Annotated in this window: 51 protein-coding genes and 1 tRNA gene (1 of these 52 cut by a window edge); 38 read left to right on the top strand and 14 right to left on the bottom strand. The window is 70.3% G+C overall.

The window, feature by feature from the left end:
• The 3 genes in view from ACFY1H_RS21950 to ACFY1H_RS21940 are tightly spaced (at most 38 nt apart) and all read left to right on the top strand, a layout consistent with a single transcriptional unit that may run on beyond the window.
• Nucleotides 1–281: the 3' portion of a cupin domain-containing protein gene (locus ACFY1H_RS21950; protein ID WP_386948901.1), read on the top strand. It extends 130 nt beyond the left edge of the window; only the last 281 of its 411 coding nucleotides appear in the window; its start codon lies beyond the left edge, outside the window; it ends in the stop codon at nucleotides 279–281.
• A gap of 38 nt (nucleotides 282–319) precedes the next feature.
• On the top strand, nucleotides 320–1,234 hold the full coding sequence (locus ACFY1H_RS21945) for an alpha/beta hydrolase (protein ID WP_366578983.1): 915 nt from the start codon (nucleotides 320–322) through the stop codon (nucleotides 1,232–1,234).
• Complete coding sequence (locus tag ACFY1H_RS21940) at nucleotides 1,231–1,860, top strand: DUF5134 domain-containing protein (RefSeq protein WP_386948897.1); 630 nt, start codon at nucleotides 1,231–1,233, stop codon at nucleotides 1,858–1,860. The genes ACFY1H_RS21945 and ACFY1H_RS21940 overlap by 4 nt, the downstream gene beginning before the upstream one ends.
• Nucleotides 1,861–1,875: 15 nt before the next feature.
• Here the strand turns inward: ACFY1H_RS21940 and ACFY1H_RS21935 are convergent, their stop codons facing one another.
• The gene (locus ACFY1H_RS21935) at nucleotides 1,876–3,162 is read right to left on the bottom strand and encodes an MFS transporter (RefSeq protein WP_386949398.1); all 1,287 of its coding nucleotides are present in this window, start codon (nucleotides 3,160–3,162) and stop codon (nucleotides 1,876–1,878) included.
• Nucleotides 3,163–4,006: 844 nt separating this feature from the next.
• On the opposite strand from ACFY1H_RS21935, the gene ACFY1H_RS21930 reads away from it, so the two are divergent.
• From ACFY1H_RS21930 to ACFY1H_RS21905, 6 genes are all read left to right on the top strand, one after another.
• Nucleotides 4,007–4,079 (top strand) — tRNA-Ala (locus ACFY1H_RS21930).
• A 361-nt stretch (nucleotides 4,080–4,440) separates the two neighbouring features.
• Nucleotides 4,441–6,693 carry an RICIN domain-containing protein gene (locus tag ACFY1H_RS21925; protein ID WP_386948894.1) on the top strand — a complete coding sequence of 751 codons (2,253 nt, stop codon included), beginning with the start codon at nucleotides 4,441–4,443 and terminating at the stop codon, nucleotides 6,691–6,693.
• 314 nt (nucleotides 6,694–7,007) lie between these two features.
• The gene (locus ACFY1H_RS21920) at nucleotides 7,008–8,138 is read left to right on the top strand and encodes an ABC transporter substrate-binding protein (RefSeq protein ID WP_386948891.1); all 1,131 of its coding nucleotides are present in this window, start codon (nucleotides 7,008–7,010) and stop codon (nucleotides 8,136–8,138) included.
• A 1-nt stretch (nucleotide 8,139) separates the two neighbouring features.
• Entirely contained in the window at nucleotides 8,140–9,075 is a 936-nt protein-coding gene (locus tag ACFY1H_RS21915) for an ABC transporter permease subunit (RefSeq protein WP_366578991.1), read from the top strand.
• A complete protein-coding gene (locus ACFY1H_RS21910; RefSeq protein WP_366578993.1) occupies nucleotides 9,072–9,842 on the top strand; it encodes an ABC transporter permease subunit in 771 nt (256 codons plus the stop codon). The genes ACFY1H_RS21915 and ACFY1H_RS21910 overlap by 4 nt, the downstream gene beginning before the upstream one ends.
• Nucleotides 9,839–10,915: an ABC transporter ATP-binding protein gene (locus ACFY1H_RS21905; protein WP_386948887.1), complete on the top strand. Its 1,077-nt coding sequence runs from the start codon at nucleotides 9,839–9,841 to the stop codon at nucleotides 10,913–10,915. The genes ACFY1H_RS21910 and ACFY1H_RS21905 overlap by 4 nt, the downstream gene beginning before the upstream one ends.
• Before the next feature lie 51 nt (nucleotides 10,916–10,966).
• Here ACFY1H_RS21905 and ACFY1H_RS21900 read toward each other — a convergent pair whose 3' ends face one another.
• Nucleotides 10,967–11,362 (bottom strand): ester cyclase, encoded by a 396-nt coding sequence (locus ACFY1H_RS21900; RefSeq protein ID WP_386948884.1) that lies wholly within the window; start codon nucleotides 11,360–11,362, stop codon nucleotides 10,967–10,969.
• A gap of 95 nt (nucleotides 11,363–11,457) precedes the next feature.
• Between ACFY1H_RS21900 and ACFY1H_RS21895 the strand changes: the two genes are divergently transcribed.
• From ACFY1H_RS21895 to ACFY1H_RS21855, 9 genes are all read left to right on the top strand, one after another.
• Nucleotides 11,458–12,672 (top strand): sigma factor-like helix-turn-helix DNA-binding protein, encoded by a 1,215-nt coding sequence (locus tag ACFY1H_RS21895; RefSeq protein ID WP_366578999.1) that lies wholly within the window; start codon nucleotides 11,458–11,460, stop codon nucleotides 12,670–12,672.
• A gap of 131 nt (nucleotides 12,673–12,803) precedes the next feature.
• Nucleotides 12,804–14,456: an FAD-dependent oxidoreductase gene (locus tag ACFY1H_RS21890; protein WP_366579001.1), complete on the top strand. Its 1,653-nt coding sequence runs from the start codon at nucleotides 12,804–12,806 to the stop codon at nucleotides 14,454–14,456.
• Nucleotides 14,453–15,877 (top strand): ATP-binding protein, encoded by a 1,425-nt coding sequence (locus tag ACFY1H_RS21885; RefSeq protein WP_366579002.1) that lies wholly within the window; start codon nucleotides 14,453–14,455, stop codon nucleotides 15,875–15,877. The genes ACFY1H_RS21890 and ACFY1H_RS21885 overlap by 4 nt, the downstream gene beginning before the upstream one ends.
• A gap of 234 nt (nucleotides 15,878–16,111) precedes the next feature.
• Entirely contained in the window at nucleotides 16,112–17,203 is a 1,092-nt protein-coding gene (locus ACFY1H_RS21880) for a hypothetical protein (RefSeq protein ID WP_386948880.1), read from the top strand.
• The gene (locus ACFY1H_RS21875; protein ID WP_366579005.1) at nucleotides 17,203–18,354 is read left to right on the top strand and encodes a toxic anion resistance protein; all 1,152 of its coding nucleotides are present in this window, start codon (nucleotides 17,203–17,205) and stop codon (nucleotides 18,352–18,354) included. The genes ACFY1H_RS21880 and ACFY1H_RS21875 overlap by 1 nt, the downstream gene beginning before the upstream one ends.
• Nucleotides 18,351–19,973, top strand: a complete 1,623-nt coding sequence (locus ACFY1H_RS21870) for a substrate-binding domain-containing protein (protein WP_386948877.1) — start codon at nucleotides 18,351–18,353, stop codon at nucleotides 19,971–19,973. Before ACFY1H_RS21875 ends, ACFY1H_RS21870 begins: the two co-directional genes overlap by 4 nt.
• Nucleotides 19,970–20,557: a hypothetical protein gene (locus ACFY1H_RS21865; protein WP_366579008.1), complete on the top strand. Its 588-nt coding sequence runs from the start codon at nucleotides 19,970–19,972 to the stop codon at nucleotides 20,555–20,557. Before ACFY1H_RS21870 ends, ACFY1H_RS21865 begins: the two co-directional genes overlap by 4 nt.
• A 91-nt stretch (nucleotides 20,558–20,648) precedes the next feature.
• Nucleotides 20,649–21,302, top strand: coding sequence for a TetR/AcrR family transcriptional regulator (locus tag ACFY1H_RS21860; RefSeq protein WP_366579010.1), 654 nt, complete (start codon nucleotides 20,649–20,651; stop codon nucleotides 21,300–21,302).
• Nucleotides 21,302–22,543 (top strand): cytochrome P450, encoded by a 1,242-nt coding sequence (locus ACFY1H_RS21855; protein WP_386948874.1) that lies wholly within the window; start codon nucleotides 21,302–21,304, stop codon nucleotides 22,541–22,543. Before ACFY1H_RS21860 ends, ACFY1H_RS21855 begins: the two co-directional genes overlap by 1 nt.
• A 4-nt stretch (nucleotides 22,544–22,547) precedes the next feature.
• Here the strand turns inward: ACFY1H_RS21855 and ACFY1H_RS21850 are convergent, their stop codons facing one another.
• Both ACFY1H_RS21850 and ACFY1H_RS21845 read right to left on the bottom strand, forming a co-directional pair.
• On the bottom strand, nucleotides 22,548–23,342 hold the full coding sequence (locus ACFY1H_RS21850) for an LmeA family phospholipid-binding protein (protein ID WP_386948871.1): 795 nt from the start codon (nucleotides 23,340–23,342) through the stop codon (nucleotides 22,548–22,550).
• A 104-nt stretch (nucleotides 23,343–23,446) separates the two neighbouring features.
• Nucleotides 23,447–23,740 carry a hypothetical protein gene (locus tag ACFY1H_RS21845; protein ID WP_285969862.1) on the bottom strand — a complete coding sequence of 98 codons (294 nt, stop codon included), beginning with the start codon at nucleotides 23,738–23,740 and terminating at the stop codon, nucleotides 23,447–23,449.
• Nucleotides 23,741–23,837: 97 nt separating this feature from the next.
• On the opposite strand from ACFY1H_RS21845, the gene ACFY1H_RS21840 reads away from it, so the two are divergent.
• The 3 genes from ACFY1H_RS21840 to ACFY1H_RS21830 are packed head-to-tail and all read left to right on the top strand — an operon-like array spanning nucleotide 23,838 to nucleotide 25,799.
• The gene (locus ACFY1H_RS21840) at nucleotides 23,838–24,446 is read left to right on the top strand and encodes a pentapeptide repeat-containing protein (RefSeq protein WP_386948868.1); all 609 of its coding nucleotides are present in this window, start codon (nucleotides 23,838–23,840) and stop codon (nucleotides 24,444–24,446) included.
• Between the two features lie 40 nt (nucleotides 24,447–24,486).
• The gene (locus ACFY1H_RS21835) at nucleotides 24,487–25,086 is read left to right on the top strand and encodes a sulfite oxidase-like oxidoreductase (RefSeq protein ID WP_366579018.1); all 600 of its coding nucleotides are present in this window, start codon (nucleotides 24,487–24,489) and stop codon (nucleotides 25,084–25,086) included.
• A complete protein-coding gene (locus tag ACFY1H_RS21830) occupies nucleotides 25,056–25,799 on the top strand; it encodes a ferredoxin reductase (RefSeq protein ID WP_386948865.1) in 744 nt (247 codons plus the stop codon). The genes ACFY1H_RS21835 and ACFY1H_RS21830 overlap by 31 nt, the downstream gene beginning before the upstream one ends.
• A gap of 18 nt (nucleotides 25,800–25,817) precedes the next feature.
• Here ACFY1H_RS21830 and ACFY1H_RS21825 read toward each other — a convergent pair whose 3' ends face one another.
• Both ACFY1H_RS21825 and ACFY1H_RS21820 read right to left on the bottom strand, forming a co-directional pair.
• Nucleotides 25,818–28,373, bottom strand: a complete 2,556-nt coding sequence (locus tag ACFY1H_RS21825) for a LuxR C-terminal-related transcriptional regulator (protein ID WP_386948862.1) — start codon at nucleotides 28,371–28,373, stop codon at nucleotides 25,818–25,820.
• Nucleotides 28,370–29,503 (bottom strand): molecular chaperone DnaK, encoded by a 1,134-nt coding sequence (locus tag ACFY1H_RS21820; RefSeq protein ID WP_386949395.1) that lies wholly within the window; start codon nucleotides 29,501–29,503, stop codon nucleotides 28,370–28,372. The genes ACFY1H_RS21825 and ACFY1H_RS21820 overlap by 4 nt, the downstream gene beginning before the upstream one ends.
• Nucleotides 29,504–30,034: 531 nt before the next feature.
• Between ACFY1H_RS21820 and ACFY1H_RS21815 the strand changes: the two genes are divergently transcribed.
• The 5 genes from ACFY1H_RS21815 (at nucleotide 30,035) to ACFY1H_RS21795 (ending at nucleotide 36,311) form a co-directional block, all read left to right on the top strand.
• On the top strand, nucleotides 30,035–31,057 hold the full coding sequence (locus tag ACFY1H_RS21815) for an IniB N-terminal domain-containing protein (RefSeq protein WP_386948859.1): 1,023 nt from the start codon (nucleotides 30,035–30,037) through the stop codon (nucleotides 31,055–31,057).
• Between the two features lie 98 nt (nucleotides 31,058–31,155).
• Nucleotides 31,156–32,928, top strand: a complete 1,773-nt coding sequence (locus tag ACFY1H_RS21810; protein WP_366579025.1) for an isoniazid inducible protein IniA — start codon at nucleotides 31,156–31,158, stop codon at nucleotides 32,926–32,928.
• Nucleotides 32,925–34,118 (top strand): GTPase, encoded by a 1,194-nt coding sequence (locus tag ACFY1H_RS21805; RefSeq protein ID WP_386948856.1) that lies wholly within the window; start codon nucleotides 32,925–32,927, stop codon nucleotides 34,116–34,118. Before ACFY1H_RS21810 ends, ACFY1H_RS21805 begins: the two co-directional genes overlap by 4 nt.
• Nucleotides 34,119–34,212: 94 nt before the next feature.
• Nucleotides 34,213–35,772 (top strand): long-chain-fatty-acid--CoA ligase, encoded by a 1,560-nt coding sequence (locus tag ACFY1H_RS21800; protein WP_386948853.1) that lies wholly within the window; start codon nucleotides 34,213–34,215, stop codon nucleotides 35,770–35,772.
• Nucleotides 35,772–36,311, top strand: coding sequence for a TetR/AcrR family transcriptional regulator (locus ACFY1H_RS21795; RefSeq protein WP_366579029.1), 540 nt, complete (start codon nucleotides 35,772–35,774; stop codon nucleotides 36,309–36,311). Before ACFY1H_RS21800 ends, ACFY1H_RS21795 begins: the two co-directional genes overlap by 1 nt.
• On the opposite strand, the gene ACFY1H_RS21790 is transcribed toward ACFY1H_RS21795, so the two are convergent.
• A complete protein-coding gene (locus ACFY1H_RS21790; protein ID WP_366579031.1) occupies nucleotides 36,308–36,709 on the bottom strand; it encodes a TIGR03618 family F420-dependent PPOX class oxidoreductase in 402 nt (133 codons plus the stop codon). The two genes, ACFY1H_RS21795 and ACFY1H_RS21790, sit on opposite strands and share 4 nt — an antisense overlap.
• 50 nt (nucleotides 36,710–36,759) lie before the next feature.
• Here ACFY1H_RS21790 and ACFY1H_RS21785 point away from each other — a divergent pair, with 50 nt between their 5' ends.
• Nucleotides 36,760–37,164 carry a hypothetical protein gene (locus tag ACFY1H_RS21785; protein ID WP_386948849.1) on the top strand — a complete coding sequence of 135 codons (405 nt, stop codon included), beginning with the start codon at nucleotides 36,760–36,762 and terminating at the stop codon, nucleotides 37,162–37,164.
• A gap of 1,270 nt (nucleotides 37,165–38,434) precedes the next feature.
• Nucleotides 38,435–39,016, top strand: coding sequence for an NADAR family protein (locus ACFY1H_RS21780; RefSeq protein WP_366579034.1), 582 nt, complete (start codon nucleotides 38,435–38,437; stop codon nucleotides 39,014–39,016).
• Here the strand turns inward: ACFY1H_RS21780 and ACFY1H_RS21775 are convergent.
• A complete protein-coding gene (locus tag ACFY1H_RS21775) occupies nucleotides 38,974–39,954 on the bottom strand; it encodes a Gfo/Idh/MocA family protein (RefSeq protein WP_386948846.1) in 981 nt (326 codons plus the stop codon). The genes ACFY1H_RS21780 and ACFY1H_RS21775 overlap by 43 nt on opposite strands.
• 98 nt (nucleotides 39,955–40,052) lie before the next feature.
• Between ACFY1H_RS21775 and ACFY1H_RS21770 the strand changes: the two genes are divergently transcribed.
• The 4 genes from ACFY1H_RS21770 to ACFY1H_RS21755 are packed head-to-tail and all read left to right on the top strand — an operon-like array spanning nucleotide 40,053 to nucleotide 44,385.
• The gene (locus ACFY1H_RS21770; protein WP_386948843.1) at nucleotides 40,053–41,015 is read left to right on the top strand and encodes an ABC transporter substrate-binding protein; all 963 of its coding nucleotides are present in this window, start codon (nucleotides 40,053–40,055) and stop codon (nucleotides 41,013–41,015) included.
• Nucleotides 41,002–41,895 carry an amino acid ABC transporter permease gene (locus ACFY1H_RS21765; RefSeq protein WP_366579038.1) on the top strand — a complete coding sequence of 298 codons (894 nt, stop codon included), beginning with the start codon at nucleotides 41,002–41,004 and terminating at the stop codon, nucleotides 41,893–41,895. Before ACFY1H_RS21770 ends, ACFY1H_RS21765 begins: the two co-directional genes overlap by 14 nt.
• Entirely contained in the window at nucleotides 41,888–42,664 is a 777-nt protein-coding gene (locus ACFY1H_RS21760) for an amino acid ABC transporter ATP-binding protein (RefSeq protein WP_366579040.1), read from the top strand. The genes ACFY1H_RS21765 and ACFY1H_RS21760 overlap by 8 nt, the downstream gene beginning before the upstream one ends.
• The gene (locus ACFY1H_RS21755; RefSeq protein WP_386948839.1) at nucleotides 42,661–44,385 is read left to right on the top strand and encodes an aminotransferase class V-fold PLP-dependent enzyme; all 1,725 of its coding nucleotides are present in this window, start codon (nucleotides 42,661–42,663) and stop codon (nucleotides 44,383–44,385) included. Before ACFY1H_RS21760 ends, ACFY1H_RS21755 begins: the two co-directional genes overlap by 4 nt.
• Nucleotides 44,386–44,423: 38 nt before the next feature.
• Here the strand turns inward: ACFY1H_RS21755 and ACFY1H_RS21750 are convergent, their stop codons facing one another.
• Nucleotides 44,424–45,593, bottom strand: a complete 1,170-nt coding sequence (locus ACFY1H_RS21750; protein ID WP_386948836.1) for a macrolide family glycosyltransferase — start codon at nucleotides 45,591–45,593, stop codon at nucleotides 44,424–44,426.
• 293 nt (nucleotides 45,594–45,886) lie between these two features.
• On the opposite strand from ACFY1H_RS21750, the gene ACFY1H_RS21745 reads away from it, so the two are divergent.
• The 6 genes from ACFY1H_RS21745 (at nucleotide 45,887) to ACFY1H_RS21720 (ending at nucleotide 51,628) form a co-directional block, all read left to right on the top strand.
• Complete coding sequence (locus ACFY1H_RS21745; protein WP_366579045.1) at nucleotides 45,887–47,455, top strand: alpha/beta hydrolase; 1,569 nt, start codon at nucleotides 45,887–45,889, stop codon at nucleotides 47,453–47,455.
• A 172-nt stretch (nucleotides 47,456–47,627) separates the two neighbouring features.
• Complete coding sequence (locus tag ACFY1H_RS21740; protein ID WP_366579047.1) at nucleotides 47,628–48,542, top strand: ABC transporter ATP-binding protein; 915 nt, start codon at nucleotides 47,628–47,630, stop codon at nucleotides 48,540–48,542.
• The gene (locus ACFY1H_RS21735) at nucleotides 48,539–49,273 is read left to right on the top strand and encodes an ABC transporter permease (protein WP_366579049.1); all 735 of its coding nucleotides are present in this window, start codon (nucleotides 48,539–48,541) and stop codon (nucleotides 49,271–49,273) included. Before ACFY1H_RS21740 ends, ACFY1H_RS21735 begins: the two co-directional genes overlap by 4 nt.
• Nucleotides 49,274–49,351: 78 nt before the next feature.
• On the top strand, nucleotides 49,352–49,993 hold the full coding sequence (locus tag ACFY1H_RS21730) for a hypothetical protein (protein ID WP_386949392.1): 642 nt from the start codon (nucleotides 49,352–49,354) through the stop codon (nucleotides 49,991–49,993).
• A complete protein-coding gene (locus ACFY1H_RS21725) occupies nucleotides 49,990–50,307 on the top strand; it encodes a transcriptional regulator (protein WP_220246822.1) in 318 nt (105 codons plus the stop codon). Before ACFY1H_RS21730 ends, ACFY1H_RS21725 begins: the two co-directional genes overlap by 4 nt.
• A gap of 1 nt (nucleotide 50,308) precedes the next feature.
• Entirely contained in the window at nucleotides 50,309–51,628 is a 1,320-nt protein-coding gene (locus ACFY1H_RS21720) for a DNA polymerase IV (RefSeq protein WP_366579051.1), read from the top strand.
• A gap of 49 nt (nucleotides 51,629–51,677) precedes the next feature.
• Here the strand turns inward: ACFY1H_RS21720 and ACFY1H_RS21715 are convergent, their stop codons facing one another.
• From ACFY1H_RS21715 to ACFY1H_RS21695, 5 genes are all read right to left on the bottom strand, one after another.
• Nucleotides 51,678–52,769 (bottom strand): glycoside hydrolase family 88 protein, encoded by a 1,092-nt coding sequence (locus tag ACFY1H_RS21715; protein WP_366579053.1) that lies wholly within the window; start codon nucleotides 52,767–52,769, stop codon nucleotides 51,678–51,680.
• Nucleotides 52,770–52,861: 92 nt separating this feature from the next.
• Nucleotides 52,862–53,539, bottom strand: coding sequence for an FCD domain-containing protein (locus tag ACFY1H_RS21710; RefSeq protein ID WP_366579055.1), 678 nt, complete (start codon nucleotides 53,537–53,539; stop codon nucleotides 52,862–52,864).
• 1 nt (nucleotide 53,540) lies between these two features.
• Complete coding sequence (locus ACFY1H_RS21705) at nucleotides 53,541–54,584, bottom strand: ABC transporter permease (RefSeq protein WP_366579057.1); 1,044 nt, start codon at nucleotides 54,582–54,584, stop codon at nucleotides 53,541–53,543.
• Complete coding sequence (locus ACFY1H_RS21700; protein ID WP_366579059.1) at nucleotides 54,581–56,116, bottom strand: sugar ABC transporter ATP-binding protein; 1,536 nt, start codon at nucleotides 56,114–56,116, stop codon at nucleotides 54,581–54,583. Before ACFY1H_RS21700 ends, ACFY1H_RS21705 begins: the two co-directional genes overlap by 4 nt.
• 66 nt (nucleotides 56,117–56,182) lie before the next feature.
• Nucleotides 56,183–57,142, bottom strand: a complete 960-nt coding sequence (locus tag ACFY1H_RS21695; RefSeq protein WP_386948830.1) for a substrate-binding domain-containing protein — start codon at nucleotides 57,140–57,142, stop codon at nucleotides 56,183–56,185.
• Nucleotides 57,143–57,233: the final 91 nt, after the last annotated feature.

The raw sequence follows: 57,233 nt of genomic DNA, 5'->3' as shown, positions 1-57,233 counted from the left end.
GCCACTCCGGACCGGTGTTCGGTTACGTGACCGAAGGCAAGATTTTCTTCGAGCTGGAAGGCGAGGAGCCGCGGGAAATCGTTGCGGGGGAGGCGTTCTGGGAGCCCGGTGGTGACGTCGTGCACTACCAGGTCGCGAACCCGGACCCGGAGTCCTGGGCGCGGTTCGTCGCCGTGTGCATCTGCGCTCCCGGCGTGGAGATGATCACGATGCTGGAGCCGGAGGAGATCGTGGCTCGCGATCACCTGCGCCACCCGAGCGCCCGGCAGCACCAGGGCTGACCGTCGCCGCGACCGGATCTTAAACGAGACGAGGATTCATGTCAGTACTGTCGCGACGGCCGGTGGCCGACATCGTCGCCCGCAGGTTCGCCGCCAAGATCAACTCGGCGATCCACCCCGCCGGCGAACCTCGGTTCCCCGAAATCACTGTCCGCACCACCGACATCAGCGTCGACACTCGCCACGGTCCGGTCGCCGCGACGCTGTACTTCCCGCCGTCGTCGGACGCCGGCGTCCCCGGCGTCTACGTCAACGCCCATGGCGGCGGATTTGTCGTGGGGCACCGGCAACAGGACGACGCCTGGTGCCGCTTTCTGGCCGCGCACGCCGGTGTTGTCGTGCTGAACACCGACTACGCGCTGGCCCCTCAAACGCGGTTCCCCACCCCTGTCGAACAGTTCTACGACGTGGTCCGCTGGGCGTCGGCACCCGAGCGCGACTGGGACGGCACCCGCCTGTGCGTCGGCGGCCAAAGCGCGGGCGGAAACCTGTCCGCGGCCGTGTCGCGGATGGCCCTGGAGAACGGCGGGCCCGCGATCTCCTTGCAGATCCTGCACTACCCGCCGCTCGACATCGTCACCCCGCCGTCGCGGAAGCCGACGCCGTTGGGCTCGAAAGCCGTGCTGCAGCCGTGGCTCTGCGAGGTCTTCGACACCGCCTACGTGCCCGACCGCGCTGTCCGCCGCCACCGCTTCGTCTCCCCGGCCTGGGGCGACAACGCCGACGGCATCGCGGGCATCGCACCGGCTCTGGTCATCGCCGCGGAGTACGACCGCTTGCGCAACGAGGCCAAGCAGTACGCGGACAAGCTCTCCGCGGCCGGCGCGCTCGCGGAGTACATCGAGGTGTCCGATGTGGACCACGGCTACGACATCATGACCAACGAGACGGACACGATCCGCCGCATGTACTCCCGCATCACCGACCACGTCACCCGCGCCCTCGCCCGATGATCCACGACCCCGTTCTCCGGTGGGTCCTCACCGCGCTCTTCGCCCTCTGCGTGGCCGAGCGCGTGCACGGAATCGCCGTCGGGCGCCTGCCTTGGCAGGGCGTCGTCGGCCATTCCTTGCACGCGCTCATGGGTCTCGCGATGGCGTTGACGGCCTGGCCGCCCGGCGCCGCCCTTCCGACGACGGGGTTTGTGCTGTTCTCTTTACTGGCGGCGTTGTGGTTCATCACGTCCGCCGCGCGGGTCGCCGGCCATCGCCGCTCGAACGCTTACCACGCCTTGACGATGCTCGCGATGGCGTGGATGTACACCGCGATGACCGTCGGCCCGCCACCGGCCCCGGCTGCGCTGGCGGGGCACGGTGCTCCGATGCCGGTCATGCGCATGCCGGGAATGCACATGACCGACGTGCCCATTGTGGCGACCACCACCGGCACGTCCCCGTTCATCACCCTGCTCAACTGGCTGCTCACCATCGGCTCCGCCGTCGCCGGTGCGTGGTGGCTTTCGGAGCTCCTCGCCCGCCGTCGCATCAAGCCACTCGCCTCGAGCCGCGCCCAGCTCGCCATCGCCACCCAGGCCCTGATGGCCGCGGGCATGGCGACGATGTTCGCCGTGATGATGTAGCGCTTGAGCGGTGGCCTACGACCCCTGCGCGGACCTGTCGCTCTGCTCCGCCACCGCTGACTGGCGTGGCCGGGCCCCCACCGCGATGGTGACGATCGCCCCGGCACCCATGCAAGCGCCGACAACCCACAAGCCCGTGCGCTGCGTTCCGGTCAGATCGCGCAGCCAGCCAGTGATGTACGGCGCCGCGAAGCCGGAGATATTGCCCAGTGAGTTGATCAGCGCGATCCCTCCCGCAGCGGCAGCTCCGGCGAGGAAGTTCGAGGGCAGCGCCCAGAACGTCGGCAGCGCACAGCACACACCGACGGCGCACACCGTCACGGCGGCCATCGCGGCGTAAGGATTGCCCAGGTACAGCGCGATCGGGATGGCGACCCCGCCGACCAGCATCGGCAGCGCCACGTGCCACTTGCGCTCTGCGGTTCGGTCGCCGTGGCGGGCCCAGAGCACCATCACCACCGCGCCGATCACGTACGGGATCGCGTTGACCAGCCCGGACTGGACCACGGTGAGCTTCGTGCCGAACTCCGCGCCGAACCCGGCGATGATCGTCGGCAGGAAGAAGCCGAGCGCGTACAGCCCGTAGGCGATGGCGAAATACACGAACGCCAGCGCGAGGATCCGCGGGTGCGTTAGAGCCTTCTTCAACGGCCAGTGGTGCTCGGCGACGGTCGCCTTCCGTTCGTTTTCCAGCTCGGTGATGAGCCACTGCCGCTCGTCCGCGCTGAGCCACTTCGCGTCTTCCGGCTTGTCGGTGAGCCAGAACCACGTCGCGAACGCCAGCAGGATCGCCGGCACACCCTCGACCAGGAACATGAACCGCCAGCCGTCCAGACCGAACACCCCGTGACCACCGGCGATCAACAGGCTCGAGACCGTGGACCCGATAGCGGATGACACCGGCACCGCAACCATGAACAGCGCTACGGCCTTCGCCCGCTGCGCGGCCGGGAACCAATACGTCAGGTACAGGATGATGCCGGGAAAGAACCCGGCTTCGGCCACGCCCAGCAGGAACCGCAGGACGACCAGCGTGGTCGCATTGGGCACGAAGGCCAGCACCGTCGCGAGAACACCCCAGGTGATCATGATCCGCGCCAGCCACCGCCGCGCACCGAACCGGTGCAGCGCGAGGTTGCTCGGCACTTCGAGGATGAGATACCCAAGAAAGAAGATGCCCGACACGAACCCGAACGCCGTCGCCGTCAACCCGAGGTCCTCGTTCATCCCATTGGGCCCGGCGAACCCGATGTTCACGCGGTCCAGGTAGTTCACGAAGTACAGCAACGCGAGGAACGGCATGATCCGCACCGCCACCTTGCCGAGCACACGATCACCGGGCCCGCTGGTCTCCCTTGACACGGACAGCCCCCATTCTCTCGGCTCCCGATGGAACCAGGCCGGTTGACCACCGAGTCCGCCGTTTCAGGATCGGAACCTGTGTGAATTCCGGACCATTTGCCGGCACCATAGCACAACGAGCGCTGTCAGTGGCCATCGACAGCTGCGGCTGCACATTTCGGGGAAGGGTGTGATGACTGGAATCCGGCTGTATATGCCGAGCTCGGGGCCTTCTGGTCGAGTTGTCACATTTGAAATTCAGGTAATGGATGTGCCGCCGGAAAACAGACGGCGCGCCTTGTTTGGTAGGAGGTATATTTGAGAGTATCAATTCATCGCCAGCGTGCGATAGACGTATTTCAAGCGGTATGTTGTGGGTGAATGGCGTGAATACGAAGTGCTCGATGGCCCGTGCATCTAGTGAAGGTGTGGCGGGTTGCGGTCCCGGCGGGCGGATGGTCCGATGGACTCGGCGGTGGGTCTCGCTCGCGGAGGATGCGCGGACTTGGCGTCGTGGCGCCGGTGCCTGAGTTGGCCTCATCGGGAGTTGGGCGCCGGGTGGCTGTGGTGTCACGTTCCGCGATGGTTCGGTGAGGTGTCGCGACGCAGTTGGTTGTGGCGGACTGGAGCCGGGGCCGCTTCCTTGCCGGCCCGAGCCGGCTGGGTGGGATGCTCCGCGGGTTACGGAAGTATGGTCCGACCTGGGGTTTTGGGGGCTTCGGGCCTTGGTGGACCCCCCGGTGAAGGCGGCCTGTGGCGGGGTGTAGTCTTTGTTCACACGAGATGCGGAGTTCACCTTCGCTTCGGGGCTATGGCGCAGCTGGTAGCGCACCTCACTGGCAGTGAGGGGGTCAGGGGTTCGAGTCCCCTTAGCTCCACTCTCGAAGAAACCCCTTCGATTTCAGCTTTCCGGCTGGTCGGAGGGGTTTTCTGCGTCGCCGGGCCTGTGTTCCCCGGATGGAACCACTCGGGCCGGGGCCCGTGGTCTGGCCAAGCAGCTGCTCGGTGCCACAACGGTGTAGGTCATCGCCGGGCGCGAGACACCGCGAGAAACCCCAGCTCAAGAGCCTCTTCATGACTTATTTTTAGCTCTGTATTGACTCCCTGTGTGGTCGCCGTTACATTTTCACCCGGTTGTGACGCCGAGGTCCCCGCCCGCTACGCCGCGTCTTCATGTTTGGGCATGAGCCTTGCCGTTTCCTGCTCGTCGAACGCCGCGGTGCGGTGGAGGAGGTTCCGATGGGATTGCGGAGAGTGGGCACGGTGGTGCTGTCCGCGTTCGCGCTGGTGAGTGGGTATGCGGGGGTGTCGCAGGCGGAGCCGGCAGCCCAAGCCCCAGTACAAGCTCAAGCGCAGCCCCAACCTCAGGCGCAAGCCCAAGCCATCTCGCCCGACCAGTGGTACACCGTGCAGGCCGTCAACAGCGGCAAGTGCGTAGACGCCAAATCCGCCGCCAGCGCCAACGGCACCGTCGTCCAGCAGTACAGCTGCAACCAGACGTCCTCACAGGCCTGGCAGTTCCAGCCCACCACCGACGGCTACGTCCGCGTGAACACGCAGCTCAACCCGGCCCAGTCCTGGGACATCACGAACGTCTCCAAGGACGACGGCGGGCTCGTGCAGCTCTGGTCGTACTCCAACGGCGCCAACCAGCAGTGGCAGCCGGTCCAGGAGGCGAGTGGTGCGTACCACTTCGTGAACCGCAACAGCGGCAAGTGCCTCGACGTGCCGAGTGCTTCTATCGCAGACAGCGTTCAGCTTCAGCAGTACACCTGTAATAACACCAGTGCGCAGTCGTTCACAATGACTCCCGTGGGTGGCACTACAACTCCTCCGGACTCCGACCAGCCGGACCTCGGCCCGAACGTCGTGATCTTCGATCCGTCGATGTCCGCCGCGAGCATCCAGAGCAGGCTGAACAGCATCTTCAGCCAGCAGGAGAAGAACCAGTTCGGCAGCCAGCGCTACGCCGTGATGTTCAAGCCGGGCACGTACTCCAACGACGTGAACGTCGGCTTCTACACGCAGGTCCTCGGCCTCGGGCTCAGCCCCGACGCCGTGACGATCAACGGCGCCGTGCACGTGGAGGCCGACTGGTTCCCGCCGCAGAACGCGACGCAGAACTTCTGGCGCGGCGCCGAGAACCTGTCGGTGAACCCGACCGGCGGGGCCGACCGGTGGGCGGTGAGCCAGGCGGCGCCCTACCGGCGCATGCACGTGCGCGGTGACCTGCAGCTCGACGACGGCGGCTGGGCCAGCGGCGGCTGGATCTCCGACTCGAAGATCGACGGCCAGGTCCGCTCCGGCTCCCAGCAGCAGTGGATCTCGCGCGACTCGCAGTTCGGCAGCTGGAACGGCTCCAACTGGAACATGGTCTTCGTCGGCGTGAACGGCGCGCCGCAGAACACGTTCCCGAGCCCGCCCTACACCACAGTCGGCCAGGCGCCGGTGGTGCGCGAGAAGCCGTTCCTCTACATCGACAGCGCCGGCAAGTACCAGGTCTTCGTGCCGGCCCTGCGCACCAACACCTCCGGCACCAGCTGGGCCAACGGCACCGCGCCGGGCTCGTCGCTGCCGATCGACCAGTTCTACATCGCCAAGCCGGGCGCCTCGGCGGCCGACATGAACGCCGCGCTCGCGGCGGGCAAGAACCTGCTGATCACGCCGGGTGTCTACCACCTCAACCAGACCCTGCACGTGACCCGCCCCGACACCGTGGTCCTCGGCCTCGGCATCGCGACCCTGGTGCCCGACAACGGCATCACCGCGATGAACGTGGACGACGTCAACGGCGTGAAGGTCGCCGGCCTGCTCGTCGACGCCGGCACGACGAACTCGACCACGCTCATGCAGGTCGGCGCGCCCGGCTCGACCGCCGACCACTCGGCCGACCCGACGTCGCTGCACGACGTGTTCTTCCGCATCGGCGGCCCGGCTGTTGGCAAGGCGACCAACAGCCTGGTGGTGAACAGCAACAACGTGATCGGCGACCACATGTGGATCTGGCGCGCCGACCACGCGGCGAACAACAGCTTCGTCGGCTGGAACACCAACACCGCCGACAACGGGCTGACCGTCAACGGCAACAACGTCACCATGTACGGCCTGTTCGTCGAGCACTACCAGAAGACGCAGGTCGTCTGGAACGGCAACGGCGGGCGCACGTACTTCTTCCAGAACGAGATGCCCTACGACGTGCCCAACCAGGCCGCCTGGATGAACGGCTCAACGCAGGGCTACTCCGCCTACAAGGTCGGCCCGAACGTGACCAGCCACGAAGCCTGGGGCCTGGGCAGCTACTGCTTCTTCAACACCAACCCGTCGGTCGCCAGCGCCCACGCGTACGAGGCGCCGAACACCCCGGGCGTGCGGTTCCACGACATGGTCACCGTGTCGCTGAACCACGCGGGCACGATCACCCACGTCATCAACACGACGGGCGCGACCACGCCCGACGGGACGCGGCCGGTGAACCTGGTGAGCTACCCCTAGCCCACCGCCGAAGACAACCGGTGCGCGCCGTGGTGGCGGCCTCGGCGCGCACCGGTTCCCAGTCCACATGAGAACGAGCAAGAGATCGTTTATCGTCGCCCAGTTCCCGGGAATCCCGGAAACTGGGCGACTTTTTCGTGACCACAACGTTCACAAAGATCACCGGCCGCACCGGCACCGTCGCGCTGCGCCGAAGCACGACCAGCGTGCATGATCAAGGCACCCGGCATTCACGTCCGGTTCACGGCCCGTCTGTGTCCTTCGTGGACTGTTCGCTCGGCATTCCCACCCCGGGTATCAAAGGACTGGACCAAGTGAAAAGACGTTTCGCCGCACTGGCCGCCGTCGCGGCCGCCGGCACGCTCCTGCTCACCGCCTGCGGGGGTGGCGCGTCGGGCTCGGAGCAGAGCTCGGGCGCCGCCACCGCCAAGTCCGCCGCCGACCTCGGTGGTATGGACAAGCTCGTCGAGGCGGCCAAGAAGGAGGGCGCGCTCAACGTGATCGCCCTGCCGCACGACTGGGCCAACTACGGCGAGATCCTCGACGCCTTCAAGAAGAAGTACGGCCTGAAGGTCAACGAGGCCAACCCCGAAGGCGCGAGCCAGGACGAGATCAACGCCGTCAAGCAGCTCAAGGGCCAGGACCGCGCGCCCGACGTGGTCGACCTCGGCAGCGCGTTCGCCCTCTCGGCCGCGTCCGACGGCCTGCTGGCGCCCTACAAGGTCGCCACCTTCGACGACATCCCGGCAGGCCAGAAGGCCGACGACGGCTCCTGGTTCTTCGACTACGGCGGCTTCATCTCCATCGGCTACGACGCCTCGAAGGTCACCAACCCGCCGAAGACGCTGGCCGACCTCAAGAAGCCCGAGTACAAGGGCAAGGTCGCGCTGAACGGCGACCCGACGAAGGCGGGCGCGGCGTTCGCCGGCGTCTACGCCGCGGCCCTGGCCAACGGCGGTTCGTTCGCCGACATCAAGCCGGGTGTGCAGTTCTTCGCCGACCTCAAGAAGTCCGGCAATTTCATCCCGGTGCAGTCGAGCGCGGCCACCATCGAGAGCGGCCAGACCCCGATCACGCTCGACTGGGACTACCTGCAGGCCGGCTACGCCGCGAAGCTCAAGGGCAAGGTCGACTGGAAGGTCGCCGTCCCGAGTGACGGCGTCTACTCGAACTTCTACGCCCAGGGCATCAGCAAGACCGCCCCGCACCCCGCCGCCGCGCGGCTGTGGGAGGAGTTCCTCTACTCCGACGAGAGCCAGAACCTGTTCCTGAAGGGCCTATCGCGCCCGGCGCGCCTGCCGAAGATGGAAGCCGCCGGCACGGCCGACAAGACCGCGCTGGCCGCACTGCCGAAGGTGGAGGGCGACGTCAAGTTCCCCACCGACGCGCAGGTCAACGACGCCAAGAAGGTCCTGGCCGACGAGTGGGCCAAGGCGCTCGGCTGACGTGACCGCCGAAACCGTCACCGCGGCGGCGGGAGTGGCCCCGGCCGCTCCCGCCGCCGCGCCCGTGCGCCCCGGGTCCGCGCGGCGCGTGCTCTCGTGGGTGGCGGGCCACCTCGGCCTGCTGCCGTTCCTGCTCTACACCGGCGTGTTCCTCGGCGCGCCGGTGGTGATGGTCGCCATCGGCGCGTTCCAGGACAACGACGGCGCCTTCACCACGGAGAACCTCACCGCGGCGTTCGCCGACCAGTTCGGGCGCTCGTTCGCCACCAGCATCGAGCTCTCGGCGCTCACGGCCGCGGCCGGGGCGATCCTCGGCGCCGTCCTGGCCAACGCGGTGCTCGGCTCGAAGCCCGACGGCCTGCTGCGCAAGGTCGTCTCGAGCGCCGCCGGCGTGCTCGCGAACTTCGGCGGCGTGCCGCTGGCGTTCGCGTTCATCGCGACGCTCGGCAGCATCGGCATCGTCACCAAGGCGCTGGCCGGCCTCGGCTTCGACATCTACGCCGGCGGCTTCAACCTGTTCACGTTCACGGGTCTCGCGATCGTCTACGTGTACTTCCAGATCCCGCTGATGGTGATCGTCTTCACCCCGGCGCTGGAGGGCATGCGCGAGCAGTGGCGCGAGGCCGCGGCGAACCTCGGGGCCACGCGGGCGCAGTACTTCCGGCTGATCGCCGTGCCGGTGCTGCTGCCGCCGTTCCTCGCCTCGACGCTGCTGCTGTTCGCCAACGCGTTTTCCGCCTACGCCACGGCGTACGCGCTGACCACCGGCGTCGTGCCGCTCGTGCCGATCCAGATCGGCTCGCTGGTGAGCGGCAACGTCGTGGCCGACCAGCAGAACCTCGGCAAGGCGCTGGGGCTCGGCATGGTCGTGGTGGTCGCGCTGGTGATGGCGATCTACGCGTACCTGCAGAAGCGCGCTTCGAGGTGGCTGTCGTGAGGAACAAAGCCCTGCGCTGGACCGTGCTGACGCTGTTCGGCCTGTACTTCCTCGTGCCGATGGGCGCGTCGGTGGAGTTCAGCCTCCGCGACGTGAACAACACGCACAGCTTCGCCTCCTGGGGCAAGATCCTCGACGAGCCGGACCTGCTGCCCACGCTCGGCACGTCGCTGTGGGTCGCGGCCGGCACGGTGGCGCTCACGCTGCTTCTGATGGTGCCCACGGTGAGCTGGGTGCACCTGCGCAAGCCGAAGCTGCGCCGCCTCATCGAGGGCGTGAGCCTGCTGCCGCTGGTGATCCCGCCGATCGTGCTGGTCAACGGCGTGCTCGTGGTGTTCCGCGACGCGCCGGAGGTGATCAACGGGACGCCCGTGATCCTCGTGCTGGAGTACGTGATCCTCGCGCTGCCCTTCACCTACCGCACGCTCGACGCAGGCCTGGCGGCGATTTCGCTGCCGACGCTGGTGGAGGCCGCGCGCAGCCTCGGCGCTTCGTGGCCGACGGTGCTGCTGCGGGTGATCGTGCCCAACATCCGCTCGGCCGTGTTCGGCGCCGCGTTCCTCAACCTGGCGCTGGTGCTGGGCGAGTACACGCTGGCGAGCATCCTGCTGATGGACACCTTTCCCGTGTGGACGGTCAGCACCGGGCAGTCGGAGGCGGGCGTGTCCGTCGCCGTTTCCCTGCTGTCGCTGCTGGTCGCGTTCCTGCTCCTGTTCGTCCTGTCCCTTGTGGCTGGTCGCCGCAAGGCTTCGCGAGGTGTGGCGTGAAAACTGTCCTGGAGACTCCGCAGGCGAAGACCGGTGCGTCGGTCGAGTTCCGCGGCCTGCGCCGCGAGTTCGGCGAGGTCCGGGCGCTCGACGGGCTGGACCTGACGATCGCGCCGGGCGAGCTCGTCGCCCTGCTCGGCCCCTCGGGTTGCGGCAAGACGACGGCACTGCGCGTGCTCGCGGGCCTGGAGGCGGTGGACGCCGGCGAGGTGCTGGTGGACGGCACCGACGTGGTCGGCGTGCCGGCCAACAAGCGCGACATGGGCATGGTGTTCCAGGCCTACAGCCTGTTCCCGAACCTCACGGTGCGCGACAACGTGGCCTTCGGCCTGCGGTTGCGCGGCGTTGCCACGGCGGCGCTGCAGAAGCGGGCGCAGGAGCTGCTGGAGCTCGTCGGGCTCTCGGCGCAGGAGAAGCGCTATCCGCACCAGCTCTCCGGTGGCCAGCAGCAGCGCGTGGCGCTGGCCCGCGCGCTGGCGATCGAGCCGCGCGTGCTGCTGCTCGACGAACCCCTGTCGGCGCTGGACGCCCTCGTGCGCACGCAGCTGCGCGACGAGATCCGCCGGCTGCAGCTGCGCGTGGGCATCACGACTCTGTTCGTCACCCACGACCAGGAGGAGGCGCTCTCGATCGCCGACCGCGTGGGCGTGATGCGGTCCGGGCGCCTCGAGCAGTGCGACAGCCCGGCCGAGCTCTACGCCCGGCCCGCGACGGCGTTCGTCGCGGAGTTCGTCGGCACCATGAACCGCCTGCCGGGTGTGGTGGCGGTCGGCGGCGCGTCCGTCGACGTGGCGGGGGAGCGGCTCGTGCTGGCCGAACCGGGCCGGCGCACGGACGGCGACGCCGTGACGGTCCTGGTCCGCCCGGAAGCGGTGACGCTCGTGGCCGCCTCGGACGGCCGCGCGGTGGTGACCGACCACAGCTTCCGCGGCGCGGTCACCCGCGTGACGGCGCTGCTGTCCGACGGCACGGCGGTGCTGGCCGACCTCCCGAGCGTCTCGGCGGCGGAGCTGCTGCCGGGCACGGGAGTGGACGTGGCGTTCGGGACGCAGCCGGTCCTGCTGGCGACCTGACGCCGGGCTCGCCACCGGAGACCGTGCCCGGTCCCCGGCGGCGGCCTCCGCTCAGGCGGCGAGCTGGCTCAGCAAGGAGTGGACGTCGATCACCTGCCACAGCTCGGCGATGCGCCCGGCCCGCAAGCGCAGCACGGCGGTGGCGCGCACGCTGATCGAGGTACCGGTGGGCGGCGTGCCGTGGAAGTCGCCGTCGTGGGTGCCGGTCAGCGTCCAGCGAACGGCGGCTTTGTCGCCGTCCACCAGCACGTCGTCGACGTGCAGCGCGGCGTCGGAGAACGCCGAGCGCACGATCCGGTCGGCGCCGACCAAGGCGTCCCGGGCCGGCTGGTCGACGTCGCCGTGGGTCACGGCGTCGGGGGTGAGCAGCTCGTCGAACAGCTCGAAGCGCTGGTCGTTGACCAGCTCGGCGTAGAAGCGTTCGACGGTTTCGCGGGTGGTGGCCACAGGGGTCCCCTCTCTACTGTGGTGGTGACTGTGGTGGTGGTTGCGGTTTCCGCCTCCTGCAGGGGCGCAGTGGAGACTGAGCAGGGGAGCGCCTTGTGACAACCACGCCCGAACTCTTCGACGGCGAACGCGGCCGGCTCTTCGGCCTGGCCTACCGGCTGCTGGGTTCCGCGGCCGACGCCGAGGACGCGGTGCAGGACGCCTACCTGCGCTGGCGCCGTGCCGACCACGCCGGCATCACTGCGCCCCGCGCGTGGCTCACGAAAGCGGTGACGAACCTCTGCCTCACCCGCCTGACGGCCGCCCACGCCCGGCACGAGTCGGCCGCGGGCGACGCGCTCCCGGAGCCCGTGCTGACCGGCGGCGGCGCGCTGGGGCCGCTGGAGACGGTGGAACAACGTGAGTCGGTGTCGTTCGCGATGCTCGTGCTGATGCGAGCGCTGACTCCGGTGGAACGCGCGGTGTTCGTGCTGCGGACGGCTTTCGACTACCCCTACCCGGAGCTCGCGAGCCTGCTGGACCTCACGGAAGCCGGCGTCCGCCAGCACTACAGCCGCGCGCGCCGTCGGGTCGACGCCGGCGAGACCCGGTTCCCGACGTCCGACAGCGGCTCGATGCGGCTCACCGAGAGCTTCATGACGGCTGTCCGCTCGGGCCGGCTGGAGCGGCTCGAAGACCTGCTGGTGGCCGACATCGCCACGTGGATGGACCTCGGTGGCGGCGAACGCGTGCACGTCCGCGGCCGCGACGCCGTCCGTCGCAACGCCGCCGCGACGCTCGCGCGCTTCGCGGACGTGTCGGACTTCGTGCTCACGGAGGTCAACGGCGGCCCGGGCATCCTCTTCCTCTCCGGCGGCACCGTCGTCGGGCTCACGGTCGTGGAGACGCGGGGCGGGCGCATCTCCGCCTTGCGCACGGTCGCGGACCCCGCCCGGCTGGCTTTCCTGCGGGCGCAGTGGAACGCGGTCGCCGGGGTCTCGCGCGGGAACGAGGAGTCCTTCTTCCGGCGCCTGGTCATCGCCGTCGGGGACCTGGCGCAGCCGGCCGCCGCACAGATCGCGCTGCTGGAGAAGCAGGGGCTGCGCGACGCCGACGAGCTCGCGCTGGAGTTCGACGGGTACTTCGCGGCGCTCAAGCACGCGCTGCCCGCCGACATCGTCGCGGTGCTGGCCGAGCTCGACGCCCTCCTGGAGGAGATGAGCGGCCCGACGGGTCCGTGGTCGTTCGAGGCGCTGGCGACGGCGCCCGAGTGGGTTCGGGTGCGGGAGCTGGCCGCGCGGGCGTTCGCGTTGCTCGGCCGCTCGGCCTGAGCCGAGAGTGGCGCGAACGGACCGTTCGCGCGGGCACTTCCGGCACCGATCCCCAGGTCCGGGCCCGGCTGGAGCAGGTCCAGCCCGCGCAAGCGTTCTCCGCTGGTGGACACCGCCGTAGGCTGTCGGGTGTGAGCCAGCCGATCCTGATGACCGTCGACGACGACCCCGCTGTTTCGCGGTCGGTCGCGCGTGACCTGCGTCGCCGCTACGGCAAGGACTACCGCGTGATCCGTGCGGACTCCGGGGCCGACGCCCTCGACGCCCTGCGCGAGATCAAGCTGCGCGGCGACGCCGTCGCGGCGATCCTCGCCGACTACCGCATGCCCCACATGGACGGGATCGCCTTCCTCGAGAAGGCGATGGACCTGTTCCCCAACGCCCGCCGCGCGCTGCTGACGGCCTACGCCGACACGGACGCGGCCATCCAGGCGATCAACGTGGTCGACGTCGACCACTACCTGCTCAAGCCGTGGGACCCGCCGGAGGAGAAGCTGTACCCGGTCATCGACTCCCTCGTGGAGACGTGGCTCGCGGTCGGCGACAAGTCCGTCGAGGAGACCAAGCTGGTCGGCCACCGGTACTCGGCGCCCTCGTTCAAGGTGCGCGACTTCCTCGCCCGCAACGCCGTGCCGTACCGCTGGTACTCGGTGGACGAGGACGAGGGCGGGCGCATCCTGCAGGCCGCCGGCGTCGCGGAGACCGACATCCCGGTGGTCGTGACGCCGGACGGCACCGTGCTGAAGCAGCCCACCGGCAGCGAGATCGCCGTCGCGGTGGGCCTGTCCACGCGGCCTGCGCAGGAGTTCTACGACCTCGTAGTGATCGGCGGCGGCCCGGCCGGCCTCGGCGCGGCCGTGTACGGCGCTTCGGAAGGCCTGCGCACGGTGCTCGTCGAGCGCAAGGCCACAGGTGGGCAGGCGGGTACGAGCTCGCGCATCGAGAACTACCTCGGGTTCCCCGACGGTGTCTCCGGCGCGCAGCTCACCGACCGCGCCCGGCGTCAGGCCCAGAAGTTCGGCGCCGAGGTGCTCACCGCGCGCGACGTGGTGGGGCTGGAGGTGCGCGGGTCGAGCCGCGTGGTCACCTTCGGCGACGGCTCCGAGATCGCCGCCCACACCGTGATCCTCGCGAGCGGCGTCACCTACCGCGCGCACGAGGCCGACGGCATCCGCGAGCTCACCGGCAGTGGCGTCTACTACGGCTCCGCCGCCACGGAAGCGCCGGAGTGCAAGGGCCAGCACGTCTACATCGTCGGCGGCGCGAACTCCGCCGGCCAGGCGGCGGTGTTCTTCGCGCAGCACGCGAGCGAGGTGTCGCTGCTGGTGCGCGGCGACTCGCTGGAGAAGTCGATGTCGCACTACCTCATCGAGCAGATCGCGGGCATCGACAACATCACCGTCCGCACGGGCACCACCGTCGTCCAGGCCCACGGCGCCGACCACCTCGAAGCCGTGACCCTGTGCCACGGCGACGCGACGGAGACCGTCGAGACCGGGCACCTGTTCATCTTCATCGGTGCGGCACCGCGCACCGACTGGCTGGGCGGGGTCATCCAGCGCGACCACCACGGGTTCGTCCAGACGGGGCCCGACCTGGTGGCCGAGGGCCGCCGGCCGGCCGGCTGGCCGCTCGACCGCGACCCGTACCACCTGGAGTCGTCGGTGCCCGGCGTGTTCGTGGCCGGCGACGTCCGGTCGCAGTCGGTGAAACGCGTGGCCTCCGCCGTCGGCGAGGGCGCCATGGCCGTCACCCTGGTCCACCGCTACCTGGAGGAACAGTGAAGGAGCCTGCACTGCCGCGCGAAGAACTCCGCGGCCTCTTCCTGTTCGAGCACCTCTCCGACGAGCAGCTCGACTGGATCGAGCAGCACGCCGTGCTGGAGCGCTACGAGGGTGACACCGCGGTGCACCGCGAGGGCGATCCGGCGACCTGCTTCTACATCCTGCTCTCGGGCGCGCTGCGGATGTCGCGGCTGGTGAGCGGCGCCGACGTCGAGGTGAAGCGCTCCGACCAGCGCGGCTCCTACTTCGGCGCCACGCAGTTCTTCGTGCACCAGGACACCGAGCACACCTACAGCGCCACCGTGCAGGCGATCGGGGACCTGACGCTGCTCGCGCTGCCCTCGGCGGAGTTCGCGGTGGAGTTCCGCAAGTGGTTCCCGATGGCGGCGCACCTGCTGGAAGGCATGTACCTCGGCTGGCGCAACTCCGACACCGTGATCTCGTCGCGGCGCCGGCTGCTCGCGCTCGGCGAGCTGTCGGCCGGGCTCACCCACGAGCTCAACAACCCGGCCGCGGCCGCGGTGCGGGCCACGGCGTCGCTGCGCGAGCGCGTGGCCGGGATGCGCCACAAGCTCGCCCTGCTGGCGAAGAAGGACATCGACCCCGACCTGCTGGAGCAACTGCTCGACGTGCAGGAAGAGCTGGTCAAGACGGTCGCCGACGCGCCGCGGCTCTCGGCGATGCAGCAGGCCGACCGCGAAGACGAGATCAGCGACTGGTTCGACGACCACGGCATCGACCAGGGCTGGGACCTCGCCGCGATCTTCGTCGCGGCCGGGCTCAAGACCGAGAACCTCGACGGCGTCATGGAATCCGTCGGCGAGGGCCTGCTCGACGGCGCGCTGCGCTGGCTCGCGTACGCGCTCGAGACCGAGATCCTCATGGGCGAGATCGAGGACTCGACCACGCGCATCTCGGTGCTCGTCGGCGCGGCCAAGCAGTACTCGCAGATGGACCGCGCGCCGCACCAGTGGATCGACGTCCACGAAGGACTCGACTCCACGCTGGTGATGCTGTCGGGCAAGCTCGACGGGATCCACGTCGTGAAGGAGTACGACCGCGGCATCGACCACATCCCGGCCTATGCGGCCGAGCTGAACCAGGTGTGGACCAACATCATCGACAACGCCATCCAGGCCATGGGCGGCGAGGGCACGCTGACGCTGCGCACGTGGCAGGAGAGCAAGCAGGTGCGCGTCGAGATCGGCGACACCGGCCCCGGCATCCCGGAAGAGGTGCGCCAGCGCATCTTCGAGCCGTTCTTCACCACCAAGGGCGTCGGCGAGGGCACGGGCCTCGGCCTCGACATCTCGTGGCGCATCGTGGTGGAGCGGCACTCGGGCGACATCAAGGTGACGTCCGTGCCGGGCGACACGCGGTTCGAGATCTGCCTGCCGGTGGAGGAACAAGCCTCGCTCTGAACCGTCCACCTCCAATCCGCCCGCGTGCCGCCGCCGTGATCAACCGGCGACGGCACGCGGGCGGTTGGTGATTTCCCTTCCGCTGCAAGGAAAAGCCCGGTCCGCACCGGATCCCGATCGACCCCGTTCGTTCACTGATCGTTCACTTCGAACTCCTCGTGCCGCGCGTCAAACGAGTTGCGGGGACTGAAGGATCCGAGGTGACGCGTCGCGGGACGTGCGGAAGGTGGGTTCGTGAAACGCCGGTTGTCCATCGGGCTGGCTGTGGTTCTGGTGCTCGCCGTCGTGGCCGTGATCCTGTGGGGGCGGTCCGGGAGCGACGAAGCGTCGGGCGGGGGCGACCTCACCGTCGTGCGCGGGGTGATCGGCTCGGAGAAGCAGGCCTTCTTCACCGACCAGCGCGTGGTCGACGCGTTCGCCAAGCACGGCCTGAAGGTGAAGGTCGACACCGCCGGTTCGCGCCAGATCGCGACCACGGTCGACCTCGCCAAGTACGAGTTCGCGTTCCCCTCGTCGTCGCCGGCGGCGCAGAAGATCCAGCGCGACCGCAAGGTGACCACGGTGTACACGCCGTTCCAGTCGCCGATGGCGATCGCGACGTTCGAACCCATCGTGCAGCTGCTCACCGCCGCGGGTGCCGTGCACAAGGGCGCGGGCGACTACCAGGTGCTCGACATCGCGAAGTACCTGCAGCTCACGCAGGCCGGCACGCGCTGGGACCAGCTGCCGGGCAACACCGCGTACCCCGTGCGCAAGAACATCCTCGTCACGACCACCGACCCGCGGGAGTCGAACTCCGCGGCGATGTACCTGTCGATCGTGTCGTTCGTGGCCAACGGCAACAACGTCGTCTCGACGCCCGACCAGGAAGCCAAGGTGCTGCCGCAGGTGTCGAAGCTGTTCCTCGACCAGGGCTACACGCAGAACAGCACCGAGGGACCGTTCGAGGACTACCTCTCGGCCGGCATGGGCAAGACGCCGCTCGCGCTGATCTACGAGTCGCAGTACGTCGATCGCCTGGTGCGCCACGACGGCTCGATCCAGCCCGACATGCGGATGCTCTACACCGCACCCACTGTGTACTCGAAGCACACGCTGGTTCCCTTCTCTCCCAACGGGGACAAGGTCGGCCAGCTGCTCTCCACCGACCCGGAGCTGGGCAAGCTCGCCGCGACGTTCGGGTTCCGCACCACGAACCCGCAGCAGTTCCGCGACGTCGTGGCCGCGGCCAAGGCTCCGGTGCCGGCCGATCTCGTGGACACGGTGGAACCGCCGTCGTTCGAGACGCTGGAACGGCTGCTCGACGCGATCCAGAAGCAGTACTGATGGACGAGTTCACCCTCACCCCGCCGGAGCCGGTGGCGGCGGTCCCCGTGGAGCGCGCCGCCGGGCTGATCGCGCTCGGTGACGACACGCGGGCCGACATCGCCCGTCGTGCCGGCGAGTTCGCCACGCGCCTGGAAGCACTCGACGTCAAGTCACCCGAGTTCACCACGCTGCTCGACGAGATCCTCGCCGTCGGCGAAGCGGACATGCGGGCGGCGGCCACGGTCGCGGGCACGATGCTCGACCGCTCGACGAAGGCGCTGGAATCCGCGCGCGGCTCCGCCGGTTCGCCGCAGCAGCAGGTGACCACGAGCCTGGTCGAGCTGCGCCGCACGGTCGCCGAGCTCGACCCGGCCAAGCTGCCGATCACTGGCCGCAAGCTGCTCGGCATCTTCCCGGCCGCCGCGAGTGCCAAGCGCGCCCTCGACCGCTACCGCGCGGCCAACGAGCCCGTGAACGCGCTGGTCCGCGAGCTGCGCACCCGCCAGGACGTGCTCCGCCGAGACAACGCGGCGCTCAAAGGCGAGCGCGAACGGCTCTGGGCCACGCTCGGCCGGCTCGCCGAAGCGGCGGCGTTCGCGGAGGCCGTGGACGGGGCGATCGACCGGCAGGCCGGCGTCTTCGACCTCACGGATCCCTCGCACGCCAACGCGTTGCGCGCCGACATCCTGTACCCGATCCGTCAGCGCCACCAGGATGTACTGACGCAGCTGGCCGTGAGCGCGCAGGGCTACCTCGCGCTGGACCTGGTGCGCCGCACCAACGACGAGCTGATCCGCGGCGTCGAACGGGCGGTGTCCACCACCGTCTCCGCGCTGCGCGTGGCCCTGCTGGTGAGCGCGGCGCTGGCCAACCAGCGCGACGTGCTCGACGAGGTCGCGGCCCTGCAGTCGACCACCGACGGGTTGCTGCGCGCCAACGCGGCGCTGCTGGAGTCGCAGAGTGCGGAGATCCGCAAGGCGTCGAGCGACCCGGCCGTCGCCGTCGACACGCTGCGCGACTCGTTCGACCGGATCTACTCGGCCCTCGACGCGATCGACGGGTTCAAGGCCGAGGCCGTGCTGCACATGGCGTCCACAGTGGAATCTTTGTCCGGCGAGCTGCGGCGCGCCGAAGACCGGCTGCGCCGTTCGCACGAGGGGGAGCTGTGAAAAAACTCGCGGTACTGGCGCTCGCCGCCGCACTGCTGGTCACGGGATGTTCGTCGGCGGATCCGAGCTCCGGTGACGACGCCGGGCCGCCCGAAGCCGGCACGTTGCGCATCCTCGCGGGCAGCGAGCTCGCCGACCTGCAGCCGGTGCTCGACGAGGCCGCCAAGGGCACGGGCGTGAAGGTGAAGTTCACGTTCACCGGCACGCTGGAGGGCGCCGAGTCGCTCGCCAACGGCAGCCTCGACGGCAAGTACGACGCCGTGTGGTTCTCCTCGAACCGTTACCCCGCGGGCATTCCCGAAGCGGCCAAGCGCCTGGGCAACCAGGTGAAGATCATGAGCTCGCCGGTGGTGCTGGGTCTGGCGCAGCCGGTCGCGCAGCGGCTCGGATGGGACACGAAGGCGCCGACGTGGGGTGACATCGCCGCGGCCGCGGGCAAGAAGGAGTTCACCTACGGGATGACCGATCCGTCGGCGTCCAACTCCGGCTTCTCCGCGCTGGTGGGCGTCGCGTCCGCGCTGGCCCACTCCGGCACGGCGATCGACGCACAGCAGATCACCGCCGTCACGCCGCAGCTCACGCAGTTCTTCAGCGCGCAGGTGATGTCCGCCGGCTCGTCGGGCTGGCTCTCCGACGCGTTCCAGCGGCGCGCGACCGGCCAGGACCCGGGGGCGAAGGTCGACGGGCTGGTCAACTACGAGTCCGTGCTGCTGTCGATGAACTCCTCCGGCAAGCTGCCGCAGCCGATGAAGCTGATCTACCCCAGCGACGGTGTCGTCACCGCCGATTACCCGCTCACGTTGCTGACCAGCGCGAGCAACGACGCGCGCGACGCGCACCAGCGGCTCACCGACTACCTGCGCACGCCCGACGTGCAGCGGCGGATCATGCAGGTCACGCAGCGGCGCCCGGTGGTGCCGGGGGTGCAGCTCGGCGCGCAGTTCGTGCCCCACGACCTGGTCGAGCTGCCGTTCCCGGCGACGCAGCAGGCCGTCGACGCGCTGCTTTCGGCCTACTTCAGCAAGATCCGCCGCCCGTCGCGCACGCTCTACGTGCTCGACACGTCGGGCTCGATGCAGGGTGACCGCATCCAGGCCCTGCGTACGGCCCTGGCCGGCCTCACCGGCGCGGACAACTCACTCGTCGGCCGCTACCGGCAGTTCCGCAGCCGCGAGGAGGTGACGATGCTGCCGTTCAACACCGCGCCGGGCAACCCGGTCACGTTCACCGTGCCCGAGCAGAACCCGCAGGGTGAGCTGGCGAAGATCAAGGCTTTCGCCGAAGGTCTGCAGGCCGACGGCGGCACCGCGATCTACGACAGCCTCGACCGCGCGTACCAGGTGATGGAACCGCTCGTGGCCCAGGACCCGGACCGGTTCAACTCGATCGTGCTGATGACCGACGGCGAGAACGAGAGCGGCTCGAACCTCGACGGCTTCAAGTCTGCCTTCGCGTCGCTGCCCGCGGCGATGAAGCAGATCCCGGTGTTCACGGTGCTGTTCGGCGAGGGCAGCGGCGACGAGCTCACGCAGGTCGCCACGATGACCGGCGGCAAGGTCTTCGACGCCCGCAACACCCAGCTGTCCAGTGTCTTCCAGGAGATTCGCGGGTACCAATGAGGCGTTGGTTCGGCTCCACCAAGAACATCGCCGGCTGCGTCGGCGGCCTGATCGGCCTCGTGCTGTACGCGGTCGGGGTGATCGGCCCGCTGTGGCTGATGTTCGTGGTCATGGCCGTGCTCTACACAGCCGGCGCGCTGCTCGCGCCGCCGGAGAAGGTGCGGCTCGTCGTCGACCCGACCGTGGAGGCGGCGCAGGTGCGCTCGTCGCTGGAGGCGCTGGTGCAGACGGTGTCCGGCCACGCCGGGCGCCTGCCACCGTCCGCTGTGGACGGTGTCCGCCACGTCGCCGAGGTGCTGTCCGACCTGCTGAAGGACCCGCTGCGCCTCGCCTCGACGCCGGACCTGCAGTACCGCGTGCTGCTGCTCGCGCGCACGGACCTGCCGCTGTCGGTGGAGACGTACCTGAACCTGCCGCGCTGGTTCGCCTCCCGGCGGGACGCGGACGGCACGAGCGCGGAGGACGAGCTCGCGAAGCAGCTGGACCTCCTGCGGGGCAAGGCCGAGAAGCTCGCCGGCGAGTACTACTCGGCCGACGTGAACCGCCAGGAGGACCACACGCGCTACCTCGGCGAAGACTCCTAGCACCGGTCCGGGGAATTTCCGACCGGGTGGTTGTCAGACACGTGTCTTAGCACTAGCTTCGTAAGAAGATCGTCTTACGGAGGAGCGTGCAGTGGAGACGAGTTCGCGCCGGGAACAGGCCGAGGCGACGCGCGAGCTGCTCCTGCGCACGGCAGAACGGCTCTTCGCCGAACGCGGGCTCGCGCAGGTGTCCAACCGCCAGATCGTGGAAGCCGCCGGCCAGGCCAACAACTCCGCGCTGGCGTATCACGTCGGCACGCGCGAGGACCTGATCCGGGCCATCACGCGTTCGCACGTCGAGCCCATCGCCGCGCGGGCCCAGGAACGCGTGGCGGCCGTCCGGCGGTCGAAGCGGCCACGTGACCACGTCGCCAGCCTCGTGCTGCCCTACACCGAGCACCTCGCGAGCCTCGGCAACCCCAGCTGGTGCGCCCGGTTCCTGGCGCAGGTCGTGACCGATCCGGCGCTGCTCGACGTCGAGGGCGTCGAGCCGGTGCTGGCCGTCGAGTTCGTCGAGGGCACGGCCGCGGTGTGGGCACACGTGACGCCGTTGCCGGCGGCCGAATCGGCTCTACGGAGCCAAACCGCGCGCGTCGCGGTGATCCACACGTGCGCGGAGCAGGAGCGGCTCGCCGCGACCACCGGCGTGCCCGCCGACTGGGCGCTGGTCGGTGAGGCCCTGACCGACGCGCTCACCGGTTTGCTGACCGCCCCGCGTGTCCCCACCACCCGGAAGGATCGTTGATGTCCGCCACGAAACCGCCCACGATGCGCCGCTCTGTCCCGCCGGAGATGCTGCGGCGCGGCAAGTGCCCGTTCGACCCGCCCGCCGTGCTCGCGGAAAAGGCGCCGGTGTCGCGGGTCGAGCTGCTCAACGGCGCGCACGCCTGGGTGGTCACCGGCTACGAGCAGGCCCGCGCGGTGCTGGCCGACACCCGGTTCAGCTCCGACAACGTGCGCAACCGCAGCGCGATGGACCTGCGCCCCGAAGAGGTCGGCGAGGCGCGCTGTCCCGTGGACGTGGCCCAGCGCGAGGACGGCCGGTTCCTGTTCATGGACCCGCCCGAGCACACGCGGCTGCGCCGGCTGCTCACCGGCCAGTTCACCGTGCGGCGCATGCAGTTGCTGGAGGAACGGATCCGCGAGATCTCGATCGAGCACCTCGACGCGATGCGCGCGGCCGGGAACGAGGGCGACGTCGTGCCCGCGTTCGCCTTGCCGTTGCCCTCGCTGGTGATCTGCGAGCTGCTGGGTGTGGACTACGCGGACCGCGCGGAGTTCCAGGAGCACACCGGGATCGCGCTCAACCTGACCAAGAGCGACGAGGAGCGGGCGAAGGCCTCGGAGTCGATCTACGCGTTCATGCGCGAGCTGGTGGCGCACAAGCGTGAGCACCCGGCCGACGACCTCGTGTCCGGCCTGATCCACGGCGACGCCGACCCGGCGCTGACCGAGCAGGAACTCGTCGACATCGCGACCGTGCTGCTCGGCGCCGGTCACGAGACCACGGCGAACATGCTGGCGCTGGGCACTTTCGCGTTGCTCGAACACCCGGACCAGCTGGCTCTCGTGCGCGAAGACCCGTCCGTACTGGACAACGGCGTCGACGAGCTGCTGCGTTACCTGTCGATCATCCACATCGGACCGAACCGCGTCGCGACCGAGGACCTCGAAGTCGGCGGTGTCACGATCCCCGCCGGCGACACCGTGCTGATCTCGGTGCCGCAGGCCAACCGCGCGGCCGAGCACTGGCCGGAGCCGGCGCGACTCGACCTCAAGCGTCCGCGCACACCGCACCTGGCGTTCGGGCACGGCGTGCACCAGTGCCTCGGACAGCAGCTGGCGCGTTCGGAACTCCGGGTGGGCTTGGCGGAGCTGGTCGCGCGTCTGCCGGAGCTGCGCCTCGCGATTCCCGCCGACGAAGTGCCGCTGCGCACGGACATGCTCGTGTACGGCGTGCATTCCCTGCCGGTGGCGTGGTCCTGAGGGGCTACCGGAACCGGGGCAAGGTAAGTGTGAGCGCGGCCGTCGTGAGCCAGGCCAGCAGGTCGGGCAGCGGGACGCGGGAGAGGCGCTCGGGCCACTCGTCGGCGACGGTGCGGAGCACGAGCTCGTCTTCGGCCGGCCGCACGGCGGTGAGCCGCAGTCCCTTCGGCAGCTCGGGCAGCGGCAGCACGACGGGCCGGATCCGTTTCGGGGCGCGGAACTCCCGCTGTCCGATGTGGAGGGTCGTCGGAGTCAGCACTACGGCGTCCGCGGCGACGGCGGGCGTGAGCGTGAGCCGGCCCCAGCCGGGGCGCTTGGCCCAGCGCACCTGGAACCCGTCCTCGTGCGGGGTCGCGACGAGGTCCGGCCGGGCCTGCGCCACGCGTTCCCGCACGACGCTGCCGGGCACGGTGAGGTCCAGCTCGACCTCACCGGGAACCACGGCGGGGGTCGGCAGGCTGCGCAGGCGGACGTCCTTGGCCAGCAGGACAACGCGGCGCAGCGGGATGGTGCTCGTCGCGGACGTCGGCCACTCGACGTCCGCGGCGGACAGGCGCACGTCGCCGAGGCGGCCGGTGGCCAGGCGCAGGGAATCGGCGGGGTAGTCGAGTCCGGTGAGGGTGAAGCGGGCTTCGCCGCCGTTGGCCTTCGCCGTGAGACGGCGGCCGACGAGCTGTTCGGTGACCGTGCGCGCGAGGGCCGCCGGCGTGGCGGGCACGTTCGGCAGCAGGGAACGACCCGCCGCGGCGGCGAGGCCCGCGAATTCGGGCCAGCCCTCGAACCATCTGCCTTCGGTCACCCGGACATCGTAGGGGGCGCGATAACCGGGCGCTTCCGGTTGTGGTGTTCACCGCGCTTTCGCCGGAATTGGCGGAAAACACGTTTGACCGGGCGGAAAACGGGTCACCGGGCGACGAGCCGCGCGATGATCCCGCTCACGACCAGCCAGAACACCGCGGCGAGGCCGTAGTTGAGGATGACCGCGAGGTCGGGGTTGCTCACCGGGAAAAGGCCGGGGAAGAACAGTGCGAGCGGGTCGGCCAATGATCGGATGAAGATGAAGAAGCCGTTCGCCGCGTTCGCGCCGGCGAGCAGCATCACCAGGTAGAGCACCTCGATGAACGCGAACAACGCGCCGATTCCGGTGATCACCCGTGCTGCCGTGTTGGTTCTGGTGGAAGTTCGCCATCTGGACATGCTGGTTAATTCCCACTTCCGGGTGACGGTGAAACGCGTCGCCGGCCGAATTGCGCCGGTTGGCCGATCACCGGCGCGCGGCGGCTAGCCTGGCCGCGTGCCCGACACCCTTGAGCCTGCCGAAACCGAGCTGACCTTCCGCCGCGAGGACTGGTACGCCGAGGAGCTGACCGGGCGCCGGTTCGAGCGGTGCGACTTCCACGACGTCGACCTCACCGAGGCCGTCACGCGCGGTGTCTCGTTCGTCGACTGCGTGTTCGGCAACGTGCGCTTCAACGCGTCGAAGCACGTGGACACGGCGTTCACCGGTTGCAGCTTCACGCGCTGCAACCTGTTCGACGCGGAGTTCAGCGGGTGCAAGCTCGTCGGCAGCCGGTTCACCGAGTGCGCGCTGCGGCCGATGAAGGTGCTCGGGGGCGACTGGTCGTTCGCGGGACTGGCGGGCGCGGACCTGCGTGGCGCGACGTTCCAGGGCGTGCGGATGCGCGAAGCCGACCTCGCGCGCGCGGACTGCACGGGGGCGACGTTCGCCGACGTCGACCTGTCGGGCGCGGAGCTGCTGGACGTGAAGTTCGGCGGCGCCGAGCTGCGGGGGAGTGACCTGTCGGCGCTCGACCCGGTGCACGCCGAGCTCGGCGGCGCCATCGTGTCGCCTGAACAAGCGGCAGTGCTGGTGACGTCGCTCGGACTGCACGTTCGCGGGTAGGCTGCGCTGGGCGTTCGATGGCCGGCGAAAGGAGTCCGCGATGGGTGTCATCACACCGGGGTTCACCGGTCGCGCCCGTGGGGGCAACCCGAGGCTGCCGCCCGGCCAGTACCTCACGGAGGACTTCCCCGTGCTGTCGGCGGGGCCGACACAGCGCGTGCACCTGGACAAGTGGGAGTTCGCGGTCACCACGGAGAAGGGCGAGAAGCGCTCGTGGTCGTTCCGCGAGCTGATCTCTCTGCCGAGCGAGAAGTTCACCGTGGACATCCACTGCGTCACGCAGTGGTCCAAACTCGACACGCGCTGGCGTGGCGTGCCCGTGGAGACGCTGATCGGCGACCTCGACACCGAGGCCGACTACGTGCTCGCGCACTCCTACGGCGGCTACACCACCAACCTGCCGCTGGCCGACTTGCTCGACGGGCAGGCGTGGATCGCGTACGAGTACAACGGCAAGCCGCTCACCCCCGAACACGGCGGCCCGGCGCGGCTGCTGGTGCCGCACCTGTACTTCTGGAAGTCGGCGAAGTGGGTGCGCGGCCTGGAACTTGCGACGAAGGACGAGCCGGGCTTCTGGGAGTCGTCCGGTTACCACGACTACGGAGACCCATGGCGCGAACAGCGGTATCAGGGCGACTAGCTTGGCGCGTCGCGTACCTCGCGGAGATCCGCCAGGAGACGGCGACGGCCCGCACCCTCGTGTTCGACGTCCCCGGCTGGCCCGGCCACCTCGCGGGCCAGCACGTCGACGTCCGCCTCACCGCCCCCGACGGCTACACCGCCCAGCGCAGCTACTCCCTCGCCGCGCCGTCCGACGGTGACCGCCTCGAGCTGACGATCCAGCGAGTCCCCGGCGGCGAGGTCTCGGAGCACCTCACGGGCCCCTACGCCGTCGGCGACCCCGTCGAGATCCGCGGCCCGATCGGCGGCTGGTTCGTCTGGCGTCCCACCGAACCCGCCCCCGTCCTCCTGGTGGCGGGCGGCTCCGGAGTCGTGCCGCTGATGGCGATGATCCGCGCCCGCCGCGCCGCCGGGAGCCGCGCGTTGTTCCGCCTGGTGTACTCCGTGCGGACCCCCGCGGACCTCTTCTACGCCGAAGAGCTGCGCAAGCCGTACGCCGGCCTGGACGTCACGTACGTCTACACCCGCGAACTCCCCGAGGGCGCCGCCGGCATTCCCCGCCGCCTCAGCGTGGCGACGCTCAACACGGCCGGCTGGCCGGCGGACTTCGGGCCCACCTCGTACGTCTGCGGGCCGACCTCCTTCGTGGAGACGGTGGCCGACGCGCTGCTGGCGCTGGGCCACTCGCCGCACGCGATCAAGACGGAACGCTTCGGCCCCAGCCGCGACTGACGCGCACCGGCCCCGGCGTCAGGAGAAGTCGGGTTTGGCGAGCAGCTCCCGCAGCGTCGCCAGCAGCTCGCGGCGGTCCGCGGCACCCAGCTTGGCCCGGATGCGTGCCATGTGGTGTTCCACGGTTTTGCCCGAGATGAACAGCTTGCTGCCGGCCTGTTTGTACGTCAGGCCGTCGACGACGAGGCGCGCGACTTCGAGCTCGCGTTCGCTCAGGGTGCTGAGGCCGGGGGCGGCGCCGGGTTCCGGGGTGGCGGATTCGCGGCGGCCGGTGCCGGCCTGGAACTGGCGGGCGGCTTCGAGGAGCTGGACCATGGCTTTGCGGTCGGACGTGCGGATGGCGGCCTGGCCGGCGAGCCGCGCGGCATCCCAGCAGAGGTCGAGCTCGTGGAGCTCGGCGGCGGCCGCGGAGACCTCGTCGTGGTCGAAGGCGCCGCCGAGAACGGCGAGCCAGCAGGTGGCGGCGCGGGCCAGCGCGGCGGGGTAACGGCCGTGGCCGGCGAAGCTCGTCAGGGCGGCCAGCTGGTGGGAAGCGGTGTCGAGGTCTTCGACGGTGATGGCGGCGTGCAGCTCGTGCCAGCACAGGGACACCGTCCACAGTGGAGGGTTGCCGAGTTCGCCGAGCATGGCGTGCGCGTGGCGCAGCTGGCGCGTGAGCTTCGCGTGCGCGCCGGTGCGGGCGGCGGCGATGGCCAGCTCGCCCAGCGGCAGCAGGGTGAACAGGTCGGTCTGCTGCCGCATCGACGCCTGGTACGCGCGGTCCCACGACTGCTGCAGCCCCACCAGGTCGCTCGCGCGCCGGGCGAGGCCGAGTTCGAGCGTCGCGAAGAAGAGCTCGTCGCGGGCTTCGAGGCGGGTGCCCGCCACGGCGTCGCGGTGTTCGGCGGCGGCGGTGAGGTGCCCGCTGGTCATCGCGACCCAGCCGAGCAACAGCCGGTGCCGCGCGGTGAGGAGGTCGCCGCCGACGCCGCTGGCCAGCGCGCGGTCCAGCACCGACTCGGCGAGCCCCAGCTCACCCGAGTGCAGTCCGACGAGCGCGGCCAGCGCGGCCGGGCTGTCCGGCAGCGGCGCGCCCGTCGCGGCCGGCTCGAGCATCGCGGCCGCGCCGACGAGCGCCGAGAGCGTGTCCGCGCCCTGCCCGCTCACCGAGTCGACGATGCCGTCGGCCGTCCGCGCCACGGCCCCCGCGAACAACGTCGGCGCCACCCCGGGCACGGGCGCGTCCACGAGGTTGCGCGCCGCGGCCAGCTGTCCGGAGCCGGCGAGCGCGATCGCGGCGAACGCGTTCGCGGCCCCGCGCCCGGCCCACCGGTACACCTCGGGCCCGCGGGCGTTGGTCCACGAAGGCGCCCAAGCCTCACCAGGCACGGGCGCGTTGTGTCCGGGCGTGGTCCGGGGCGCACCCCAGGTCGACGCCGTCAGATCCGGCCCGTCACCGTCACCGGGCGCGCAAGCGTCCGCCGCCGCGGCCCACCGGTAGAGCTCCGCACTCCGCGCCAGCTCACCCCGGTGCGCCAGTACCGTCGCGGCGATCTCCGCCCCCGCGGCCCGCGCCTCGGGATCGTCGCCGCTCAACATCCCGTCACCCAGGCGCAGCGCCGTGTCGAGGTCACCCGACAACGCCGCCGCCCGCGCCCACCCCGTGGTCACGGCCGTGTCGCGCGCGCCGGCGTCGGCGGCGGCTGCGAACAGCCGCGCCGCCAGCTTCGCGTCTCCAGGCAGGGCCTCGCCGGCCGCCGCGGCGAACGCGGCCGCCGCGCTCGCGCCCGAACTTCCCGTGTCCAGCAACGACTTCGCCAGCTCCAGCACAGGCAACCCGCCGCGCAGCTGGATCTCCACGAGCTGCTGCAACACCGTCAGCCGGCGTGCCGGTGGCCCGTACGTCCGCACGGCCTCCGCGGCGACCGGCAGCAACTCGTCGTTCGCGTCGAGCAGCCCCGTCGCCCGGGCACCGTCGACGACCTCCGGCAACCGGTCCGGCGCCAGCTCCAGCAAGGCGCACAGCAGGTCGAGATTGCGCCCGGCCCCGGCCTCCGCCGCGATCAAGTACCGCAGCACGTCGTCGTCGAGCTCCGCCAGCTCGGCCCGGAACTCGCCGAGCTGCTCGGTCACCGCCCGCTCCACCAGCCGCGGCACGCCGCCGGTCCGGGAGTGCAACGCAGCCGCGGCCGTCCCGTCGACGAGCCGGCCCGTGAGCTGCCGCGCGAGCGCGCCGACCTCGTCGGCGTCCAGCGGCGGCAAGGCCACCTGCCGGGCAAAGGGCTCGGCCAACACGCGCAACGCTTCCGAACGCGGGTTCGGCCGGTGCGCCAGCACGACCGGTCCCGCCAGCGACGTCAGTCTCGCCAGGTCGTCTTCGCCGAGCTGGTCGGCGTCGTCGACCAGCGTCGCGTCGACGCCGGCCTCGCGGCAGCCGGACTCGAGTGCGCCGAGCAACGTGGTCTTGCCGTAGCCGCCGGGCGCGACGACCACGAGCCGCGCGGGCGTCTCGGAGGCAGCCGCCAGCTCCGCGAGGAGCAGCCGGGCAACGGGGTGGACGGCGTCGGTGCCGGTTTTCGCCAGCAGTGCGTTCAACAGTGACCTTCACCGGTGGGGGCCGCGCCCGGGCGGGCGCATGACGTGAGGGACGCGGGGTGGGCCGGGGCGGTTCCCTTGTCCGCCGTGGCTTCGTGGGAGGAGAGAGCGGCGATCAGGACCGAGGAACCGATCGCGAGCACCGCTGCCGCGGCGGCGAGGGGACGCCACCGGCGGAGCAGTTTCGCGGCGCCTTCGGGCTCGGGGAGCTCGAAGGGCGTGATGTCCACCGGCGGCGGGGAGGGCCGCTCGGTGAGCTCGGGTACCGAGTCGACCTTGGGGATCAGGGTCGTCTCGGCGACGGGCTGCTCCCGCCGCGCGGGCGGGCTCATCCGTTGAGCGGCGAGGCTACTGGCTCCGAACGCGGCCGTGAGCGGGGGCTGGGGCGAGGCGAACACGGGGCACGGCAACCGGCCCGGCAGCACCCCTGGGCCGGGTTCGCCGGAGAACACGATGCCCGCCAACTGCTCGGGCAGCACCGAAATCCCGTGGGCGAGCGCGAAAGCCGTGCTCACGGCCGCCGCGGGCGCCACGCCCTCGGTGCTCGTGCGCGCGACCCAGCCGCCCGCGCCGGACGCCGTGGCCAGCGTGACCGTGACGCCGTCGGGTCCGAAGTCGCACACCACGGCCGTCCGGTCGCCGGCGCCGGGATCGGGCAGGTGGGCATGAAGGGCGCCGATCGAACTCGGCACCAAGGTCACGGCGGCGAAGCCGGATTGCCCCAGCGCTCGTCGCAGAAGGTCACGCCGGTAGTCGCCCCAATCACCGGGGTGGGTGACGACGAGGTGGCGCGGTGCTCCTCCCAGTTGAGCACCCGCGTGCTCCGCGATGCCCTCGACGAGGACTGCGGTGAGTGACTCCGGCGAGAACCGCTCGCCCCCGACGAACACGGGAACGTCGTCGCCGATGCGGCGGTGGAACCCGGTCAGCAACCGAGACGGAACGCTCGTTCCGGCGCGCGCCGCGGCGTCGCCGGTGAGCAGGTAACCCTCATCGTCCAGGAACAACGCCGTGGCCGCGGCCGGTGAGCTCTCGCCGAGCCACAGCGGTTCGGGGGCGCCCCAGCCGTCGGCAAGCTTGCGGCGGGTGGCGGCGTGGGTCCGGGTGTGGGCGACATCGATGCCGAGCACATAGGGCAACGCCGCTTCCTCCCTTCGTCGCACCGGGGCGGGCCAAGGAGAGCAATCCGCCCCCTAGGGGTACGCCATCCTCACCCGTTCGGGTCATCCGGGCAAGGGCGGGTGGGATTTACCCAACCGAGCCCCCGAACGGATGAGCCCGTAACTCCCTAACGATCTCATATCGACCCCCTAACGGCTGAGTGAGCTGCGACTGTTAGTGAACGCCGACGTGAACAGGGGTGTGGAGCCGGTTTCGAGGGGGCGTTCCGGAGCGGTTCACGGCCGAACCCCGGGGCCCCCGATCATCCTCACGCGTTCGGGTCACGATCGCCGGGCGAATGTCGGTTTTAACCCCACTGACGGGTCGACGGGTCATCCCCGCTCCCTAACGAGGAGCCGCCGACCCCCTAACGGCGCAACGCGCGACAACTGGGAGTGAACCCCGATGTGGGCCGGGAGTCCCGTCTCTACCTTCATCGGCAACCTGGCCGGGGACGGCCGGGCCAATCCCCCGTAATCAACACCTCTGGAGATCCCCACATGGACCCGGTGCAGACCCTGCACGACTTCACGCTCAACCTGCTCAGCGACCCGATGTCGCTGGCCGCCTTCGCGCAGGACCCGCAGGCCGCGCTGCAGGCCGCCGGTCTCGGCGACATCAGCGCCGCCGACGTGCACGAGGTCATGCCGCTGGTGCTCGACTACATCCCGGTCGACGACCTGGGCTCGCTCGGCAACCTCCCGCAGGCGGGCGACCTCACCGGCGTCCTCGCCGACGGCCCCCAGGGCGCCATCGAGCAGCTGCAGGCGCTGACCGCGTCGCTGGGCCTGCCCGGCGTCGACGGCCTCTCGGTCCCGGCGCTGCCCGCCGTCCCGGGTCTGCCGGCGCTGCCGGCCGTCGGCGAGCTGCCCGCCGTGGGCGACCTCCCCGTCGTGGGCGAGCTGCCCGCCGTCGGCGCGCTGTCCGGCGTGACCGACCTGCAGAACACCGCCGCGGGCGTCACCGCCCTCGCGCAGGACCCGACCAGCGCCTTCGGTCTGGTCAACGACCTTTCGGGCGGCCTCGACGCCGGCGCCGTCAGCGGCGCCGTCGCGCAGGTCCAGGACGTCGCCGGCCAGGTCACCGGTGCGGTCGACGGCTCCGCGCCGCTGCACGCGAGCGACCTGCCGGTCGCCGGTGGCGCCATGGCCCCCGTGGGTGGCCTCACGAGCAACCTCGCCCAGTCCGCCACCGGCGTCGAGGGTCACGTCAGCGACCTCGCGGGCTCCGTCACCGACCAGGTGGGCAACCTCACCAACGGCCTCGGCGGCCTGGACCACGCCGTGGGCGGCGTGACCAACGAGGTTCAGGGGCTCACGCACTCGGTCGTTCCGGACCTGGGCGGCGAGCGCGCCGACGCGCACACGGGCACCGACGCGCACACGGGCACCGACGCGGGCCTCGGCGCGGTGCACGACACCGTCTCGACCGTCACGGACCTGGGCCAGCACACGCTGGGCCTCGACCTCCAGGCCGGTGCGGAGACCAGCCACGGCGGCGCCGGGCTCGACCTGCACCTGTGATTCACCGGCTTTGACGGAGTGGCTCCGCGGTCTGGGTGCGACCGCGGAGCCACCACCCGATTCGCTCACTCCTCGTGCACGGGGGACACTCCTTCGACGTGACCGCTCCCGCTTGGCTCGAAGTGCTCGACGAGACCTTGGACGCCTGCCGGTCCCACGGCCGCGAAGACCTGGTGCAGCGCCTGCGCCGGCGCCGCGACCGTCCGCCGGGCGTCACCCGTATCGCCGTGCTGGGTTTTCCCAAGCAGGGCAAGGGCTACCTGGTCAACGCCGTGCTCAACGCACCCGTCTGCAGCGTCGGCGACGCCGCGACTCCCGCCGTGCCGGTGGAGATCGGCTACTCCGCCCAGCCCACCGCCACGCTCGTCGGCCGCGCCGACGAGCGCGTGCCCGTGCCGGTCGAACGCCTCACCGGTGAAGTCGGCGCGCGCCCCCCTGGCTCGCTGCGCCGCGTGGAGGTCGGCGTGCCGCGAGAACTGCTTTCGGGGGGCCTCGTGCTCGTCGACACCCCCGCGATCGGCGACCCGCGTTCGCCGCGCACCGCCGCCGCCCTCGACGTGCTGGCCGATGCCGACGCCGTCGTGCTCGTCTCCGATGCCACCACCCCGCTCGGCGAAGCGGAAGTCGCGCTCGCCCACCACGTCCGCACGTGGTGCCCCCACGTCGTGCTCGCCCTGACGAAGATCGACGCCAGCCCGAGCTGGCGCGCCGTCGCCGAACGCGACCGCGCGCTGCTGGCCGGCGCCGGCATCGACTCGCCCGTGCTGCCCGTGTCGGCCACCGTGCGCATGGCCGCGGCGAAGGCAGGGGACCAGGACCTCAACACTCGCTCCGGCTTCCCCGCGCTGCTCGCGTGGATCGCGGAGCAGGCCGCGCGGCCGCCGGAGCACACGAGCGCCGTGCTGGCCGCCCTGAGCGTGCGCGCGGCGGCCGCGGAGCTCGTGGAGACGCTGCGGGCCCGCGCGGAGCTCGCCGGGCAGGACGCGGGCGTGGACCAGACGACCCTGCTGCACCGCGCGCAGCGCAAGGCCGACGAGCTGCGCAAGCGCAACACCCGCTGGCAGAACCTGCTCGCCGACGAGATCGCCGACCTGCAGTCCGACGCCGAGTACGACCTGCGCGAGCGCACCCGCAAGATCGTCGAGACCATCGACGAGACCTTCGACAAGGGTGACCCGGTGAAGGTGTGGGACGAGTTCGGGCCGTGGCTCGACAAGACGCTCGCCGAGGCCGTGGAGACGAACTACAACTTCACCGCCGACCGCGCGGAGTGGATCGCGCAGGCCGTCGCCGCGGCGTTCGGGGCGCAGTACGACCTGCACGACCTGCGGCTCGGGGAGTCGGGGGCCGAGCTGATCGCCGACGTCCGCCAGCCGCGCATCGAGGGGTTCAAGATCGGGCAGAAGCTGTTCACGGGTCTGCGCGGGTCCTACGGCGGTGTGCTGATGTTCGGCCTCGTCACGAGCCTCGCGGGGCTGCCGCTGATCAACCCCGTCTCGCTCGGTGCGGGCGCGGCCTTCGCGGCGAAGACGATCAGCGACGAGGGCGGCATGCGGCTGCAGCGCCGCCAGGCCGTGGCGAAGATGACCGCGCAGCGCCACGTCGACGACGTCTTCCTGCGGTTCTCCAAGGAATGCCGAGACGCGATCCGCGGCGTGCAGCGGAAACTGCGCGACCACTTCACCGCGCTGGCCGAGGAGCTGGCCGACCAGCTCGCGCGCGAACGCGAGACGATCATCGCCGGCTCGGCCGAGCGGGAACGGCGGATGGTCAAGCTGCGCCGCGAGATCGAGCGCCTCGCCGGTCTGCACCAGCGCGCCGGCGAGCTGGGTGTGCTCGCGGGCCGGGCGCCGAGGGAGCTGCCGGCGTGACCGAGGACGTCCGCGGCCTGCTGGCCGAAGCCTGCGGTCTGTACCGCGACAGCCCGCGCGCGGCCGCGTCGCTGCACGAAGCTCTGAACCACCTCGACGAACCGCTGCGCGTCGGCATCACCGGCGCGCCGGGCACGGGCAAGTCGACGCTCGCGGCGGCGCTCGGCGAGACGCGGTCGTTGCGCGACCTGACGCTCGTCGACGACCCGTCCGCCGCGGTGCTGACCGACGCGACCGTGCGGCTGCTGCGCCACCTCGAGCCCGACGAGCTGGCGAGCGCGCACCCGGCCGCGCGCTCGGCGTTCGCGCGGCAGACGGCCGTCGACACGGTCCTGGTGCTCGCGCGCGCCGACGAGACGGGCGCGGGCCGCATCGACGCGCTGCTCACGGCCAAGCAGCTGGCCCGCCGGGCGTGGCGCGAGGACCCGTTGTGCAGCGGGGCGCAGGGCGTGATCGCGGTGGCCGCGCAGCTCGCGTACGGCGCCCGGGCGTTCACCGACGACGAGTTCGAGCTGCTGGCCGCGTTCGCCGCCGTGCCGCGCGAGGAGCTGGAGCGCTACCTGCTGTCGGTGGACGCGTTCACCGATCCCGCGTTCCCCGGTCCCGTTTCGGTGGACACGCGGCGGTCGCTGGTTTCGCGGTTCGGGTTGTTCGGGGTGAAGCTGGCGCTGACGTTGATCCGCACGGGCAGCGACAGCCGCGTGAAGCTGTCCACGGAGCTCGTGCGGCGCAGTGGTCTGGGCGAGCTGCGGGACACCGTCGCGGGGTGCTTCGCGGCGCGCGCGGAAGCGTTGAAGGCGCGGACGGCGGTGGTGCGGCTGGAAACCGTGCTGCAGAACGAACCGCGGCCGGGCAGCGACCGGCTGGAGGCGCGGGTGGAGCGCTTCGCGGCGACCGCCCACGACTTCACGGAGCTGCGCCTGATCGCCGACATCCGCGGCGGCCGGACCGCGCTGTCCGGCGAACCGGCGGACGAGGCCGTGCGGCTGCTGGGGGCGCAGGGGACCACGCCGGAGGAACGGCTGGGCCTCGACTTCGAGTCCGACCCCCGGGAGGTCTACGCCGCCGGCGCGGACGCCGTGCTGCGGTGGCGGCACGAGGCCGAACGGCAGGACCGCCCGCCGGCCGAGCGCGCGGCTGCGCACGTGGTGGTGCGCAGCGCCGAAGGGGTGCTGGCGCTGTTCGCCTGAGCGGGTTTCCCCTGGCCGGGGTGTTGACGGCCGGGGTTTCGGCGTCGCACCATAGAGCACTCTATGGCGCTGGTGCCTGCGAAGGGAGCCACACGTGGCTGTCGACGACCGTCCCGACTTCCGCCTGCTGGGAGACGTTCTCGAACACTGGGCGCGCGAGCGGGGCGACGAGCCGGCGGTGACCTTCGGCGGCGTCACGCGGACCTGGGCCCAGTTCGACGACCGCGTGCGGCGGCTGTCCGCGGCCCTGGCGGCCGAAGGCGTCGGGCGCGGCGACCGGGTGGCGTTCGTGGACAAGAACCACCCGGCGTGCCTCGAGGTGTCCTTCGCCGTGGCGGCCCTGGGGGCGGCCAACGCGATCGCGAACTGGCGGCTCTCGCCGGACGAACTGGCTTACATTCTCGCGGATTCCGGTGCGGAGATCGTTTTCGTCGGGGCGGAGCTGCTGCCCGTTCTGGAGGGAATCCGCGACCGGCTGCCGGCTCTGCGGCGGTTCGTTGTCGTGGGCGGGGAATCCGACGCGTTCGAGGCGCTTGTCTCGGCCGGTGATCCGTCCTCTGTGGACTTGCCGCCGGTCGCCGAGGACGACGGTGTGCTCGTGATGTACACCAGTGGCACCACGGGCTTTCCGAAGGGTGCCGTGCTGACTCACCGCAGCGTGCTGACGCACGGCATCGCGGTGGGCACGGCGTTCCCCATGGCGGACGGCGACAAGAACCTCGTGGCCATGCCGTTGTTCCACGTCGGCGGAACCTGTTACGCCATCCTGGGTTTCCTCACCGGCCTGCCGACGATCATGACCCGCGAGCCGGACGCCCCGTCGTTGTTCGGCGCCCTGGCCGCCGGGGCGACGCACGCGTTCCTCGTGCCGGCGGTGGTCGGCGCGATCGTGCAGGCGGGCGAGCAGGCGATCGCCGGCTTCTCGCGCCTGAAGTACCTCGGCTACGGCGCTTCCCCGATGCCGCTTCCGCTGCTGCGCACGGCGCTGGCCGCATGGCCGGACATGGAGTTCGTGCAGGTGTACGGCATGACGGAGCTTTCCGGCGCCGTCACAACGCTCGACGGCGCCGCCCACCGCGACGCGTCCCGCCCCGAGCGTCTGGCTTCGGCCGGCACCCCCGTGCCCGGCGTCGAGGTGCGGATCGTCGACCCGGCGACCCTGGAGGACGCCGACTCGGGCGAGGTGTGGATCCGCACGGACCAGCGGATGTCCGGCTACCTGGGCAAACCCGAGGCCTCCGCCGAGACGATCGTCGACGGCTGGGTGCGCACGGGCGACGTCGGCCGCGTCGACGACGGCGGGTTCGTGTTTCTGGAAGACCGCGTGAAGGACATGATCATCACCGGCGGTGAGAACGTCTATTCGCCCGAGGTGGAACGCGTGGTGGCCGAGTTCCCCGGCGTCGCGGAGGTCGCCGTGATCGGCGTGCCGGACGATCGGTGGGGCGAGCAGGTGAAGGCCGTGATCGCGCCGGTGCCGGGCGAGGTCCTCGACGTGGACAAGCTGCTGGAGTTCTGCCGCGAGCGCCTGGCCCACTTCAAGTGCCCGAGCAGCGTCGACGTCCTCGAAGCATTGCCCCGCAACGCGACGGGGAAAATCCTGAAGCGTTCTCTGCGTGAGCCTTATTGGCGGGATCGGGACCGCAACGTCTGATGGCCGCGGTGACCCGGGAACAATACTTCGAGTCGGCTTTGGCAGTGTTGGCCGGCGACGGTTTCGCCGGCCTGAACGTCGGCCGTCTGTGCCGCGATTTGGGCGTGACCAGTGGTTCCTTTTACCACCACTTCGGCGGCTGGTCGGCTTTCGTCGAGGACTTGTTGGGCTTTTGGGAGAACCGGCAGGTTTTGATCCTGGCCTCGGGCTCGTTCGGCCAGTCCGGCCCCGCCGCCGATTTCGCGGCGTTGATGGAGCTCACCCTCGGCCTGCACCACAAGGCCGAAGCGGCGATCCGCGCCTGGGCCGCGAACGACGAAGCCGTGCGAGCCGCCCAGAAACGCGTGGACGACGCCCGCCTCCGAACCGTGGGGCGCGCCGTGAAGGGCCTGGTGGGGGACGCCGCCCTCGCCCGCACCCTCACCGCCCTCGGCCTGGCAATGCTCGTCGGGCACCAGCAGCTGGCCGCCGCCGGCGAGGACACGGATCTTGCCGCCCTGATCGCGGAGTACACCTGGCTGGTGCACGCCCGCGCCTAGGCGTTGCCGATGACCCGCCTGATCCGGATCTCCAACACAACCCGCTTGGGGTTGGGCTTCGGCTGCCGGTACCGCGCGGCGTACCGATCCTCCGCGTCCTTGACGGCCTCCGGGTCGTCGCGGAGGACCATTCGCCCTTCCAGCGTGGACCACACGGGCCCGTCGAGCTGACAGACCGCCGCCGCCACGCCGCCTTCACCCGCCGCCTCGGCCAGGCGCGCCTTGTGGGAGTCGGAAAACGTGATGACCCTGGCCACACCGGCCTCGAAGTCGACGGTGACCCCCACAGCCACGACGTGCGGCGTGCCATCCGGCCGGACTGTCGTGAGGGAGGCGAGCCTCCGCTCGGTCCAGAAAGCCCGGAACTCTTCGCCGCGGGTGCTGAGGTCGATCTCCATACGGGCCACGCTAGCTGGCGAGGCAGCCTCGGCCGGGTGGGGGTTGGGTTGTGGTTGTCGTGACGCAGTCAACGCTCGTCGTGACGATATCCTTCGGCTCGCCTACCGGAGAGGTGATCACCTTGGTCACGATGCAGACATCCACGGGCCTCAACGTGGAGAACCCGACCGGGGACAACGTCGCCGCCGTCATGGAGGTCTTGCCGCGCGGCGGCCACTTGATTCTTGATGGTGGTGTCGAGAACACCTATTGGCAAATCTGGTACAGACCCAATGGGACTTACCAAGTTGAATACCGCGATGGTTCCCCTTCCTGCCATTATCAGACGCTGACTGTTTCCCGCGACAAGGTCATCATTGCTGGTGGCGGGTGGCTTTCTGGCGACGAGTCTTGGCTGCTGGAGTTCGCCTGGAAGAACATCGGCGACTGGTTCGAGGACGAGGACGAAGGCTGACGGTCCCAGCCATCTGCTCGGCCGCGCGGACGCCGTTGCATCGGCAACACCCCACCCAAACGGCAACGAAAACTCCTTCAACATCCTTTCCCCCGGCGGCCCCCCGATTCTTTACCTTCTCTACGGTGGTCGCTTTGTGTCAAGGTACTCTTTCCAGCCTTGACACAAAGTGAGCACCGTAGAACGATAGAAAAATCGGGGTGGTGATATGTGCATATCTCTTCCGCCGTTAGGCGGCTCTTTTCTCTTGTGGGTCTAAAGATTCGCCTAACGGCGAAAAGACAAAAGCACCTGGCGAGAGCTCCCCGAAGCCGACAATTATGGCTACGGTTCGGGGCTGGTTGTCAAGGCTGGAAAGAGTACCTTGACAACCAGCCCCGAACCGCGCTGAGGCTTCTTGTCGGGGAGCCGGGAGGGGAAGGGGAGGGGGTGGGAGGTCTTCCGCGGTTGTGAGGGCCCGTTGCGTTTTGTTGTGGGGGAAGGTGTGGCTTGTGTGGTGGGGAACCAAGGGGGAGTGGGGAGGAGGGTTCTGTTTCGGAGGCCCAGTGGCGGTGGGTTGTGGGGTGGGTTGCTTCGCGAGGCGGGGCTGGGCGGCGTTGTGTTGTTGGTGGCTCGATCGGGCGGTCGGAGTGGGTCGGGTTTCGTGCGGGAGTGAGCCAACGCGCGTTGTCGAGGCAAGCCGAGACGCGATGTGAGGTGTCTTGCTTCGCGAGGCGAGGCTGGGGCGGCGTTGTGTGTTGGGCTGGCTCGCTCGGTGCGGTAGGAGTGGGTTGAGTTGCGTTGCCGGCGTGAGCCAACTTGCGTTGTCGGGCAAGCCGAGATGCGTTGTGGGGTGGCTTGCTTGGCGAGGCGAGGCGACGCTGGGCGGCGTCGTGTTGTCGGGCTGTCTCGCTCCGCCAGGCTTGGCTGGGTGGCGTGGTTGTTCTCTTCGCGAGGCGAGATTGGGTGGCGTTGAGTTGCCGGGCTCGGCCGCTTCGCGAAGCAGGGATAGGTCAAATCGCGCTGCTGCCATGAGCCAAACGTCGCCGCCGGAGCAAGCCGAGTCGCATCGTCACGATGGGCCCGAACTGCGAGCGCCACACCGAATCAAGCACGCACCCGGCAACCCCACAGCCACCGAACCCCACCAACAACCCCACCTCAAATCCCGCTCACCGACAACCCTCCATCCCCCATCCAGCCGCCCCCGATCCCCCAACCGCCCCGCCTCCAGTGCGCCAACCTGCGAAAACCCCGGGCAAAACTCCCCGCACTCGTTCACACTGTCCGTATGGGACCACAGCCGCGGACGTTCGATGAGCTCTGTCGTGCCTTGGACCGGGGGCGGCGTTTCAAGTACCTGCCCTTCTGGGGGCACCGGCCCGAGCCCGGTGGGCGGATCGGGGCGGGCTGCCTGAGTCAGTGGTGGCCGGCGGGGTTCGAGGTGGGCGGGCGGATGTTCGCGACCGCCGAGCACTACATGATGTGGCGGAAGGCGATCCTGTTCGGAGACGAAGCCGCGGCGGAGCGGATTCACCAGGCGCGGCATCCGGGGGCGGCGAAGGCGCTGGGCCGCGAAGTAAGAGGCTTCAACGACGAACTGTGGAACGCCAACCGGTTCGACATCGTCGTGGAAGGGAACGCGGCGAAGTTCGGGCAGAACGCCGGGCTGGCCGAGTTCCTGGCGAACACGGGGGAGCGCGTGCTGGTCGAGGCGAGCCCGGTGGATCGGGTGTGGGGGATCGGGCTGGCGCCGGACGACAAGCGGGTGGGCGAGCCCCGCGCGTGGCGGGGGCTCAACCTGCTGGGGTTCGCGTTGATGAAGGTGCGTCAGGACGTGGGGACGCGCGGGCGCAGGCCGGCGGCTTCGTAGATCGCGTCGACGACGGTCATGGTTTCGACGGCGTCGGCGGGCGACGTCGGCACTGGCACGTCGCGCAACACCGCGTCCGCGAAGGCTTCCAATTGGTAGGCGTACGAAGGCCGGTGGGAGAAGCGTTCCACTGAGCGGGAATCGCCGCGCCGGACGGACAGGCGGTGCCAGAACTGCGGTGACAGCGGGTTGATCGCCCGCAGCTCACCGCCGCTGCAGACCACGCGGGCGCTGATGCGCAGGACGTCCGACGACCAGAGTGAAGCGCGCACCCGGGCCGTCGCGCCGGAGGGGAAGCGCAGGGACGCGGTCATGGCGCGGTCGATTTCCGGGGAACGCAGCTTGGCGCGGGCGTCGACAACCGTCGGGGTCGCGCCGCCCAGAACGCGCGCCATGTGGACGGCGTAGCAGCCCGCGTCCATGGTCGCGCCGCCCGCGAGGGACAGGTTGTAGCGGATGTCCTTGAAGCGCGGCAGCGGGAAGCACACCGCGGTCTCGATGTGCTGCACCTCGCCCAGCTCGCCGGACGCCAGCAGTTCCTCCATGCGCCGCGTGAACGGGTGGTAGCGGTAGTGGAAGGCCTCCATCACCACGAGCCCGGCCGCTTCGGCCGCGTCGGCGACGAGGCGGGCCTCGGAAGCGTTGGCGGTGAAGGGTTTCTCGCAGAGCACGTGCTTGCCGGTGGCCAGGGCGGCGAGGGTCCAGCGGCCGTGGAGACCGTTGGGCGTCGGGTTGTACACGGCGTCGATCGACGGGTCGGCGAGCAGCTCTTCGTAGCTCGCGTGCACCTCGGGGATGCGGTGCTTCGTGGCGAACTCGTGGGCGCGCGAGATGTCGCGCGCCGCGATGGCCGCGATGTCGACGTCCGGGTTCTCCCGGGCCGGCTTGAGCAGGGCTTCCGGGACGATGCCCGCGGCTCCGAGCACTCCGATGCGCATGATCGAACCTTAGCGGACCAGCGAACTTCAACTGCCTGTTGACCACTTCAACAACCAGTTGTACCGTTCCGGCCATCACGATGCCCTGGAGGTCCCCGATGCCGTCGCCGTCCCGTACCCGCGCCTGGCAGGCCGCCCTGCTGACCGGTGCGCTCGCCCTCGTCACCGCGGCCTGCGGAGGTGGTCCCGACGGCGCCGGCGGCACGCAGCAGCCGGCCGGCGGGGGAGCCTCGCCCATCCCGGACAACACCGCGCTCATCGCGGCCGTGAAGCCGGACGCGCAGCTCACCGCCGCCCTGCCGCCCGCCGTCGCGCAGGCCAAGGCGCTGCACCTCGCGTCGAACATCCAGTCGGCGCCCAACAACTTCTACTCGAGCGACGGCAAGACGCCGATCGGCTACGAGGTGGACCTGGCGAAGGCGATCGGCGCGAAGCTCGGCGTCACGGTGTCCTACCAGGACATGGCCTTCGGCTCGCTGATCACGAGCCTGCAGTCCGGCCGCGTGGACCTGACCATGGCCGCGATGAACGACACCAAGGAACGCCAGCAGCAGATCGACTTCGTCGACTACTTCTCCTCCGGCATCACGATCATGGTCCGCAAGGGCAACCCCGACGGCATCACGGGCCCGGACACGTTGTGCGGCAAGAACATCGCCGTGGTGCAGGGCACGAGCCACCAGAAGTTCGCCGCCGCGCAGAGCACGAAGTGCACGCAGGCGGGCAAGCCGGCGATCACCGTCACGGCCACCGACTCCGACACGCAGAACCAGAACCAGCTGCGCACCGGCCGCGTCGCCGCGATCCTCAACGACCTGCCGAGCGCCGTCTACATCTCGCGCACCGCGGGCGACGGCAAGTTCTTCGAGGTCGTGCCCGGCGCGCCGATCGAGGGCGGGCCATACGGCATCGGCTTCACCAAGACCAACACGAAGCTGCGCGACGCCGTGAAGCAGGCGCTGCAGGAGCTCGTCGCCGACGGCACGTACGGCAAGATCCTGCAGGCCTGGGGCGTGGAGCAGGGCGCGGTCAAGGAGGCGGCCGTCAATGGCGGGAGCTGAACCGCTGCCGATCGTCCGGCTGAAGCACTGGGGCCGCTGGGTCAGCGCGGTGGTCATCGTCGCCCTGCTCGTGCTGCTCGGGTTCGCGCTCGCGCAGGCCCAGATCGAGTGGGGCTCGGTGCCCGACTTCGTGTTCTACCGCGTGATGGCCGTCGGGCTGCTCAACACCGTGGTGCTCGCGGTGATCTCGCAGGCCGTGGCCATCGTGCTCGGCATCCTGATCGCCCTGTTGCGCCGCAGCGCCAACCCGGTGGCGAAGTGGTTCGCGGCCGCGTACATCTGGCTGTTCCGCGGGCTTCCGGTGCTGCTGCAGATCCTGATCTGGTACAACCTCGCGCTGATCTTCCCGACGATCTCGATCCCGCTGCCCTTCGGCGGTTACCTCGTCCACGAGCAGACGAACGTGCTGATCAGCGCGTTCACCGCGGCTCTGCTCGGCCTGGCGTTGAACGAGAGCGCCTACATGGCCGAGATCGTGCGCGCGGGGCTGACCAGTGTGGACGTCGGGCAGACCGAGGCCGCGAAGTCCATCGGCATGACGCCGGGCGCGACGCTGCGGCGCGTGGTGCTGCCGCAGGCCATGCGCGTGATCATCCCGCCGACCGGCAACGACTTCATCAACATGCTCAAGGGCACGTCGATGGCTTCGGTGATCGGCGTGACCGAGCTGATCCACGCGGCCAACAACATCTCGTCCAACAACCTGCTGGTCATGGAAACGCTCATCGCCGCCGCGATCTGGTACATGGTCGTGGTGACCGTGGCCGGCGTCGGGCAGCACTACCTGGAACGCTCGTTCGGCGCGGCCGATCGCGGGCCCGCGGCGAGGGTGGGGAAGGCGTTGCGGGGGATGCCGTTGGTGAGGAGTGCCCGTGTCTGAACCTTCAGGGCCACTGCTGCGTGCGGTCGGCGTGCGCAAGAGCTACGGGAACACCGAGGTGCTCAAGGGCATCGACCTGGAGGTGCACCGGGGTCAGGTGGTGTGCTTGCTCGGGCCGTCGGGGGCGGGCAAGAGCACTTTTCTGCGGTGCCTCAACCACCTCGAGACCATCGACGCCGGGCAGGTCTGGGTCGACGGCGAGCCGATCGGCTTCAAGCTGCGCGGCGGGAAGCTGTACGAATTGCGCGAAAAGGACGTCGCTCGCCAGCGTCGCGACATCGGCATGGTGTTCCAGCGGTTCAACCTGTTCGGGCACCGGACGGCGCTGGAGAACGTGGTCGAGGGGCCCGTGCGCGTGCTCGGGACGAACCCGTCGCAGGCCCGCGCGGAAGCGCTCGAACTGCTGGACCGCGTGGGGCTGGCCCACCGCGCGGACGCGTACCCGGCGCAGCTTTCCGGCGGGCAGCAGCAGCGCGTGGCGATCGCGCGTTCGTTGGCGATGAAGCCGAAGCTGATGTTGTTCGACGAGCCGACGTCGGCGCTCGACCCGGAGCTGGTGGGGGAGGTGCTGGCGGTGATGGGTACGTTGGCGCGGGAGGGGATGACGATGGTGGTCGTGACGCACGAGATGGCCTTCGCCGCCGAGGCGGCCGACGAGGTGGTGTTCCTCGCCGACGGCGCGGTGGTCGAGACGGGCCCGCCCGAGACCGTGCTGAAGAACCCGGAGCACGAACGCACCCGCCAGTTCCTCGCGCGGGTCCTCTCGTGACGCGGATCTCGCCCCGGTACCTGCTGCAGTTCGACGAGCCCGCCGGCTACCTCGACTTCGCCCGGTTCGGGCCGCCGTCGCACGCGGTGCTCGACACCACGGCGAACCTGCTGGAAGCGGCGACGAAGGCCGGACCGTCCACTGTGGACGAACTGATGCGCCAGGAGACGCGCGCGAAGGCGGCCGCGGCGCGGCTGTGCGGCAGCGACACCGACCACACCGTGCTGCTGCCGCACACCAGCCTCGGGTTGTTCCAGGCGGCGTTCAACTCCCGCGGCGAGGTGCTGGTCTCGGCGGGTGAGTTCCCGGCGAACACGTATCCGTGGGCGCGGGCTTCGCAGGCTGGGCGCGTGCACCTGCGTCGGCTGCCTGCGGGTTTTGTGACTCCCTCGCGGGTGGCCGAGGCCTTGACGCCCGAGACGACGGTGGTGTCGGTGAGTGCCGTCGACTTCCGCACCGGCTACCGCGCCGACCTCGCCGCGCTGCGCGAGGTGGTGGGCGACCGGCTGCTGGTCGTCGACGGGATCCAGGGCTTCGGTGTGATCGAGGCGCCGTGGGAGGTCGCGGACGTGCTCGTGGTCGGCGGCCAGAAGTGGCTGCGGGCCGGCTGGGGCACGGGCTTCGCGGTGCTGTCCGACCGCGCGCTGGAGCGCATGGACCCGATCCTGTCCGGCTGGACGGGCGCGCGCGACCCCGGCCTGTTCGACGACGAGATCCACCCCGCCGACGCGACCGCCGCCGGCTGGTCGATCTCCAACCTCAGCCCCATCACGTCCGGCGCCTTCGCGGCGGCCCTGGAGCTGGTGGAGGAAGCCGGTGTCGGAGCGATCGCCGGCCGGATCGGCGAACGCGTGGACGCGCTGGAGGAAGTGCTGCTGTCGCTCGGCGCGACGATCGTGTCCGCTGTGGACCGTCGGGCGGGGATCCTGGCGTTCGAGCTGCCCGGCCACCCGGCGGAACAGGTGGGCGCGGCTCTGTCGGCGGCCGGCATCGCGGCGACGGTGCGGCCGGAACACGTCCGCCTTTCCCCGCACGCGTCAACGCCGGTCTCCGCCGCGGAGGCCGTCCGGTCCGCTGTGGACAGTCTCCTGCACCCGCGCACCACGGTGACCTTTCCGTCGGTGGTCTCGGGCGGCGCGACGCACGCGTTGCTCACCGCCCTGATCCCCGCCGTCGACGGGCTCGCCGCCATGCTGGGCCCCGGCAACGAGGTCCTGCTCCATGACCTGTCCCGCCTGCCCGACTCCATCGTCGCCATCGCGGGCGACGTCACCGGCCGCACCGTCGGCGGGCCCATGACCGACCTCCTGCTGGGCCTCGTCCGCCGCGGCACCACGCAGGACCTGACCAACTACCGCACCCACGGCCCGGACGGCCGCGCGATCCGCTCGTCCACCCTCTTCCTCCGCGACGCCGCCGGCGTGGCGGTCGGCTGCCTCTGCGTGAACAGCGAAACGTCGCCGTCCTCCGACACGGCCGCCGCGCGGCCCGAGACGTTCCCACCCGACGTCGACAGCCTGCAGCACTTCCTGGTCGAACGCGCCATCGGCAAGGCCGGCATCCCCGTGGACCTCATGAAGAAGCGCCACAAGGCCGCCGTCGTGCGCGAACTCGACGAGGCGGGGTTCTTCCTCATCAAGGACGCGGTCGACCACCTGGCCACCCACCTGGACGTGACCCGGTACACGATCTACAACTACTTGAACGAGATCAGAGCCTGAGTGAGGGGGATCCCGGACGAACCGGGAACCCCCGACCCTTACTTCAAGAACGCCTCCACCGCATCAGCCGCCGCCGGAATGCCGCCGTGGGCGTGGATTTCCGTGGACAGCGACGACAGCCGCGCCGCCATCTCGGCGGATCCGGCGACCTCGTCCACCGCCGAACGCAACGACGCGGCGGTCACGTCCGCGGCCGGCAGATGCCGCCCCACGCCCAGCGTTTCCAGCTGCGCCGCGTTGCCGAACTGGTCGGCGGCCTGGGGGATGGCCACCGTGGGGACGCCGTACCACAGCGCTTCCGTGCAGCTGCCCATCCCGGCGTGGGTGATGAACGCCGAGGCCGCCGACAGCACTGCCAGCTGGGGCACGCGGGAGTGCACCTCGAACGACGGCGGCAGCGGGCCCAGGTCCGAAGCGGACACAAAAGCACCGATCGACATCACGATGTGCCAAGGCGAGTCGGCGAAGGCCTCGACGCAGGCCCGGTACACCGGCAGCTGGTCGGTGAACGCCGTTCCGAACGACACCAGCAGCACCGGCTTCCCCGACGACGGCGGGGTCCACGTCTCGGCCAGCCGATCCGGTGACAGGCACGGTCCGACGAACTGCACGTGCGGCCCGACGCGCGAGGCGTGGGGCTGCATCGCGCGCGGGATGAGCGACAGCACCTGAGGCGGGTGCGAAAGCCAGGTCCACGCCTCCTCGGTCTCGCCGTTCTCCCGCAGCCACGCGGTCATCGTGCGGGCGTAGTCCACACCGGACGGTGAGGCCTTGATCGGGTCCAGCACCGAACTCATGTCCTCGTCGTAGCCCTCCCACGCCACGAGCGTCGGCGAGAGCTGCACGGCCGCCACCCCGTACCGGGACGCCAGCAGCGGGGCGCCGAGGCCGCCGATGTCGTAGAGGACCAGGTCGGGACGGTCGGCGTCGAACGTCGACAGGAGCAGTGGGTGCACGGCGATCGCCTCGTCCAGGAAGACGCGCATGGCGTCGGCCGGGTCGTCGGGCCACACGCCGGCCTCGCCGAGGGGCAGGAGGGTCGGGTGGGTGACGACGTGGGCGCCCGTGGGGGCGACCAGCGACTCGAGGGGTGAGCCCACCACGTAGCTCACCCGGTGCCCGCGCCGCACGAGCTCGGCGATGACGCCCAGGGACGGGTAGATGTGGCTCGGCGCGGTGCTGCCGACCATCACGATGTGTTCGCGCATGAAAGACGCAGGTCCTTTCCGTCAAAAGGGGGGAGGACCCGGCGCGCAGGGAAGACGGCCGCGAACGCGCGGCCGTGAAGAGTCACGCCGGGGCTAGAGCTGCCGCAAGCGCTGGAAGATGGTCATGCCGGACACGGTAGCGGTGGCAGCGGACGGCGGCCAAACCGATTAGAGCGTCCACCTTTCGTAGGGACTATCGGGCAGAGCGGCCAGAACACCCGGCCGCACGCCGCCAAGACGACTAACGTCTGGCGGACCCGACAGACGAGAACCCCGACAGAGAAGGAACTCCCGTGAGACGTGCTGTCTTCGCGGCAGTCGCCGTCGCGACGCTGGCCTCGCTGGTCACCGTGCCCGTCGCGTCAGCGGCGCCGGCCACCGCCCCCGCCGCCTACACCCCGCCGCCCGTGGCGTGGGGGCAGTGCGACAACGCCGGCCTCAAGGCGGCCGGCGCCGAGTGCGGTTTCGTGACCGTGCCCCTGGACTACAGCAACCCGGGTGGCCAGAAGGCGCAGCTCGCCGTCAGCCGCATCAAGCACAAGACCCCGGACGCGCAGTACCAGGGCGTCATGCTCACCAACCCCGGTGGCCCCGGCGGCTCGGGCCTGACGCTCTCGCGCGTCGGCGCCAACGTGCCCAACCACGCGGGTGACGCCTACGACTGGATCGGCTTCGACCCGCGCGGCGTCGGTTCGAGCAAGCCCGCGCTGTCGTGCGACAACGGTTACACGAGCTTCGACCGGCCCTCGTATGTCCCGCTGACGCCGAGCCTCGAGAAGACGTGGCTCAACCGCGCCAAGGGCTACGCCGAGGACTGCGCCAAGAAGAACCCGAAGGCGCTGCTCGACAACCTGAAGACCACCGACTCGGTGCGCGACATGGACTCCATCCGCGCGGCCCTGGGTGCCGACCAGATCAACTTCTACGGCTACTCCTACGGCACCTACCTCGGCCAGGTCTACGGCACGATGTTCCCGCAGCGCGTGCGCCGCATGGTGCTCGACTCGACGGTGGACCCGCGCAACGTCTGGTACCAGGCGAACCTGAACCAGGACGTGGCGTTCGATCGCAACCTCAACATCTGGTTCGGGTGGCTCGCCAAGTACGACAGCACCTACCACCTGGGCAAGACGCAGGCCTCGGTGAAGGCGACCGTCGACCGTGAGCTGGTGAAGCTCTCGCTCAAGCCCGCGGGCGGCCAGATCGGGCCCGACGAGCTGACCGACGTGATCCAGCAGGCCAGCTACTACCAGCTGACCTGGCTCGACGTGGCCGACGCGCTGTCGGCGATCGTCACGAAGAACGACCCGTCGCTGGTCAAGGCCCTGTTCGAGTCCGACAGCGACAACGGTTACGCCGTGTACCTCGGCGTGCAGTGCACCGATGTGCAGTGGCCGACGAACTGGAACCAGTGGCGCCTCGACAACTGGAAGACGTTCCTCAAGGCGCCGTACTTCACCTGGCAGAACGCCTGGTTCAACGCCCCCTGCGTCTACTGGCCCGCCAAGGCGAGCAAGCCCGTGCAGGTCGACGGCAAGGGTGTGCAGAGCGTGCTGATGATCGACGAGACGCTCGACGCGGCCACGCCGTACGAGGGCAGCCTCGAGGTCCGCAGCCGCTTCCCGGGCGCGTCGCTGATCGCGGAGCCGGGCGGCACGAGCCACGCCATCACGCCGCGCGGCAACGCGTGCGTGGACACCAAGATCGCGGACTACCTGGCGACCGGCGCCCTGCCGGCCCGCAAGCCGGGTCGCACGGCCGATGTCGAGTGCGCGCCGCTGCCGCAGCCGCAACCGGCCCCGTCGGCGTCCGCGCAGGCGAAGGCCAAGGCCGACGTGCTGCCGCTGCTGGGTCACCTCTGACCAGCTGAAACACCGGCTCGAAGCGCCGGGTGGGGACCATCCCCGCCCGGCGCTTCGGCGTTCCAGGGGCTTGATCAAACAACTTCGTCCCTCGTAGGGCTTTTCATCACAACGAGGTTTGTGTTACAAAGTTCCCCAGCAGGTTTGCAACGCAAAGTCGATGGGGGACGGGATGAGTGAGGCGTTCAGTCTGAGAGGCCTGACGAAACGGTTCGGGCCGGTGCACGCTGTCGAGGGGCTGAGCATCGAGGTCAGCCGCGGCGAGGTCGTGGCGCTGCTCGGCCCCAACGGCGCCGGCAAGTCGACCACCATCGACATGCTGCTCGGGCTCACGCGGCCCGACGAGGGCGAGGTGCGGGTGTTCGGCGGCGACGCGCGGGCGGCCGTCGACGCCGGGCGCATGGCCGCGATGGTGCAGAACGGCTTCCTGCTGCGCGACACCACGCCGGCCGAGCTCGTCGGGCTGATGCGCTCGATGTACCGCGACCCGCTGCCGGCCGCGGAGGTCTTCGAACGCGCCGGCATCACGGATTTCGCGAACCGCCGCTGCGGCAAGCTTTCCGGCGGCCAGCTGCAGCGCGTGCGCTACGCGCTGGCCCTGGCCGGCGACCCCGAGCTGCTGGTGCTCGACGAGCCGACCGCCGCCATGGACGTGGACGGCCGGCGCTCGTTCTGGGCCTCGATGCACGAGTTCAGCGCAGGCGGCCGCACGGTGCTGTTCGCCACGCACTACCTGGCCGAGGCCGAGGATTTCGCCGACCGCGTGGTGCTCGTGCGCCACGGCCGCGTCGTCGCCGACGGCTCGGTCGCCGAGGTCCGCGCCGCCGTGTCCGGACGTGTGCTGCGGGCCGTGGTGCCGGGCGCGAGCGAGGCCGAGCTGGCCGCGCTCGCCGGGGTCACGACCGCACGCCTTCAGGGCGGCCGCGCCGAGCTGGCGTGTGCCGACTCCGACCTGGCGATCCGCGCCCTGCTCACCACCTTCCCGGACGCGAGCGACATCGAGATCACCGCCGTCGGCCTGGAAGAAGCGTTCCTCGCGCTGACGGGCGACGAGCACACCGACGAGCCGGAAGGAGCCCTGCGATGAACCTCGTTTACCTGCGCCTGGAGATCCTGCGCATCGTGCGCAGCCCGCAGTTCGCGCTGTTCACGATCGCCGTGCCGCTGGGCATGTTCCTGCTCTTCGGCGGCCTGTTCGGCGACTACGTCGGCCCGGACGGGCTGAAGGCGAGCACGACCACGATGATCAACATGGGCGCGTACGGCGCCTTGAGCGGCGCGTTGTTCACCGGCACGCGCGTGGCCACCGAACGCACCGACGGCTGGCAGCGGCAGCTTCGTCTCACGCCGATGCGCGCGCCGGACTACGTGTTCGTGAAGATCGCCTCCGCCATGGCGATGGCTTTGCCGGTGCTCGTGGTGATCTTCGTGGCCGGCGCCCTGCGCGGGGTCGACCTGACGGCCACGCAATGGGTGCTCACCGCGGTGGCGCTGTGGCTCGGGGCCCTGCCGTTCGCCGTGCTGGGCCTGCTGCTCGGGCTGTTCGGCAAGGGCGACACGGTGGGCGCGATGACCGGCGCGCTGATGCTGCCGCTCGGGGTGTTCGGCGGGTTGTGGATGCCGCTGTCGATCATGCCGGCCTGGATGACCACGATCGCGCACTTCGTCCCGACCTACTGGCTCGGCCGCGTCGGCACGATGCCGGTGGGCGGTGCGAACGGTCTCGGCCTCGCGGTGGCGGTGCTCGCGGCGTGGCTCGTCATCCCTGCGCTCGTGGTGGTGCGGCGGTTCCGGTTGGACACGGCCAAAGTCGGTTGACGTGTTAACTTCCGTGCTGCATGTGGGGTCAGCACGGTGGGAGGGCGAAACAAGGTGGATGACGACGAAGAGCAGCCGATGTCGGCCGCCGAGTCGCTGAACCTCATCGCCCGGCAGAACGAGCGGACGCGCCGGGAGCTGGGGGCCAGCCCGGCGCGTCTGCTCGGCGTCTGGGCCTTCACGTGGCTGGTCGGCTGGGGCCTGGTGTACCTGTCCGACGACAGCCACGCGAGGCCGCTCATGCCCGGGTGGGTCGCGGCGATCGTGGTCGGGGTGCTGTTCGTGGCGGCCATCGCGTACTCCGCCTACTACGGCGGCCGCATCAGCCGGGGCATACGCGGCCCGTCTCGGCGCACCGGCGCGATGTACGGCTGGAGCTGGATGATCTCGTTCGCCGCGCTGTCGCTGATCAACATCAGCATCATGAACAAGGGCGCGCTCGACCCGCACACGATTTCCCTGCTGTGGTCGGGCTCCTCACTGCTGCTCACCGGCATGCTCTACCTCGCCGGCGGGATGTTGTGGCAGGACAAGCTGCAGTACGGCTTCGGGGTGTGGATCATCGTGTCGGGTGGCGCGAGCGTGCTCGTCGGTGTTCCGGGCAACTTCCTCGTGCTGTGCCTGGCCGGCGGCGGCGGGTTCCTCGTCGCGGCGCTCGTGTACTTCGTGCGTGACCTGCGTCGCCGGCCCGCGCGCACCGGCGGGCGGGCCGGCACGTGACGGAGGCGAGCCTGCCGGAGCTCGACCCGGTGATCCACGCCCAGGCCAGGCTGCGCGTCACGGTCGCGCTCGCCGGGCTGCACCACGGCGACCAGATCACCTTCCCGCGGCTGCAGCAGCTCCTCGACATGACGGCCGGCAACCTCTCCACGCACCTGCGCAAGCTCGAAGACGCCGAGTACGTGGAGATCACCAAGGCCTACGAGCACCGCACGCCCGTCACGCTCGTGAAGCTGACCGCCAAGGGCCGCGCGGCGTTCGAGTCCTACACGACGGCGTTGCACCGGCTGCTGGACGCCACCGGCGGGAGCTGACGTGACCCGCTGGGTCGTCCACCTCGACCTGGACGCCTTCTACGCCTCGGTCGAGCAGCTCACGCGCCCGACGCTGCGGGGCCGCGCCGTCGTGGTCGGCGGGACCGGGCCGCGTGGGGTCGTCGCCGGGGCGAGTTACGAATCGCGGGTGTACGGCGCGCGGTCGGCGATGCCGATGTCGCAGGCGCGCCGGTTGCTGCCGCCGGGGGCGGTGATCCTGCCGCCGAGGTTCCGGTTGTACGAGACGTTGAGCAAGCAGGTCTTCGACATCGTCGCCGACGTCGCACCGGTGCTGGAGCGGATTTCGCTGGACGAGGCGTTCGCGGAGCCGCCTTCGCTGGCCGGTGCGTCGGTGGCGGACGTGACGCGGTTCGCGGAGGAGCTGCGGGCGCGGATTCGGGCGGAAACCGGGCTCACGGCCTCGATCGGGGCGGGCACGGGCAAACAGGTCGCGAAGATCGGCTCGGACCGGGCCAAACCCGACGGCCTGCTCGTGGTTCCGCCGGGCACCGAACGGGAGTTCCTGGCGCCGTTGCCGGTGCGGGCGCTGTGGGGGATCGGGCCCGTGGCGGAGGCGAAGCTGCGAACGATCGGGGTGCTGACGCTGGGCGAGCTGGCGGCGTTGTCGGAGCCGGACGCGGTGGCGACGCTGGGCGGGGTCGTCGGCCGGGAGCTGCGCAAGCTGGCCGGCGGCACGGACGACCGGCCCGTGGCCGAACGCGGGGAGGCCAAGCAGGTCAGCGCGGAGACGACGTTCGACGTCGACATCGTGGACCTCACCCGGTTGCGCGCGGAAGTCCGCAAGATCGCGGCGGGCGCGCACTCGCGGCTGGTGAAGGCGGGCCGGGTGGCGCGCACGGTCGTGATCAAGCTGCGGCACACGGACATGAGCACGGTGACCCGCTCGGAGACCACGGCCTCGCCCACCGACGACCTCAACCAGCTCGTCGCCACCGCCGAGCGGTTGCTGCTGGATCCGCAGGAGTTCGGCGGCGTGCGGCTGGTCGGCGTGGCGTTCAGCGGGCTTTCCGTGCCGCACCAAGACGCGTTGTTCACCCTGGCCGTGCCGGGGGCCTCGGCCGAGCCCGTGGTGGCGGTGGTGCCGTCACCGGGTGGGTCGGCCCCGGTGTCGTCGAGCGGCTGGCGCCCGGGCGACGACGTGGTGCACCCGGAGTTCGGCACGGGCTGGGTCCAGGGCGCCGGCCACGGCCGCGTGACCGTGCGCTTCGAGACGCGGACCTCCGGCCCGGGCGTGGCACGCACGTTCGAGCAAACCGACCCCGCCTTGACCCGCGGCGACCCCCAAGACTGTCTCAAGTAGACGGAAGGGCCGCCACGACGAGAGTGGCGGCCCTTCACGTTTCCTCGGTTCAGCTGGCGGGCGGCAGCGCGCACCCCGGGGTGAGGTCCGCGACCTGCTGACCGGCCAGGAGGAAGGCCCCAACACCGGCGGCCGAGGTGTCCGTGGCCTTGGCCGAACCGGGTCCGTCGGTCTTCGGCTGGACGTAACCCACGAAGCCGTCGGCGTTCTCCGCCTTGGTGGACAAGGACTTCCACGCGCGGTCGACCACCGGCTCGAACCAGCGGCTGTCGAGGACCCCGGCGTTGACGCCCCACGCGAGGCCGTAGGTGATCAGCGAGGTGCCGCTGCTCTCCGGGCCGCCGAACGGGTTCAGCAGATTGGCGTTCCAGAAGCCGTCCGGCCGCTGCAGCACGCTCAGCGTCGTCGCCATCTTCTTGAACACGCGCAGGTACTCCGGGCGCCGCGGGTCGTTTGCGGGCAGCACCTGCAGCACCTTGGTCAGGGCCGCCAGCGCCCAGCCGTTGCCCTGCGACCAGTACGACAGCGAGTGCGCATCGGTGCGCCACAAGCCGGAGAACTCGTCGAACAGGCTCTTTTCCGTGTGCTGGAAGAGCTTCTGCATCGCGGCGAGCGTCGGCTCCGAGGAGTCCATCACGCCGATGCGGGCGAACGAGGGCATCGCCATGTTCAGCGCGCTCACGTGGTCCCAGTAGCCCGTGTGCCCGGCCTGCACGCTCGCGACCTCGTCGGCCAGGCGCGAACGCAGGTCGGCCAGGATCGGCGGGTCGGGGTGGAAGTAGGTGTACAGGTCGAGGTACGCCTCGCCGGCGGCCTCGTCTTCGGCCGCGAACGGCTGGCCCGGCGTGGTCGGCAGCAGGTAGTTGTTCGCCTCGCCCCACGGCAGCGTCTGGTGGTTGGACACGCCGGTGGTGCGGACCACGGCGAGGTTGCCCACGTGGAACGTCGCGTTCTGCCAGTCGGCCGGCGCGAGGTTCGTCCCGTGGGCGACCCAGTAGTCACCGGCCTTCACCATCGCGTCGGCCACGGCGCACTGCGCGGCCGGCGCCGCCGGTGCCGCACTCGCCACGGCCGGCGCCAGCCCACCGGCCGTCACCGCCGCCGCGAGCACGGCGAAACCGCGGATTCCCGGGAAACGCATGGGTGCGTCCTCCTCAAGCAGCTCATGGCGGCGGAGGCCATCGTGATCGGTGGCCGGTCGATCACGGACTATGGTGTGGACCACTGGGCGTGTCAAGGTGCCGGTGAGTGGTACGCCGCAACGGTTTCCAGCAGCCGGCGCGTCGCGTTCTCGGCTCCGTCGGCGTTCTTCGCGAGCACCGTGGTGAGCACGCGCGAATGCGCCACGAGCGTGCCCGCCGTCGGCTCGGGCGCGGCGCGCAGGGCGGCGACGACCGGCACTTGCAGCTGGGTGAGCAACGCGTTGCCCGCGGCCCGCACCAGCGCGGCGTGGAACAGCGTGTCGGCCTCGGTGAACGCCCCGGTGTCCTCGCGTTCCACGGCGTCGGTCATCAGCCCGTACGCCGCCGCCAGCGCGGAGAGCTCGTCCGGCGCGCGGTGCCGCGCCGCCAGCCGCGCGGCCTGTGGCTCCACGAGGTGGCGCAGCTCCATCAGGTCGTGCAGCTGCCGAATCGAATCCGGCCCGCGGACCCGCCAGCCGATCACGTCGGGGTCGATCGCGTCCCACGATTCCGGCGGCTGCGGCCACGTGCCGACGCGCGGCCGCGCCGCCACGAGCCCCTTCGACTCCAGCACCCGCAAGGCCTCCCGGACCACCGTCCGGGAGGCCTTGAACCGGCGCCCGATGTCCTCGGGCACGATCGGCTCGCCGGTGGGCAGCGCCCCTTCGACGATCAGCCGGCCCAGCGCGTCGACGATGCGGGCGTGCAGGCCGGCCCCGTCGGCACCCACGTCAGGCGGGCAGACCGACGCGGCGCTCCCCGCTGCGCAGCTGCTGCAGCACGACGGCGACCACGAGCAGCGCGCCGTGGGCCACGTTCTGCCAGAACTGGTTGATGCCCAGGCCCGACATGCCGTTGTCGAGCACGCCGAGGATGAACACCGCCAGCACCGTGGAGACGATGGATCCCTTGCCGCCCTTGAGCATCGTGCCGCCGAGCGCCGCGCCCGTGACGGCCTGCAGCTCCAAGCCCTCGGACCCGGACGTCGGCTGACCCGAGCCCGTGCGGGCGGTGATCAGCACACCCGCGATGGCCGCGACCACGCCGACGAGCGCGTAGACGCCGATGATGTAGCGGTTGATGTTGATGCCCGCCAGGCGCGCGGCCGTGTCGTTGCCGCCGATGGCGAACACGTTGCGGCCGATGTCGGTGTACTTCAGCAGGAAGTGCAGCACCGCGGCGACGATCAGGAACACCCACACCAGCGTCGGCAGCCCGAGCACGCTGCCCTTGGCCAGGAAGATGAACAGGTCGTCGGCGCCGGTGTAGCCCTGGGCCTTGCCGTCGGACACGACCTGCGCGATGCCCTTGTACGTGGCGAGCGTGGCCAGGGTGGCGACGACCGGGTTCACGCGGCCGAAGATGATGATCAGGCCGTTGACCAGACCACACGCGATCCCGGTGCCGACCGCGGCGAGGATGCCGACGATCGAGCTGCCGGTGGACGTGAACGCCATCGCCGAGATCACCGACGCGAGCCCGGCCATCGAGCCGACCGAGATGTCGAGCGCGCCGAGGATGATCACCAGCGTCTGCACCAGCGACAGCAGGCCCATGATGGTGATCGCGCTGCCGATGAGCAGCAGGTTGTTGGTGCGGAAGAAGTTGTCGTTCAGCGTCGAGAGCAGCACGACGAGCACCACGAGCGTGATGATCAGGCTGCTGTTCTGCACGCCGATGCCGTTGAGCACCTTGCGCGCGGTGGACACGCGGTGCGGGTCGGGGTGTTCGGTCGGCTGCTCCTGCGCGGGGCTGGGCCGGGTCGGGGTGCTCACGCCCCCACCTCCTGGATGTCTTCGGCGGCCGGCTCCGTCGCCGGGATGGCCAGGGTCAGTACGGCTTCTTCGGTCGCTTCGTCGCGGTTCAGCTGGCCCGCGACGTGCCCGGCGCGCATCACGACGATGCGGTCCGCCAGCGAGAGGACTTCAGGCAGGTCGGACGAGATCACCAGCAGGGCGATGCCTTCGGCGGCGAGACCGTCGATGATGCGGTAGATCTCTGCTTTCGCGCCGACGTCGACGCCACGGGTGGGCTCGTCGAGGATCAGCAGCTGGGGCCGGCGGGCGAGCCAGCGCGCGAGCACGGCCTTCTGCTGGTTGCCGCCCGAAAGCTTGCGCACCTCCTGCTCCATCGACGGCGTGCGCACGCGCAACTCGCGGATGTACTCCGCCACGAGCTCGCGCTCCTTCGCCCGCCGGATCACGCGGAAGCGGCGCAGACGGTCGAGCACGGCGATGGAGACGTTGTCGCGCACGGAACGCTGCATCAGCAACGCGTCGGTCTTGCGTTCCTCGGGCGCGAAGCCGATGCCCGCCTTCACCGCGTCGCCGGGCGTGCGGGCCTTGAACGGTTTCCCGTCGAGTTCCAGCTTTCCCGACCGCACGGGCAGGTCGCCGACGATCGCGCGCGCCAGCTCGGAACGTCCGGCGCCGACCAGCCCGGCCAGGCACACGACCTCACCGGCGCGGACCTCGAACGAGACGTCGGTGACGTCGTCGGTGGTCACGCCCTCCAGCCGCAGCACGACCTCGCCGGTCTCGGCGGTCTCACGCCGCTCCAGCGCCGAGAGGTCGCGGCCGATCATCATGCGCACCAGCTGGTTCTCGTCGGACTCCGCCGCCTGCTGCACGCCGACGAGCTTGCCGTCGCGCAGCACGGCCACGCGGTCGGCGAGCTGGAAGATCTCCTTCATGCGGTGTGACACGTAGACCACGGCCACGCCGGAGTCGCGCAGGCGGCGGATGAGCCGGAACAGCGCGTCGACCTCGTGCTCCGAGAGCGACGAGGTGGGCTCGTCGAAGGCGATCACACGCGGCGGGGTGGCCGCGGTGAGCACGCGCAGGATCTCGACGAGCTGGCGCTGCGCGGCCGAGAGCTTGCTGCCGGGCGTGGCCGGGTCGAGCACGCCTTCGAAGCCGTACTCGACGAGCGCTTCGTGCGTGCGCTGGTTGAGCGTGCGGCGGCTGAACACGCGGGCGCGCGAGGGCAGCTCGCCCACGAACACGTTCTCCGCCACCGAGACGTGCGGGATGATCTCCGGTTCCTGGTAGATCACGCGCACGCCCGCGGCCATCGCGGCGCGCGGGTTGTCGAACACCACCGGCTCGCCGTCGACCCGCAGCGTGCCGTCGCTGGGCTCGTGGTCGCCCGAGAGCACACGCAGCAGCGTCGACTTGCCGGCGCCGTTCTCGCCCATGAGCGCGAGCACCTCGCCGGAGTGGAACTCCAGCGTCACGTCGTCGAGCGCGGTGACGCCGGAGAAGCGCTTGCCGATGCCCTCGGCGATGAGCGCCGTGGAACTGGCCATGGTGAGCCTTCCTTCACAGGTGAGCCCGGGAGTGTCGCGTGTGGACACCCCCGGGCCGTGGTCGGGTCAGGTGCAGTTGACGCCGGCCGCCTTGAAGGTGTCCTTGTTCACCATCTGGGTCTTGGCGATGGTCTCGAGCGGGAGGTCCTTGCCGTTCTTGACCTTGTCGACGAGGACCTGGATCGCGGTGCGGCCCACCTCGGCGCCCGAGATGTAGAGCGAGGACTTGTTGCCGGTGTCCTTGCCCGCGGCCCAGTCCTTGCAGTCGAGGTAGGCGCCGAGGCCCACACCGATGATGTTGTTCGCGGCGACGCCCGAGTTGGCGAGCGCGGTGACGACCCCGGTCTCGTTCTCGTCGTTGCAGCCCCACACGACCCAGTGCTTCACGCCGGGGTTGGAGCTGATCACGGCGCCGGAGCGGTTCTGGGCGTCGACGGGGGAGTTGTCGGTGCCCACGTCGATCACGTCGACCTGCGCGCCGGCGTCCTTCTCGAACGCGGCCTTGGCGCCGTTGACGCGGTCGGTGCAGACGGTGAGGTCCTGCTTGTAGGCGCTGATCACCTTGGTGTCGGCGGCGGACCAGCCGGCGGCCTTGAACAGCTTCGCGGCCTCCTGGCCGACCGAGGTGCCCATCTGCGTGCCGTTGAAGCCGACGAACGGGGCGGCCTTGCCGGTGCCGTCCTTGATCACGTCGTCGGAGGAGATCAGCGGGATTCCGGCGGACTTCGCCTTGTCGATGACCTCCGGGCCGATGGCCTGGTCGGGCACCACGATGGCGACGCCGTTGGCCCCCTGCGCGACCGCGGCGTCGAGTTCGGTGATGGCCTTGTTGGCGTCCTGGCCGAGGTTGACGACCTTGAGGTCGACACCCAGCTCCTTCGCCTTCTCCTGGGCGCCCTGCGCCTGCTCCACGAAGTACTGCTGATCACCCTGCTTCTGCAGGTAGTAGAGCGTGATCTTGCCGTTCGTCGGCGCCTGCTGCGCGGGCGCGGCGGTGTCCTTGCCGGAGGAGCATCCGGCCAACACTGCACCGGCAATCAAACAACAACCAACAACGCTCCAGGTACGTGACCTGTGCGGGTATGTGGACATCGAGTGCTCCCATGGGGGCCGAGGA

This window comes from Amycolatopsis sp. NPDC001319 (assembly GCF_042896185.1).
Classification (GTDB): Bacteria; Actinomycetota; Actinomycetes; order Mycobacteriales; family Pseudonocardiaceae; genus Amycolatopsis.
This window is presented reverse-complemented; position numbering and strand designations above follow the sequence as displayed.

Excerpts from the sequence above, each read along its gene's own strand:
- ACFY1H_RS21715 (WP_366579053.1), bottom strand. The coding sequence starts at position 52,769 with ATGCGTTTCCCGGGAATCCGCGGTTTCGCCGTGCTCGCGGCGGCGGTG.
- ACFY1H_RS21740 (WP_366579047.1), top strand. The coding sequence starts at position 47,628 with ATGAGTGAGGCGTTCAGTCTGAGAGGCCTGACGAAACGGTTCGGGCCG.
- ACFY1H_RS21750 (WP_386948836.1), bottom strand. The coding sequence starts at position 45,593 with ATGCGCGAACACATCGTGATGGTCGGCAGCACCGCGCCGAGCCACATC.
- ACFY1H_RS21835 (WP_366579018.1), top strand. The coding sequence starts at position 24,487 with ATGGGTGTCATCACACCGGGGTTCACCGGTCGCGCCCGTGGGGGCAAC.
- ACFY1H_RS21845 (WP_285969862.1), bottom strand. The coding sequence starts at position 23,740 with ATGTCCAGATGGCGAACTTCCACCAGAACCAACACGGCAGCACGGGTG.
- ACFY1H_RS21945 (WP_366578983.1), top strand. The coding sequence starts at position 320 with ATGTCAGTACTGTCGCGACGGCCGGTGGCCGACATCGTCGCCCGCAGG.
- ACFY1H_RS21700 (WP_366579059.1), bottom strand. The coding sequence starts at position 56,116 with ATGGCCAGTTCCACGGCGCTCATCGCCGAGGGCATCGGCAAGCGCTTC.
- ACFY1H_RS21815 (WP_386948859.1), top strand. The coding sequence starts at position 30,035 with ATGGACCCGGTGCAGACCCTGCACGACTTCACGCTCAACCTGCTCAGC.
- ACFY1H_RS21935 (WP_386949398.1), bottom strand. The coding sequence starts at position 3,162 with ATGCCGTTCCTCGCGTTGCTGTACTTCGTGAACTACCTGGACCGCGTG.
- ACFY1H_RS21925 (WP_386948894.1), top strand. The coding sequence starts at position 4,441 with ATGGGATTGCGGAGAGTGGGCACGGTGGTGCTGTCCGCGTTCGCGCTG.
- ACFY1H_RS21940 (WP_386948897.1), top strand. The coding sequence starts at position 1,231 with ATGATCCACGACCCCGTTCTCCGGTGGGTCCTCACCGCGCTCTTCGCC.
- ACFY1H_RS21795 (WP_366579029.1), top strand. The coding sequence starts at position 35,772 with ATGGCCGCGGTGACCCGGGAACAATACTTCGAGTCGGCTTTGGCAGTG.
- ACFY1H_RS21765 (WP_366579038.1), top strand. The coding sequence starts at position 41,002 with ATGGCGGGAGCTGAACCGCTGCCGATCGTCCGGCTGAAGCACTGGGGC.
- ACFY1H_RS21730 (WP_386949392.1), top strand. The coding sequence starts at position 49,352 with ATGTCGGCCGCCGAGTCGCTGAACCTCATCGCCCGGCAGAACGAGCGG.
- ACFY1H_RS21770 (WP_386948843.1), top strand. The coding sequence starts at position 40,053 with ATGCCGTCGCCGTCCCGTACCCGCGCCTGGCAGGCCGCCCTGCTGACC.
- ACFY1H_RS21780 (WP_366579034.1), top strand. The coding sequence starts at position 38,435 with ATGGGACCACAGCCGCGGACGTTCGATGAGCTCTGTCGTGCCTTGGAC.
- ACFY1H_RS21855 (WP_386948874.1), top strand. The coding sequence starts at position 21,302 with ATGTCCGCCACGAAACCGCCCACGATGCGCCGCTCTGTCCCGCCGGAG.
- ACFY1H_RS21830 (WP_386948865.1), top strand. The coding sequence starts at position 25,056 with ATGGCGCGAACAGCGGTATCAGGGCGACTAGCTTGGCGCGTCGCGTAC.
- ACFY1H_RS21865 (WP_366579008.1), top strand. The coding sequence starts at position 19,970 with ATGAGGCGTTGGTTCGGCTCCACCAAGAACATCGCCGGCTGCGTCGGC.
- ACFY1H_RS21875 (WP_366579005.1), top strand. The coding sequence starts at position 17,203 with ATGGACGAGTTCACCCTCACCCCGCCGGAGCCGGTGGCGGCGGTCCCC.
- ACFY1H_RS21735 (WP_366579049.1), top strand. The coding sequence starts at position 48,539 with ATGAACCTCGTTTACCTGCGCCTGGAGATCCTGCGCATCGTGCGCAGC.
- ACFY1H_RS21775 (WP_386948846.1), bottom strand. The coding sequence starts at position 39,954 with ATGCGCATCGGAGTGCTCGGAGCCGCGGGCATCGTCCCGGAAGCCCTG.
- ACFY1H_RS21790 (WP_366579031.1), bottom strand. The coding sequence starts at position 36,709 with ATGGAGATCGACCTCAGCACCCGCGGCGAAGAGTTCCGGGCTTTCTGG.